59 protein-coding genes and 1 pseudogene (1 of these 60 running past the window's edge) are annotated in these 55208 nt (G+C 60.1%); 33 read left to right on the top strand and 27 right to left on the bottom strand.

Annotation, left to right across the window (positions count from 1 at the left end; genetic code table 11):
- The 3 genes from AS026_RS08155 to AS026_RS08145 all read right to left on the bottom strand — a co-directional run.
- On the bottom strand, positions 1–258 hold the 5' portion of the coding sequence (locus tag AS026_RS08155) for an AzlD family protein (RefSeq protein WP_018857383.1). It extends 45 nt beyond the left edge of the window; the window shows 258 of its 303 coding nt (coding positions 1–258); the start codon lies at positions 256–258; its stop codon lies beyond the left edge, outside the window.
- Positions 255–959: an AzlC family ABC transporter permease gene (locus AS026_RS08150; protein ID WP_018857384.1), complete on the bottom strand. Its 705-nt coding sequence runs from the start codon at positions 957–959 to the stop codon at positions 255–257. Before AS026_RS08150 ends, AS026_RS08155 begins: the two co-directional genes overlap by 4 nt.
- Positions 960–1031: 72 nt before the next feature.
- On the bottom strand, positions 1032–1853 hold the full coding sequence (locus tag AS026_RS08145) for an AraC family transcriptional regulator (protein ID WP_062369338.1): 822 nt from the start codon (positions 1851–1853) through the stop codon (positions 1032–1034).
- Positions 1854–2032: 179 nt separating this feature from the next.
- On the opposite strand from AS026_RS08145, the gene alr reads away from it, so the two are divergent.
- Positions 2033–3199: an alanine racemase gene (gene alr / locus AS026_RS08140; protein WP_025659833.1), complete on the top strand. Its 1167-nt coding sequence runs from the start codon at positions 2033–2035 to the stop codon at positions 3197–3199.
- Between the two features lie 4 nt (positions 3200–3203).
- Here the strand turns inward: alr and AS026_RS08135 are convergent, their stop codons facing one another.
- Complete coding sequence (locus AS026_RS08135) at positions 3204–3839, bottom strand: LysE family translocator (protein ID WP_062369335.1); 636 nt, start codon at positions 3837–3839, stop codon at positions 3204–3206.
- Between the two features lie 150 nt (positions 3840–3989).
- On the opposite strand from AS026_RS08135, the gene radA reads away from it, so the two are divergent.
- The 4 genes from radA (at position 3990) to AS026_RS08115 (ending at position 8600) form a co-directional block, all read left to right on the top strand.
- Positions 3990–5393 carry a DNA repair protein RadA gene (gene radA / locus AS026_RS08130; RefSeq protein WP_062369334.1) on the top strand — a complete coding sequence of 468 codons (1404 nt, stop codon included), beginning with the start codon at positions 3990–3992 and terminating at the stop codon, positions 5391–5393.
- Positions 5394–5486: 93 nt separating this feature from the next.
- Complete coding sequence (locus AS026_RS08125) at positions 5487–6116, top strand: CvpA family protein (RefSeq protein ID WP_025659835.1); 630 nt, start codon at positions 5487–5489, stop codon at positions 6114–6116.
- Positions 6117–6287: 171 nt separating this feature from the next.
- A complete protein-coding gene (gene purF, locus AS026_RS08120) occupies positions 6288–7778 on the top strand; it encodes an amidophosphoribosyltransferase (RefSeq protein ID WP_018857390.1) in 1491 nt (496 codons plus the stop codon).
- Positions 7779–7856: 78 nt separating this feature from the next.
- Positions 7857–8600, top strand: coding sequence for an SDR family NAD(P)-dependent oxidoreductase (locus tag AS026_RS08115; protein ID WP_062369333.1), 744 nt, complete (start codon positions 7857–7859; stop codon positions 8598–8600).
- 7 nt (positions 8601–8607) lie between these two features.
- On the opposite strand, the gene AS026_RS08110 is transcribed toward AS026_RS08115, so the two are convergent.
- Positions 8608–9354 carry a glycoside hydrolase family 25 protein gene (locus AS026_RS08110; RefSeq protein ID WP_062369332.1) on the bottom strand — a complete coding sequence of 249 codons (747 nt, stop codon included), beginning with the start codon at positions 9352–9354 and terminating at the stop codon, positions 8608–8610.
- A gap of 358 nt (positions 9355–9712) precedes the next feature.
- Between AS026_RS08110 and cysS the strand changes: the two genes are divergently transcribed.
- From cysS to cimA, 6 genes are read left to right on the top strand one after another with little or no spacing between them, the layout of a single operon-like run.
- A complete protein-coding gene (gene cysS / locus AS026_RS08105) occupies positions 9713–11104 on the top strand; it encodes a cysteine--tRNA ligase (protein WP_025659838.1) in 1392 nt (463 codons plus the stop codon).
- Positions 11101–11577, top strand: a complete 477-nt coding sequence (locus AS026_RS08100; RefSeq protein WP_062369331.1) for a GFA family protein — start codon at positions 11101–11103, stop codon at positions 11575–11577. Before cysS ends, AS026_RS08100 begins: the two co-directional genes overlap by 4 nt.
- Complete coding sequence (locus AS026_RS08095) at positions 11574–12062, top strand: GFA family protein (RefSeq protein WP_062369330.1); 489 nt, start codon at positions 11574–11576, stop codon at positions 12060–12062. Before AS026_RS08100 ends, AS026_RS08095 begins: the two co-directional genes overlap by 4 nt.
- Positions 12059–12538, top strand: coding sequence for a GFA family protein (locus tag AS026_RS08090; RefSeq protein ID WP_062369329.1), 480 nt, complete (start codon positions 12059–12061; stop codon positions 12536–12538). The genes AS026_RS08095 and AS026_RS08090 overlap by 4 nt, the downstream gene beginning before the upstream one ends.
- The gene (pip, locus tag AS026_RS08085) at positions 12531–13490 is read left to right on the top strand and encodes a prolyl aminopeptidase (protein WP_062369328.1); all 960 of its coding nucleotides are present in this window, start codon (positions 12531–12533) and stop codon (positions 13488–13490) included. The genes AS026_RS08090 and pip overlap by 8 nt, the downstream gene beginning before the upstream one ends.
- Before the next feature lie 29 nt (positions 13491–13519).
- Entirely contained in the window at positions 13520–15136 is a 1617-nt protein-coding gene (gene cimA / locus AS026_RS08080; protein WP_062369327.1) for a citramalate synthase, read from the top strand.
- Between the two features lie 3 nt (positions 15137–15139).
- On the opposite strand, the gene AS026_RS08075 is transcribed toward cimA, so the two are convergent.
- On the bottom strand, positions 15140–16006 hold the full coding sequence (locus tag AS026_RS08075; RefSeq protein ID WP_062369337.1) for a protein-L-isoaspartate O-methyltransferase family protein: 867 nt from the start codon (positions 16004–16006) through the stop codon (positions 15140–15142).
- Between the two features lie 105 nt (positions 16007–16111).
- On the opposite strand from AS026_RS08075, the gene rarD reads away from it, so the two are divergent.
- A complete protein-coding gene (rarD, locus tag AS026_RS08070) occupies positions 16112–17026 on the top strand; it encodes an EamA family transporter RarD (protein WP_025659843.1) in 915 nt (304 codons plus the stop codon).
- Positions 17027–17035: 9 nt separating this feature from the next.
- On the opposite strand, the gene AS026_RS08065 is transcribed toward rarD, so the two are convergent.
- Positions 17036–17662, bottom strand: a complete 627-nt coding sequence (locus AS026_RS08065; protein ID WP_025659844.1) for an LOG family protein — start codon at positions 17660–17662, stop codon at positions 17036–17038.
- A gap of 155 nt (positions 17663–17817) precedes the next feature.
- Between AS026_RS08065 and AS026_RS08060 the strand changes: the two genes are divergently transcribed.
- The 6 genes from AS026_RS08060 to AS026_RS08040 all read left to right on the top strand — a co-directional run bounded on the left by AS026_RS08060 (position 17818) and on the right by AS026_RS08040 (position 25887).
- Entirely contained in the window at positions 17818–19770 is a 1953-nt protein-coding gene (locus AS026_RS08060) for a LysM peptidoglycan-binding domain-containing protein (RefSeq protein ID WP_062369326.1), read from the top strand.
- A gap of 203 nt (positions 19771–19973) precedes the next feature.
- Positions 19974–21851, top strand: coding sequence for an ABCB family ABC transporter ATP-binding protein/permease (locus tag AS026_RS08055; protein WP_062369325.1), 1878 nt, complete (start codon positions 19974–19976; stop codon positions 21849–21851).
- A gap of 242 nt (positions 21852–22093) precedes the next feature.
- The gene (locus AS026_RS08050; protein ID WP_025659847.1) at positions 22094–22792 is read left to right on the top strand and encodes a phosphatidylserine decarboxylase; all 699 of its coding nucleotides are present in this window, start codon (positions 22094–22096) and stop codon (positions 22790–22792) included.
- 13 nt (positions 22793–22805) lie between these two features.
- Entirely contained in the window at positions 22806–23654 is an 849-nt protein-coding gene (gene pssA / locus AS026_RS08045; RefSeq protein ID WP_018857405.1) for a CDP-diacylglycerol--serine O-phosphatidyltransferase, read from the top strand.
- 162 nt (positions 23655–23816) lie between these two features.
- On the top strand, positions 23817–23957 hold the full coding sequence (locus AS026_RS42250) for a hypothetical protein (protein ID WP_007531226.1): 141 nt from the start codon (positions 23817–23819) through the stop codon (positions 23955–23957).
- Positions 23958–24114: 157 nt separating this feature from the next.
- On the top strand, positions 24115–25887 hold the full coding sequence (locus AS026_RS08040) for an adenylate/guanylate cyclase domain-containing protein (RefSeq protein WP_062369324.1): 1773 nt from the start codon (positions 24115–24117) through the stop codon (positions 25885–25887).
- On the opposite strand, the gene AS026_RS08035 is transcribed toward AS026_RS08040, so the two are convergent.
- The 3 genes from AS026_RS08035 to AS026_RS08025 are packed head-to-tail and all read right to left on the bottom strand — an operon-like array spanning position 25884 to position 27677.
- Positions 25884–26507 (bottom strand): LysE/ArgO family amino acid transporter, encoded by a 624-nt coding sequence (locus AS026_RS08035; RefSeq protein ID WP_025659849.1) that lies wholly within the window; start codon positions 26505–26507, stop codon positions 25884–25886. The two genes, AS026_RS08040 and AS026_RS08035, sit on opposite strands and share 4 nt — an antisense overlap.
- 38 nt (positions 26508–26545) lie before the next feature.
- Positions 26546–27310 carry an SOS response-associated peptidase gene (locus AS026_RS08030; protein WP_062369323.1) on the bottom strand — a complete coding sequence of 255 codons (765 nt, stop codon included), beginning with the start codon at positions 27308–27310 and terminating at the stop codon, positions 26546–26548.
- A gap of 46 nt (positions 27311–27356) precedes the next feature.
- Positions 27357–27677, bottom strand: coding sequence for a YnfA family protein (locus tag AS026_RS08025; RefSeq protein WP_018857410.1), 321 nt, complete (start codon positions 27675–27677; stop codon positions 27357–27359).
- A gap of 88 nt (positions 27678–27765) precedes the next feature.
- On the opposite strand from AS026_RS08025, the gene AS026_RS08020 reads away from it, so the two are divergent.
- From AS026_RS08020 to AS026_RS07985, 8 genes are all read left to right on the top strand, one after another.
- Positions 27766–28185 carry an NUDIX hydrolase gene (locus AS026_RS08020; protein ID WP_062369322.1) on the top strand — a complete coding sequence of 140 codons (420 nt, stop codon included), beginning with the start codon at positions 27766–27768 and terminating at the stop codon, positions 28183–28185.
- A 60-nt stretch (positions 28186–28245) separates the two neighbouring features.
- A complete protein-coding gene (locus tag AS026_RS08015) occupies positions 28246–28677 on the top strand; it encodes a TIGR02301 family protein (protein ID WP_062369321.1) in 432 nt (143 codons plus the stop codon).
- A 100-nt stretch (positions 28678–28777) separates the two neighbouring features.
- Positions 28778–29035 (top strand): hypothetical protein, encoded by a 258-nt coding sequence (locus tag AS026_RS08010; protein WP_018857413.1) that lies wholly within the window; start codon positions 28778–28780, stop codon positions 29033–29035.
- Positions 29036–29052: 17 nt separating this feature from the next.
- A complete protein-coding gene (locus AS026_RS08005; protein WP_018857414.1) occupies positions 29053–29799 on the top strand; it encodes a glycoside hydrolase family 12 protein in 747 nt (248 codons plus the stop codon).
- 61 nt (positions 29800–29860) lie between these two features.
- Positions 29861–30694, top strand: a complete 834-nt coding sequence (gene ygfZ, locus AS026_RS08000; RefSeq protein WP_062369320.1) for a CAF17-like 4Fe-4S cluster assembly/insertion protein YgfZ — start codon at positions 29861–29863, stop codon at positions 30692–30694.
- Positions 30691–31296 carry a YfbR-like 5'-deoxynucleotidase gene (locus AS026_RS07995; protein ID WP_062369319.1) on the top strand — a complete coding sequence of 202 codons (606 nt, stop codon included), beginning with the start codon at positions 30691–30693 and terminating at the stop codon, positions 31294–31296. The genes ygfZ and AS026_RS07995 overlap by 4 nt, the downstream gene beginning before the upstream one ends.
- Complete coding sequence (locus AS026_RS07990) at positions 31293–31829, top strand: tyrosine phosphatase family protein (protein ID WP_062369318.1); 537 nt, start codon at positions 31293–31295, stop codon at positions 31827–31829. The genes AS026_RS07995 and AS026_RS07990 overlap by 4 nt, the downstream gene beginning before the upstream one ends.
- 34 nt (positions 31830–31863) lie before the next feature.
- On the top strand, positions 31864–32439 hold the full coding sequence (locus AS026_RS07985; RefSeq protein ID WP_062369317.1) for a hypothetical protein: 576 nt from the start codon (positions 31864–31866) through the stop codon (positions 32437–32439).
- Between the two features lie 13 nt (positions 32440–32452).
- Here the strand turns inward: AS026_RS07985 and AS026_RS07980 are convergent, their stop codons facing one another.
- Both AS026_RS07980 and AS026_RS07975 read right to left on the bottom strand, forming a co-directional pair.
- Complete coding sequence (locus tag AS026_RS07980) at positions 32453–32968, bottom strand: superoxide dismutase family protein (RefSeq protein ID WP_062369316.1); 516 nt, start codon at positions 32966–32968, stop codon at positions 32453–32455.
- 117 nt (positions 32969–33085) lie between these two features.
- Positions 33086–33403, bottom strand: a complete 318-nt coding sequence (locus AS026_RS07975) for a hypothetical protein (RefSeq protein WP_018857420.1) — start codon at positions 33401–33403, stop codon at positions 33086–33088.
- 454 nt (positions 33404–33857) lie between these two features.
- On the opposite strand from AS026_RS07975, the gene AS026_RS07970 reads away from it, so the two are divergent.
- From AS026_RS07970 to AS026_RS07960, 3 genes are all read left to right on the top strand, one after another.
- A complete protein-coding gene (locus AS026_RS07970; RefSeq protein ID WP_062369315.1) occupies positions 33858–35729 on the top strand; it encodes a putative bifunctional diguanylate cyclase/phosphodiesterase in 1872 nt (623 codons plus the stop codon).
- A 69-nt stretch (positions 35730–35798) separates the two neighbouring features.
- Positions 35799–36443 (top strand): HD domain-containing protein, encoded by a 645-nt coding sequence (locus AS026_RS07965; protein WP_062369314.1) that lies wholly within the window; start codon positions 35799–35801, stop codon positions 36441–36443.
- A gap of 9 nt (positions 36444–36452) precedes the next feature.
- Positions 36453–37307: an MOSC domain-containing protein gene (locus AS026_RS07960; protein WP_062369313.1), complete on the top strand. Its 855-nt coding sequence runs from the start codon at positions 36453–36455 to the stop codon at positions 37305–37307.
- Here the strand turns inward: AS026_RS07960 and AS026_RS07955 are convergent.
- From AS026_RS07955 to rpoZ, 12 genes are all read right to left on the bottom strand, one after another.
- A complete protein-coding gene (locus AS026_RS07955; RefSeq protein WP_062369312.1) occupies positions 37304–38305 on the bottom strand; it encodes an aldo/keto reductase in 1002 nt (333 codons plus the stop codon). The genes AS026_RS07960 and AS026_RS07955 overlap by 4 nt on opposite strands.
- 106 nt (positions 38306–38411) lie before the next feature.
- The gene (gene recO, locus AS026_RS07950) at positions 38412–39170 is read right to left on the bottom strand and encodes a DNA repair protein RecO (protein WP_018857425.1); all 759 of its coding nucleotides are present in this window, start codon (positions 39168–39170) and stop codon (positions 38412–38414) included.
- Positions 39171–39237: 67 nt separating this feature from the next.
- A complete protein-coding gene (locus AS026_RS07945; RefSeq protein WP_018857426.1) occupies positions 39238–39600 on the bottom strand; it encodes a response regulator in 363 nt (120 codons plus the stop codon).
- A 231-nt stretch (positions 39601–39831) separates the two neighbouring features.
- Complete coding sequence (locus AS026_RS07940) at positions 39832–40584, bottom strand: Crp/Fnr family transcriptional regulator (RefSeq protein WP_018857427.1); 753 nt, start codon at positions 40582–40584, stop codon at positions 39832–39834.
- 133 nt (positions 40585–40717) lie between these two features.
- Positions 40718–41656, bottom strand: a complete 939-nt coding sequence (gene era, locus AS026_RS07935; protein ID WP_062369311.1) for a GTPase Era — start codon at positions 41654–41656, stop codon at positions 40718–40720.
- A gap of 8 nt (positions 41657–41664) precedes the next feature.
- Entirely contained in the window at positions 41665–42384 is a 720-nt protein-coding gene (gene rnc / locus AS026_RS07930) for a ribonuclease III (protein WP_025659862.1), read from the bottom strand.
- Entirely contained in the window at positions 42381–43124 is a 744-nt protein-coding gene (lepB, locus tag AS026_RS07925) for a signal peptidase I (RefSeq protein ID WP_062369310.1), read from the bottom strand. The genes rnc and lepB overlap by 4 nt, the downstream gene beginning before the upstream one ends.
- Positions 43125–43238: 114 nt before the next feature.
- A complete protein-coding gene (acpS, locus tag AS026_RS07920) occupies positions 43239–43643 on the bottom strand; it encodes a holo-ACP synthase (RefSeq protein ID WP_025659864.1) in 405 nt (134 codons plus the stop codon).
- Entirely contained in the window at positions 43640–44224 is a 585-nt protein-coding gene (locus tag AS026_RS07915) for a DUF2062 domain-containing protein (RefSeq protein WP_025659865.1), read from the bottom strand. Before AS026_RS07915 ends, acpS begins: the two co-directional genes overlap by 4 nt.
- A 141-nt stretch (positions 44225–44365) precedes the next feature.
- Complete coding sequence (locus AS026_RS39490; RefSeq protein ID WP_082728477.1) at positions 44366–44515, bottom strand: DUF3563 domain-containing protein; 150 nt, start codon at positions 44513–44515, stop codon at positions 44366–44368.
- A 182-nt stretch (positions 44516–44697) separates the two neighbouring features.
- Positions 44698–46938 (bottom strand): RelA/SpoT family protein, encoded by a 2241-nt coding sequence (locus AS026_RS07910; protein WP_018857434.1) that lies wholly within the window; start codon positions 46936–46938, stop codon positions 44698–44700.
- A 100-nt stretch (positions 46939–47038) separates the two neighbouring features.
- Positions 47039–47443, bottom strand: a complete 405-nt coding sequence (gene rpoZ, locus AS026_RS07905; RefSeq protein ID WP_018857435.1) for a DNA-directed RNA polymerase subunit omega — start codon at positions 47441–47443, stop codon at positions 47039–47041.
- 285 nt (positions 47444–47728) lie between these two features.
- Here rpoZ and AS026_RS07900 point away from each other — a divergent pair, with 285 nt between their 5' ends.
- Positions 47729–48310, top strand: coding sequence for a LabA-like NYN domain-containing protein (locus AS026_RS07900; RefSeq protein WP_018857436.1), 582 nt, complete (start codon positions 47729–47731; stop codon positions 48308–48310).
- Between the two features lie 32 nt (positions 48311–48342).
- Here AS026_RS07900 and smpB read toward each other — a convergent pair whose 3' ends face one another.
- Both smpB and dapA read right to left on the bottom strand, forming a co-directional pair.
- A complete protein-coding gene (gene smpB / locus AS026_RS07895) occupies positions 48343–48822 on the bottom strand; it encodes an SsrA-binding protein SmpB (protein ID WP_025659866.1) in 480 nt (159 codons plus the stop codon).
- 102 nt (positions 48823–48924) lie between these two features.
- Positions 48925–49809: a 4-hydroxy-tetrahydrodipicolinate synthase gene (dapA, locus tag AS026_RS07890; RefSeq protein ID WP_062369309.1), complete on the bottom strand. Its 885-nt coding sequence runs from the start codon at positions 49807–49809 to the stop codon at positions 48925–48927.
- 213 nt (positions 49810–50022) lie between these two features.
- Between dapA and AS026_RS07885 the strand changes: the two genes are divergently transcribed.
- Together AS026_RS07885 and AS026_RS07880 are read left to right on the top strand one after the other, a co-directional pair.
- A complete protein-coding gene (locus AS026_RS07885; RefSeq protein ID WP_062369308.1) occupies positions 50023–52095 on the top strand; it encodes a lytic transglycosylase domain-containing protein in 2073 nt (690 codons plus the stop codon).
- Between the two features lie 63 nt (positions 52096–52158).
- Complete coding sequence (locus tag AS026_RS07880; protein WP_062369307.1) at positions 52159–53046, top strand: alpha/beta fold hydrolase; 888 nt, start codon at positions 52159–52161, stop codon at positions 53044–53046.
- A gap of 99 nt (positions 53047–53145) precedes the next feature.
- On the opposite strand, the gene AS026_RS07875 is transcribed toward AS026_RS07880, so the two are convergent.
- Entirely contained in the window at positions 53146–54195 is a 1050-nt protein-coding gene (locus AS026_RS07875) for a porin (protein ID WP_062369306.1), read from the bottom strand.
- A 638-nt stretch (positions 54196–54833) separates the two neighbouring features.
- On the opposite strand from AS026_RS07875, the pseudogene AS026_RS07870 reads away from it, so the two are divergent.
- Positions 54834–55208 (top strand): annotated as a pseudogene (locus tag AS026_RS07870) (helix-turn-helix domain-containing protein); the annotation flags it as partial.

Raw genomic sequence — 55208 nt, 5'->3', positions numbered from 1 at the left:
GGCAACACTTGCGAGCATCGGCAGCCGCCGCGCTGCGAGCGCCGTCACCAGGGAGGCTGCCGTTTCGGCCCAGCCTGTCGCAAAGGCGGTGGGCGCGATGACAGCCATCAGAACCGCTGGCGGTATCGCCTCGATGGCCGTGCGAGTCTGTTCCGTCATCTCGACATGGCGAAGGAGAAACAGGCCGCTCATGCGGGTCAGCACCGTTGCAGCCGCCATGGCGAGGATCGCAAGAAGCGTATGTAAGTCCAGGGTCATGCCGTGACTGCCTTTGTCTTGCCTGTCCAAAGCGCCGCGGCAAGTCCAGCGAGGGCCCCAGCTGCGATGTACCAAACGCCGGGCACGAATTGGTGCACCAGAACAGCGGCCAGCGCACTGGCGGCGAGCACCGAGCCCGTCGCGCGTCCCTTCCAGAAACCCATTGTCAGCACGACGAAGACTGCCGGAAAGGCGAAGTCGAGCCCGATCGCGGCAGGGTTGCCAAGGAAGGCCCCGAGCGATGCGCCAACCAGGGTCGACCCGACCCAGGCTGCATAGAACGGCGCCGCGACGCCCGCAAACCATGATGGCGTCAGTCGCGCTACGCCCACACGGAACTCTGCGATCGCCCATATCTCATCGGCGAGGAACAGCATGGCGGCATACTTCCGCAAGCCCGAGAAGGCCTGCATCTTCGTGCCGATCGATGCGCTCATCAGGACATGGCGGATATTGACAAGCAGGGCGGCAAATCCGACGCCCGCCCAACTGGCGGGGTGCGTCCAGATATCCATAGCGACAAACTGCGAGCCACCGGCAAAGACGAGTGCGCTCATCAGGGTGGCTTCGAGAGCAGACAGCCCTTTCGTGGCCGAAACCGCGCCAAAGACAAGACCGATCGGAATGACGGCGACGACGAGCGGCAGGATTGCCTTTGCCCCGGCAAGAAAATCGTCTGTCCGTCGCCTTTGAGTGAACATTGAAACCTCCAGAACCGCGAAAGTTCGGAGGGTGTTAAGCCGTTGCACGGCGATGGTCTTGAACGAAAGTGATCAACCCACGCGATACTGCCCCGGCGTGACGCCCGTGCGTGCCTTGAAATGGCGGGTGAAGTGCGCCTGGTCGGCGAAACCGCACTGGATCGCCACATCGGCGGGCGCTTGCCCTGCCCGCAACAGCTTGCGCGCCTCGCGCACCCGCTTGTCGGTCAGGAAGGCATGCGGAGTGATGTGATATTCGCGCCGGAATGCCCGGATGAGATGCGCGCGACTCAGACCCGCGACGTTAGCCAATTCGTCCAGCCCGACGTCGCTGTCGAAATTGTCGGTCAGATAGTCTCGCGCGCGGCCGACTGCTGTGCGCTCCTTGGTATCCACCGGCACGACGATCGTGCTGCCGTAACGCTGGAAGATCGCGGCAAGCACGCGAAACATCGCCTCCTCGGATTCCAACGCTCCGGCGCCGCTCTCCAAGACGCGATGGGCGGCATGGAAGGTGGCGGCCATCTCCGGATCGCTGAGAAGCTCCTTGGGGAAGGATGGGGTGGCGTTGAAGGCCTTGCCGGTCTCGTCTTCGAGGATATCGACGAAGAGTTTGGTGTCCGGATAGATCATTCGGTAGCGATAGCCATCGCCACCCGGCACACCGTCATGCACGACGCCCGGGTCGATGAGATAGAGATCGCCTGCGCCGGTTTCCTCCCGGACGCCCTTCATCGTCGCGATCTGCGTGCCGCTTTCGATCGCGCCGATCGAGAAGGTGTCATGGGCATGCGGCGCATATTCATGCGTCACGAAGCTCGCGCTCAGGCACTCCATGTTACGGAAACGCCGGTCGCGCCAGAACCGTGCCCGCTCCATGCCTGCCAGCGGCATCGCGTCGGCCGCCTCTTTCTGCGATACGTTCTCCATCGAACCAAACTACTGCAGGCGCGCCCCTGCGTCTTGAACAAAAGTGATCGCAAGATGGATATCTCCTTGGCTTGCTTCCACTTTGCCTTATTGATCTCTAGACTGCGACCCGACTAGCACTCTCCCTATTTTTGTGAAGCACGATGACTGATTTTGTTGATAGTTTCGAAGATGAAGACCCATTCGACTCCGCTGGCCTGCGCCTGACCGTCGATCTGACGGCGCTGACGGAAAACTGGAAGGACATGGCGCGGCGCTCCGGCAAGGCGCGAGCCTCCGCGGTCGTGAAGGCGGATGCCTACGGCACCGGGATCGAAGACGCAGGCGAGGCGCTTTTCATGGCCGGCGCGCGCGATTTCTTCGTGGCGACCGTCGATGAGGGCGTGACGCTTCGGCCTTATGCGCCCGACGCCCGCATTTTTGTCCTGTCCGGCGTCTGGCCTGGTACAGAGCGGCGGCTCTTCGAAAACGACCTCGTCCCGGTCATCTCATCGGAGGAGCAACTCGCCTTTTGGATGGCGGTTCTTGCCGACTACGGCGACTACCCCTGCGCGCTCAATGTCGATACGGGCTTCAACAGGCTGGGCCTTTCCATGGAAGAGGCAATGGCGCTCGCTGACGACGTTTCACGCCCGGCAAGTTTTGCGCCGGTGCTCGTCATGAGCCATCTCGCATGCAGTGACGACCATTCCTCGGAGATGAACAAGCAACAGCTTGAATCATTTCGGCAGGTTAGCGCGGCGTATGAAGGCATCGACTCAAGTCTTGCGGCGTCGGGCGGCATCTTCCTCGGCAGCGACTATCACTTCGATCTCACGCGCCCCGGCATAGCACTCTATGGCGGCGAAGCGGTCAACGGCCTGGCGAACCCGATGCGACCGGTGGTGACCGCCGAGGCGCGGATCATTCAGGTGCGCACGGCCAAGGCAGGCGAGTCCGTCGGCTACGGCCGTGCCTTGCAACTGACCCGCGACAGCAGGCTCGCCGTCGTGTCGGCGGGCTATGCCGATGGCTACCTGCGTAGCCAGTCGAGCGGTGGCGTGCCACTGCGACAGGTCGTGCCCGAGGGAGGTTATGGCTTCCTGGCTGGCCGGAAGATTCCCATTGCCGGCCGAATCACCATGGACCTGACGATTTTCGACGTCACTGACCTTCCGGAAAACGCAGTGCGCGCAGGCGATTACGTGGAATTGTTCGGAAAGAACGTGCTGGTCGACGACGTCGCTCGGTCGGCGGGTACGATCGGCTACGAAATCCTGACCAGCATCGGCCTTCGGCACGAGCGGCGTTACCTGTACGAGGAAGACTAAGGACCTAGCGCGTCGTTAGCGCCAATCGCACGCCCAGTGCCACCAGCAGCGCGCCAAGGCCGCGATCGAGCCAGAGGCCGATACTCTTTCTGCGTTTGATGAGATCGGCGAGGCGCCCTCCCGCCAGGATGAGCGGCGGCTCGATGAAGGCTGCAACGACAATGATGAAGACGCCATGGACCGCCAGCTGCAGCCACGTCGGTCCGGCACCCTCCACCACGAACTGCGGGAGGAAGGCGAGGAAGAAGACCGCGACTTTCGGGTTCAGCAGCGAAACGAGGATGCCCTGCTTGTAGACGCGGCTCCAGGGCAGGACATCCTTCGCCGCATTGACCAGGCCTCCTCCGCCCTTCGAGCGCAATGCCTGAATGCCGAGCCAGACGAGGTAGATCGCGCCGACCCACTTCACCACCGAGAAGGCCAGCGCGGAGGCGGCGAGGATCGCCGAAAGACCAAATGCCGCCATCGCCACATGCAGGCTGGCGCCCGTCCAGATGCCGAACAGCGCGGCGAAGCCGCTCCTCGTGCCGCTTTTGACGGTGTGGCCGAGAATGAAAGCCATGTCCGGACCGGGCGACAGATTGAGCAGGACCGCCGCGGTCAAGAACGCGATCCAATGCGCAAGCGAGTAATCCAGCATCGTCGTGGCCTCCAAGACAGTGGAGAACAAGTGCCACCGCAGCCCCTGATAGGGAAATCATTAGTTTTGATCGGTGCCGGGAATGATTATTTGAGCCATCAAAGTGATTCGATGCGACGCGTTGCGGCCATCCAACCGAAAGCATGATTGATGGCGAAGGCCAGGACACATTTCATCTGCCAGAGCTGCGGCGCGGTCCACAACCGCTGGGCAGGCAAATGCGATAACTGCGGCGAGTGGAATACCATCGTCGAAGAAGACCCGATGGGCGGCATCGGCGGCGGCCCGGCGAAAACGCCGAAGAAGGGCCGGCCGGTCACCCTGACAACGCTGTCAGGCGAAATCGAGGAAGCTCCACGCATCCACACAGGCATTTCCGAACTCGATCGGGCTCTCGGCGGCGGCTTCGTGCGCGGCTCGGCCGTGCTGATCGGCGGCGATCCCGGCATCGGCAAATCGACGCTGCTGATGCAGGGGGCGGCAGCTCTATCGCGCCACGGCCACCGCGTCATCTACGTATCGGGTGAAGAGGCGGTCGCCCAGGTACGGCTGCGGGCGCAGCGCCTGCAGGCTGCCGACACCGATGTGCTGCTCGCCGCGGAAACCAATGTGGAGGACATTCTGGCGACGGTCGCCGAAGGCAAGCGGCCCGATCTCGTGATCATCGACTCGATCCAGACGCTTTGGAGCGAACTGGCCGAGTCCGCGCCCGGAACCGTAACGCAGGTACGCACCGGCGTTCAGTCGATGATCCGCTTCGCGAAACAGACCGGTGCGGCCATGGTTCTTGTCGGTCACGTCACCAAGGACGGACAGATCGCGGGGCCGCGTGTCGTTGAGCATATGGTCGATGCCGTGCTCTACTTCGAAGGCGATCGCGGTCACCACTATCGCATCCTGCGAACGGTCAAGAACCGCTTTGGTCCGACGGACGAGATCGGTGTCTTCGAGATGTCGGACAAGGGATTGCGCGAGGTTGCCAATCCATCCGAGCTATTCCTTGGCGAGCGCAACGAGAAATCACCGGGAGCGGCCGTCTTTGCCGGCATGGAGGGCACGCGCCCGATCCTGGTCGAAGTGCAGGCGCTCGTTGCCCCGACATCGCTCGGCACCCCGCGCCGCGCAGTGGTCGGCTGGGACTCGGCGCGCCTGTCGATGATCCTTGCCGTACTCGAGGCGCATTGCGGCGTTCGGCTCGGTCAGCACGACGTCTATCTGAACATTGCAGGCGGTTACCGCATCTCGGAACCGGCGGCCGATCTCGCCGTGGCCTCGGCCTTGGTTTCATCGCTCGCCGGTATTGCCCTGCCGGCCAATTGTGTCTATTTCGGCGAAGTCAGCCTGTCGGGCGCCGTCCGGCCGGTTTCACAGGCGTCCCAGCGCCTCAAAGAAGCCGAGAAGCTGGGCTTTTCTGCCGCGCTGCTTCCCTCGGCGTCAGCCGACCTGCCAAAGGGTTCCGGCGGTCGCTGGAGCGAGATCGAGAGCCTTCCGGACCTGGTTGCACGCATTGCCGGTTCGAAAGGCGCACTGCGACGTGTGGAAGAAGAGGTTTGATCCTTTCATCGCCTACACCGGTGATGTTATAGGAAGCACGCAATGAGGCGCGACCAAGCCGTATATAAACGGCGGTCCTGGAGTTGAATTTATATGCCCATTACGATTTTCGACGGTATTGTCATCGGCGTCGTTCTTTTCTCCGCCGTACTTGCAATGGTCCGCGGCTTCTCCCGCGAAGTTCTTTCTATCGCAAGCTGGGGCGGCTCTGCAGCCGCCGCATACTATTTCTATCCCTACCTCGTCCCCTACGCGAAGAAGTACACCGACGACGACCGCATCGCGCTCGTCGGTTCGGCAGCTGTCGTGTTCCTGATCGCGCTGATCGTGATCTCCTTCATCACCATGAAGATCGCGGACTTCATCATCGACAGCCGGATCGGGGCGCTGGACCGCACTTTGGGCTTTCTCTTCGGCGCGGCTAGGGGCATACTTCTTCTCGTCGTCGCCGTCGCCTTCTGGAACTGGCTCGTGGACGCGGATCACCGCCCGGCCTGGGTGAACAACGCCAAGTCGAAGCCGTTCCTGGACTCGATGGTCGTCAAGTTGCAGTCCGTACTACCGGCGGAATTCGCGCAGATGGTGCGGGCGAGCGTGATGGACAAAATTCAGCCGCAGGGCGGCAATACTGACAGCGGCAACGCGCCGGCATCCGACCAGGCGGCGCCAGCCGAAGATGCAGCTCCCGCCCCTGCAACCGGCGCACAGCAGCCGTCTAATTGACGCAGTGTTCAACAGCTTGACCCGCCGCCTGGCAATTGCCATCTGAGCGGAACGTGAATAAAGGTCCGGCCGGGCATCCGCTCTGCCGGGCCTCAGCCGTTTAAAACGCATGATCACGGCGTCATGCTATGGAAAGCCGATCCATTCTTGTGAGAGCAAAGGCCCGCATCGATGAACCAGTCCCATTCCTTGACGCTTAATGACGAATTCGATGGAGACACCCTCCACGAAGAATGCGGCGTCTTCGGCATTCTTGGCCATGACGATGCGTCTACCCTGACCGCGCTCGGCCTGCATGCACTTCAGCATCGCGGGCAGGAAGCAGCCGGCATTGTCTCGTTCGATGGACTGCGCTTTTATTCCGAACGTCACATGGGTCTCGTCGGCGACCATTATACCAATCCGACCACGCTTGCTCGCCTGCCCGGAAACATCTCCATCGGCCACAACCGCTATTCAACGACCGGGGAAGTCGCCCTCCGCAACGTGCAGCCGCTCTTCGCCGAACTTGAAGTCGGCGGCATCGCTATCGCCCACAACGGCAACTTCACAAATGGCCTGACCCTTCGTCGCCAGTTGATCGCCGGTGGCGCCATCTGTCAGTCGACCTCCGATACGGAAGTGGTTCTCCACCTCATCGCCCGCTCGCGCTACACCTCCACGGCCGACCGCTTCATCGATGCTATTCGCCAGATGGAAGGCGGCTATTCGATGCTCGCCATGACACGCACGAAGCTCATCGCGGCACGCGACCCCACGGGTATCCGCCCGCTGGTTATGGGCGAACTCGACGGCAAGCCGATCTTCGCTTCCGAGACCTGTGCACTCGATATCATCGGCGCGAAATTCATCCGCGACGTCGAGAACGGCGAAGTCATCATCTGCGAGATCCAGCCTGATGGTTCAATCTCGATCGACGCGCGCAAGGCCGGTAACGGCCAGCCGGAACGCCTCTGCCTGTTCGAATATGTCTATTTCGCCCGCCCTGACTCGGTGGTCGGCGGTCGCAGCGTCTATGTCGCGCGCAAGAACATGGGCATCAATCTTGCAAAAGAAGCCCCGGTTGACGCCGACGTCGTCGTTCCGGTTCCGGATGGCGGCACGCCGGCTGCACTCGGCTATGCTCAGGAAAGCGGCATCCCCTTCGAATACGGTATCATCCGCAACCACTATGTCGGCCGCACCTTCATCGAACCGACGCAGCAGATCCGCGCCTTTGGCGTCAAGCTGAAGCATTCCGCCAACCGGGCGATGATCGAAGGCAAGCGCGTCGTGCTCGTCGACGATTCGGTCGTGCGCGGCACGACGTCGCTGAAGATCGTGCAGATGATCCGCGATGCCGGTGCCAAGGAAGTGCACCTGCGCGTCGCAAGTCCGATGATCTATTATCCTGATTTCTACGGCATCGACACGCCTGATCGCGAGAAGCTTCTCGCCAACCAGTACGACAGCCTCGAGGCCATGTGCAAATATATCGGCGCGGACTCGCTGGAATTCCTGTCGATCAACGGCCTTTATCGCGCCGTAGGCGGCGAGGATCGCAATGACGCCCGTCCGCAGTTTACCGACCACTACTTCACCGGTGACTATCCGACCCGCCTCCTCGACAAGGAAGGCGAAACGATGGGCCGCAAGGTTTCCCTGCTCGCGACCAACGGCTGACAGCCATTGGCTTTGACATTTGATTAAGGGGCGCTTATTGCGCCCCTTAATTCTTCAGCGACGCAGGACCGGGGCACAATGACTATCAACCTTGAAGGCAAGATCGCGCTCGTTACCGGCGCATCCCGAGGTATCGGCTATTTCACGGCGCTGGAGCTGGCAAAGGCCGGAGCGCATGTGATTGCCTGCGCCCGCACGGTCGGCGGCCTCGAGGATCTCGATGATGCGATCAAGGCCGCTGGTGGCTCCGCCGCCACCCTCGTCCCGTTCGACCTCGCCGACATGAACGCCATCGATGCGCTCGGTGCCTCGATCTTCGAGCGCTGGGGCAAGCTCGACATTCTCGTCGCCAACGCAGGTGTGCTCGGCGTGATTTCGCCAATCGGACATGTCGAGGCAAAGACCTTCGAGAAGGTGATGAACATCAACGTCACCGCGACATGGCGGCTGATCCGCTCGGTCGATCCGCTGCTTTCGCGCTCCGACGCCGGCCGCGCCGTCATTCTCTCATCGGGTGCTGCGCACAAGTGTCGTCCGTTCTGGGGCCCCTACTCCGCTTCCAAGGCAGCCGTCGAAGCACTGGCGCGCACGTGGGCTGGCGAAACGCAGCGCACGCCGCTTCGGATCACCAGTGTCGATCCGGGTGCGACCCGCACTGCTATGCGTGCCCAGGCTGTCCCGGGAGAAGATCCCGAGACGTTGCCGCATCCCTCCGAGGTCGCCAAGGCGATCCTGCCGCTGGTCGGCCCTGATGTGACCGAAACCGGTAAGCTCTTCATCGTCCGCGAGAACAAGCTCGTCGACTACCGCCTACCGGAATAAGCACGCTTCACTTGGCGGCCAGAGCCGGGAACAGGTGCGCGAAACCTGTTTCCGATGGGCAGAGCGCGTTAAGGTCGACCGAACCCTTAATGCCATCCAGCCCGCCGTTGTCAGCGAATTGCCAGATCGACCAACCGCCGCAGTCCTCCCGTTTCGGCGCCTGGCCGATGCTGCGCAGCCAGAGATAGTGATCAGGAAAACGTGCCTCGTTGCCCTTCAGGTACTGATCGAAGAATTGCTGGTTCAGGTAGAAGATCGGTTTGCCGGGATAGGCACCGTTCAGCTCATCAAAGAACGCGCTGATCTCGGCGCTCAACTCCTCGAGCGTCGGCACCTTGCCGCAGTTTCCGGTAAATTCGAGGTCGATCGCGATCGGCATCGCATCCATTTCGACCGGGACGGTTCCCATGACATTGCGCGCCTGTTCGCGGCCGGGGCGGCAGAAGGTGAAGAAGTGATAGGCGCCACGCACGATGCCGGCGTCCTTCGCCGCCTTCCAGTTTTCGGCAAAACGCTTGTCGCGGTGGTCGCCCCCCTCGGTCGCCTTCATGATCGCGAAACGGACGTTCGGCTGGCGTGCCAGCGCTTGCCAATCTATGGCACCCTGATGGTGGCTGATGTCGACGCCCTGTATGGGATAGTCCGCAAGCGTCGGAGGTGTGAACGGTGCCATGGCGCGATCGTATGCCAGATACGATGCGACCGCGACAGCTAGAATCACCACCGCGAGGACTGTTCGATAGAGGGTTTTCATCACTCCAATGGTCTTTCGTTTTCCTTGACGCGTTGTAGCAGAATTTCGTGAGGTCGCGGCGGATGGCATTAGCCCGGCCCTGCGCTTGCGCTTCGGGCGTTCGGCGCTGCAATCGATTCACTGGATCGATTGCTCCGGTTAGGGGTCGGACCGCTTCTCACCCCCCTTGACCAAACCCGGTTAGCGCGCCATAAAACCCGCCATGAAAACGGTTATCTGCATTATCTGCCGGAAGATTATTCGCTAGCGCGCTCGCTGGCCTGGCCGTTTTCGTCTCCTGAAAAGTCCAAGATGAGAAACGCCCCGGCCCGCCGGGTGGCAGCATTTTTTTCGGATCATTGCATTTGGGAGAGTAGACATGGCCGGCGCGCCAGACACAAAGAAGCCGGAACTGAAGCTTTACAACACGCTGACGCGCGAAAAGACGGCCTTTGCGCCGATCGATCCGCAGAACGTGCGCATGTATGTCTGCGGCCCTACCGTCTATGACTACGCCCATATCGGCAATGCGCGCCCGGCCATTGTCTTCGACATTCTGTTCCGCCTGCTCCGGCACGTCTATGGCGCCGAGCACGTCACCTATGCGCGCAATATCACTGATGTCGATGACAAGATCAATGCAAGGGCTCTGCGGGACCATCCCGGTTTGCCGCTGAACGAGGCGATCCGCCTGGTCACCGAAAAGACCGAGACGCAATATCTCGAAGATGCAAAGGCGCTCGGCTGCCTCGACCCGACGATCCAGCCCCGGGCGACAGAAAACATCGCCCAGATGATCGAGATCATCGAGAAGCTGATCGCCAAGGGCCATGCCTATCAAGCGGCCGGCGAAGTGCTGTTCGACACGAAATCGATGGTCGACTACGGCCAGCTTTCGAAGCGCAATCTCGATGAACAGCAGGCCGGAGCCCGCATCGCCGTCGATGCGCACAAAAAGAACCCCGGCGACTTCGTGCTCTGGAAACTCTCGAGCGAGAGCGAGCCAGGCTGGGAGAGCCCCTGGGGCCGTGGCCGCCCCGGCTGGCATATCGAATGCTCGGCCATGAGCGAGCGCTATCTCGGCGAGGTCTTCGACATCCACGGCGGCGGTCTCGACCTGATTTTCCCGCACCATGAGAACGAGATCGCACAGTCGCGTTGCGCCCATGGCACCAAGGTCATGGCGAATGTCTGGATGCACAACGGCTTCCTGCAAGTCGAAGGCCGCAAGATGTCGAAGTCCGAAGGCAACTTCGTCACCATCTATGAACTGCTGCATACTCAGAAGTTCGGCGGTCGGCAGTGGCCAGGCGACGTGCTGCGCCTTGCAATGCTGATGACTCATTATCGCGAACCGATCGATTTTTCCGTCAAGCGGCTGGAAGAAGCCGAGCGCCTTCTCGCCAAATGGCCAGCAGCCGATGCCGCGGGCGCAGAGCCCGATGCCACGGTGGTCAGGGCCTTGGCCGACGACCTCAACACGGTGGCGGCGATCCAGGCGTTGCATACGCTTGCCCAGTCCGGCGATCACGCAACGTTCGCCGCGAGTGCCGCGCTGCTCGGCGTCCTTCCTGAGATGGCCGAGATCGACGAGGCGGTTGCGATCGAAATCGACCGGCGCGTGAAGGTACGGCTCGAATTGCTGAAGGCGAAGAACTTCGCCGAGGCCGACAAGATCCGCGAGACGCTGCTTGCCGAAGGCATCCAGCTCAAGGACGGCAAGGATCCGGCTACTGGCGAGCGGGTAACGACATGGGAGGTGAAGAGATGAACACCTATACCGGCGGATGCCAGTGCGGAGCCATCCGCTTCCGGGTTCGCGGAACCTTGAAGGATTCATCCATCTGCCATTGTCGCATGTGCCAGAAGGCTTTTGGCGCCTACTACGCACCCCTGGTTTCCGTCCGTGGCGCAGAGTTCGAGTGGACGCGCGGCGAGCGTAAGCGCTTCCGCTCGTCGAACCTGGTCGAGCGCGGCTTCTGCGCCGATTGCGGTTCGCCGCTGACATACGAGGCGCCGGATGGCATGGCGATCGCGGCTGGCGCCTTCGACGATCCCTCGGCGCTTCCGCCGGTCATTCAGTTCGGCACGGAGCGCAAGATCGGCTTCGTCGATCACCTGCATGAGTTGCCCGCGCGCGAGACCGAAGAGGACGTTGAGGCTGCGCCCTTCGTGCTCGACATCGTTTCCTACCAGCATCCGGATCACGACACGACCACCTGGCCCGAGGAGAGGAACCCGTGACAACAGCTGCGGCTCTGAGCGGAGGTTGCCAATGCGGCGCGGTTCGCTACCAGGTCGTGGGTGAACTCGGCTATCCGCACCTTTGCCACTGCCGCATGTGCCAGAAGGCGGCTGGAAACTACTTCATGCCGCTCGCCGCCGCCAAGCGAAGGGTTTTTGCGCTGACGCGTGGCGAACCGAAGTGGTTTCACTCGTCCGATATCGTCCGCCGCGGCTTTTGTGCCGACTGCGGGACGCCGCTTTTCTATGATGTTCCGGATGCGGATTTCATCAACATCATGCTCGGCTCCTTGGACGATCCCGATAGCGTCAAGCCGGTGATGCAATCGAACACCGGACGCAAGATGAGCTGGTTTCATGAGCTCGACGTACTGCCCATCGAGCCCGAAGCGGAAACGCGCGAGCGCGAAAACGCGATTGCCGCCAGCAATCACCAGCACCCCGACCACGACACAGCACATTGGCCAACCGGAGCGTCAGCATGAGCGAACCCATTCGTACCGGCGGCTGCCAATGCGGCGCTGTCAGATTCCGCACCAGCGGCAAGCTTGGCCGCCCCTCGATCTGCCATTGCCGCATGTGTCAGAAGCAGTTCGGCGGCCTCTTTTCCGCCCTTGTGACCGCGCCTGACGAGGGCATGGAGTGGACACGCGGCGAACCCAGCTATTTCCAGTCGTCGGTCAATATCGAGCGCGGCTTTTGCAAGAACTGCGGCACGCCGATGACCTACCGCCACCCGGGCGGCCTCGAACTGGCGATCGGCACGTTCGACGATCGCAGCGACCTGGCCCCGCAGATCCAGGTCAACTACGACGCCCGCATTCCCTGGGTCGAGACTATCTTCGACCAACGCATTCACAAGGAACCCGATTTTTATGCACGGCAGGAGGCGATCATCTCCTTCCAGCATCCCGATTACGATACTGCAATCTGGCCAACCGAAGGCGTAGAACATGACTGAAGTGCTCCGTACCCTCTATCCCGAAATCGAACCTTATGCCTCAGGGCATCTCGACGTCGGCGATGGCCACAAGATCTATTGGGAACGTTCGGGCACAGCGGGTGCAAAGCCGGCAGTCTTCTTGCACGGCGGACCGGGCGGCGGCTTCTCTCCGAGCCACCGCCGCCTGTTCGATCCCGCACTCTACGATGTGCTGCTGTTCGACCAGCGCGGATGCGGCAAGTCCACGCCGTATGCCGATCTCAATGCCAACACCACCTGGCATCTCGTCGCCGATATCGAGCGACTGCGTGAAATGGCAGGCGTCGAGAAGTGGCAGATGTTCGGCGGTTCGTGGGGCTCGACGCTGGCGCTCGCTTATGCCGAGACGCACCCGGAACGCGTTTCCGAACTGGTCGTGCGCGGTATCTATACGCTGACCAAAGCCGAGCTCGACTGGTACTATCAGTTCGGCGTGTCGGAAATGTTCCCCGACAAGTGGGAGCGCTTCATCGCGCCGATCCCTCCCGAAGAGCGCCACGAGATGATGCTGGCCTACAATCGCCGGCTCACTGGTGCGGACCGGTCCGTTGCCCTTGAGGCCGCTCAAGCCTGGAGCATCTGGGAAGGCGAGACAATCACGCTGCTGCCGGAAAAATCGACCAGCGGCAAGTTCGAGGATGCCGACTTCGCCTACGCCTTTTCCCGGATCGAAAACCACTTCTTCGTCAATGCCGGCTGGATGGACGAAGGCCAACTGCTGCGCGATGCCTACAAGCTGAAGGATATTCCAGGCGTCATCGTGCATGGCCGCTACGACATGCCCTGCCCGGCAAAATACGCCTGGCTGCTGCACAGGGCGTGGCCGCAGGCTGAGTTCCATCTGATCGAAGGCGCCGGACACGCTTATTCGGAGCCCGGCATCCTCGACCAGTTGATCCGGGCTACGGACAAGTTCGCCGGAAAGCAATAACGAGGCACAAGGCCGACAGGACGACCATCATGACACGCGAAAAGATCTACCTCTTCGACACGACGCTCCGCGACGGGCAGCAGACGCCCGGCATCGACTTCTCCGTCGAGGACAAGATTGCGATTGCGAGCATGCTTGATGAGTTCGGCCTTGATTATGTCGAAGGCGGATATCCCGGCGCCAATCCGACTGACTCCGCCTTCTTCAGCGAGAAGCGCACGACACGGGCCCGCTTCGTCGCCTTCGGAATGACGAAGCGAGCCGGCATCTCGGCCTCAAATGATCCGGGCCTCGCAGCCCTCCTGCAGGCTGAGAGCGACGCGATCTGTTTCGTTGCCAAGAGCTGGGACTACCATGTGAAGGTCGCGCTCGGCTGCACCAACGAGGAAAATCTCGAAAGCATCGCCGAGAGCGTCAAGACCGCCGTTGCCGCCGGTAAGGAGGCAATGGTCGACTGCGAACATTTCTTCGACGGCTACAAGGCAAACCCCGCCTATGCCATCGCCTGTGCAAAGACGGCCTATGACTCCGGCGCGCGCTGGGTCGTGCTCTGCGACACCAACGGCGGCACACAGCCGCCGGAAATCCGCGCGATCGTCGAGGCGCTGATCGTGGCAGGCGTTCCCGGGCACTGTCTCGGGATCCATGCGCATAACGATACCGGTCAGGCGGTGGCCAATTCGCTCGCAGCCGTGGAGGCAGGCGTTCGCCAGATCCAGGGCACCTTGAACGGAATCGGCGAGCGCTGCGGCAATGCCAATCTCGTGACGCTGATCCCGACACTGGCGCTGAAGGAAACCTATTCCCGTCGCTTCGAGACGGCGATCGACAGTGAACGGCTGACCAACCTGACGCGCCTGTCGCATGCATTTGACGAACTTCTGAACCGCTCGCCGGACCACCAGATGCCCTATGTCGGCGCTTCGGCCTTCGCGACCAAGGCCGGCATCCATGCCTCGGCGCTGCTCAAGGATCCCCGCACCTACGAGCACGTGACGCCTGATAGCGTCGGCAATTTCCGCAAGGTCATGGTCTCCGACCAGGGCGGCAAGGCGAATTTCATCAACGCTTTGAAGCGCCGCGGCATCGAGGTCGGCAAGGATGATCCGAAACTCGACCGCCTGATTGCGCTGGTCAAGGAGCGGGAGGCTTCCGGTTACGCCTACGAGGGCGCCGACGCGAGCTTCGAACTATTGGCGCGCCGCACCCTCGGAACCATCCCGGAATTCTTCTCGATCGAGGGCTTCCGCGTCATGGTTGAGCGCCGCTTCGATTCCCATGGCCGCGTGAAGATCGTCTCGGAAGCGGTCGTGAAGATCGTTATCGAGGGGCAGACGATCATGTCGGTTGCCGAAGGCGACGGCCCGGTCAACGCGCTCGACCTCGCGCTGCGCAAGGATTTCGGGAAGTATCAGCATGAGATCGACGATCTGGTGCTGGCCGACTTCAAGGTGCGTATTCTCAATGGCGGCACCGAGGCCATCACCCGCGTTCTCATCGAATCCACCGATAGCGACGGCGTGCGCTGGTGGACGGTCGGCGTGTCCGAGAACATCATCGATGCGTCGTTCCAGGCGCTTGTTGACTCGGTCATCTACAAGCTGATGAAGAACCGGCAATTGGCGGGCAAGATCGCGGCGGAGTAGCCGTCAGCGGCTGTAGACAAGGCCCCAATCCTTCTCCGAATACCATTCGTCGCCCTGTCGCTCGGCTTTCCAGCGCAGGGCGCAAACATGTTGCATCCCGCCGCGGCCGAACGAGGCTTCAAGCCGTCTGTAGCTGTCAAATCCGCCGGATACGGCCTCCGCCCAAACGAAAGCCACCGGGCACAGAAACTCCACCGCGTAAGCGTCGTCTTCACGGCGAAAAAGGAAAAAGCCGGCATAGGAAGCCAATCCCGTCGGCCCCGTGGCATCGACGTCGGGAACGCCGAGCGGAAAGATTAGCCGACCACCGATCGACAGGTGCTCCACCCAGAGATCGGCGGGACGGTGAACCGCAAAATTGACGTAGACGGCATTGGTCGGTTCGCGTGGCCACTCCACCCCGTTGCCATGGACGACCTTCACGTTTGGATAGTCCCGAAGATTGGCCTCAGCGCGCGCCGCCAGTTCCCCGTCGAACTCCACGGCAATCACGCAACCCTCGGCGCCAACGAGCAGGGACATGATCGCTGTATAATAGCCGCTGCCGGCGCCCACATGACAGACCATGTCGCCGCGCCGGAGCGCCAGCTTGTGTATTCCCCGGGCGTGTAGGCTCGGGCTGCCGTTGTTGACGTGCCGCTTGTGCTGAAGCGCAAACAACGCATCCTGATAAACGACGGAGGCATCGCCCGAGGGAACATCGACGTAGCCGCTCCAACCGGCCATCCTCCACGGTGGCGGCCCCAGAAAGCGCTCGCGCGGGACAGTCGCGTAGGCCTGCAACAACGCATCGTCGTCCTGAATGCCTTCCTTCGTAAGCACCCGTGATGCATATGCTCTGCGGCACTGCGCAAGAGCTTCGTCGTCCATATCCTTCACCATCGCGATGGCCGGCAATATTCACCGAAATGAATTGGCCTATTCACGTCCGTTAAGTTAAGCGGCTCATAACGAGAACAAATATGGAAACACTCGATGTCTGCTAATGCAAGCGCCGCGATTGCCAAAAACGAAGACAGTCCCCGTGGCTTCGCCTTTGCGCTGGTAGCCTATCTTCTGTGGGGTTTCCTACCGATCTACATGAAGGCCGTCGCTCATATCTCGCCGGCCGAGGTCATTGCTCATCGAATTCTCTGGTCCTTGCCCCTGGCAGGTCTGGTGCTCATCGTGCTCGGCCGCACCCAGGATATCCGGATAGCCCTGCGGTCACCGCGGATGCTGGCCATGGCAGCGCTCACGGCAGCGCTGATCACCGTCAACTGGGGTACCTATGTCTGGGCGATCGGCGCCGGCCATTCGCTCGATGCGGCGCTCGGCTATTTCATCAACCCGCTATTCAGCATCCTACTCGGCTCCGTGCTATTGAAGGAGCGGCTGCACCCCATTCAGATCGGAGCGATTGCGTTGGCTGGACTTGCAGTCGTCGTGCTGGCGCTCGATAGCGGCGGTGTTCCATGGGTGTCGCTGACGCTGACGATTTCCTGGGGGCTTTACGCTCTGTTTCGCAAGACGTTGCCGCTCGGCCCGAACCAGGGTTTCTTTCTCGAAGTGTTGATCCTCAGCATCCCGGCTTTTTTCTACATTCTCTATCTCGAACTCGGCAGCGGGGAAGGACACTTCTTTCGAACCGGCGGGGCCGATACGGCCCTGCTGCTCGGTTGCGGCGTCGTTACCGCTGTACCGCTGATGATCTACGCCAACGGCGCCAAGCTGCTGCGGCTTTCGACCATCGGCATCATGCAATACATCGCGCCGACGATGATCTTCCTGATTGCGATCTTCGTGTTCCACGAACCGCTCGGCACCGCACGCATGATCGCCTTCCCACTGATCTGGGCGGGACTCTTCCTCTACAGCTGGGCGATGATCAAAGGGAACCGAGAGCGCTAACTCCCGGCCCTACATCTTCGAAATAACGGCGTCCTCGCCGTCACTGTCGACCGACGCAATTTCAGCCGCCTGCGCCATGATGCCAGGGATGATCTCGGCTATGTCGTCGATGACGAGCGGCTGAACGCGATGGGCGGTGTGGACGAAGCCTTCGTCCGTCATGTGGCGCATGAGCTCCATCATCGGGTCCCAGAAGCCGTTGACGTTGGCAAAGACCATCGGCTTCTCGTGACGGCCGAGCTGCGCCCAGGTCATGATCTCGACGATTTCTTCGAGCGTGCCGATGCCGCCCGGCAGCGCGACGAACGCATCAGAGCGCTCGAACATCGCATGTTTGCGGGTATGCATGTTAGGCGTTACAATCAGTTCATTGAGCTGGCCGAGGGAATGGCGAGTAGCCTCCATGTCGATCAGGAACTCGGGAATGATCCCGGTCACCTGGCCCCCGTTCGAAAGCACGCCGCTCGCCACAGCCCCCATGATGCCCTTGGTGCCTCCGCCATAGACGAGGCGCAGGCCGTAGTCCGCGATTTCCTTACCCAGCGCACGGCCGGCCGCCATATGGCGAGGATCGCTGCCCGGTCGCGAGCCGCAGTAAACACAAATGGAGCGAATGGAATGAGATTGATCTGTCATAGGGGCAAACAACTATTCTCTCTGCCTCCAGTCAAGAAAAATGACGGAAAAGCTGCGTCTTACTATTGCCTTACCGCTTTGACTGCTTGTGCAAAGCAGCGGGAATCGCTAGCAATTTTAGTAAGTCCGGCAAGATTGCCGCCTGGGGAGACGTGATGATGAGAAACCGTGCCGGCTTGCTGGCCCTTGCAGTGCTTGTAATCGCAATTCTATTGATGGTCTTTTTTGTCATGCCCCGCATCGGCGGAGACGCCGCCAAAGTTGGTGATGCAATTAACCAGGCCGGCTCCGAAGTAAAGAAAACAGTCACCGAAACCGCCAAGACATCGCGCCCTTCAGTTCCCGACGATGCAGAGACCACGCAGAAAGTGGGTCGGCTTGCTTCGGAGGCGGCCCAATCCATCTCCGAACTTAAGGCGCTCTTTGCAGACGGCAAGGGTCCGACACAGGAAGTTTTCGAGACAGCCAAGTCGAAGGCGACGACCTCACTGCAGGCACTTGCGGACTTTGCGATTCCTGATGGCACGAACCCGGTCACGGCTGCCGCCGCCACCAAGACAAAAGACGGTGCAGCCAAGGCGCTGACGATCGTCAAGGCGCTACCGGAGAATATTGCCGATGCGGCAACGGCGATCGCAAAAGCCGAAGCGGCGCTGACAGGCTCCCCGGAGCCGGCCAGCGAACCGTCGGTCGCGGCCTCGCCTGCGGAAAACGCCAACAAGCTCCCCACTTTCGACGTGCTGCGCGTAGAACCGGATGGCTCTACGGTCATCGCCGGTTCGGCAGTACCGAACAGCAAGCTTGAAATCCTGGATGGGGACAAGGTCGTGACGACGACGGACGTCGGCCCGACTGGCGATTTCGTTGCGGTGCTCGATAATCCGCTCTCCGCCGGCGACCACCAGCTCGTCCTGCGAGCCACCGGCAAGGATGGCAAAGCTTCGACATCGGAAGAAATTGCGACCGTATCCGTTCCCACGGATGGCAAGAACTCCGAACTGCTGGCGATGGTCTCCAAGCCGGGCACCGCCAGCCGCGTCATAACCGCGCCCAAGCCGGATACTCAGGTCGCCTCCAATGGCGGTACTGCTCCGAGTTCGTCGGATGCCGCGAGCGCGCCGGCTGGTACAGGTTCGACGACGGCTAACGACGTCATGGTCAGCGCCGTCGAGATCGAAGGCGACAAGATCTTTGTCGCAGGCATGGCGAAGGCCTCGGCGAACGTCGTCGCCTATGCCGACGGCCAGCTGATCGGCAAGGCGAAGGCCGGTCCCGACGGTCATTTCGTTGTCGATGGCGTGATGCCGCTTTCGGTCGGCGATCACAAGATTCGCGTCGATGTTCTCGATGACGCCGGTAAGGTCGCCGTTCGCGCGTCGGTGAATTTCAACCGCCCGGAAGGAAATCAGGTCACGGTTGCCGCGCAGAGCGTGAAGCCTAACGGCGGAAGCGCGGCGGGGACCGTGCCACTGGATGAAGGTACGCTCGGAAAGCTGAAGAATGATGCCACCAAGGCCTTCTCCCTGCTCAACGGGCTCTTCGCCGACGGCAAGATACCGGGAGCGGAAGAGCTCGCGGCGGCCCGCTCCGCGACCGAATTCGCCCTGCGTGCCATCGTGGAATTCCGCAGCGCAGCCGATGCCACAGCCGACGTCAAGCAGCAGGCTTCGATCGCTGCCCAGGCCGCAGCCGATGCCCTGAGCATGCTGCAGGCTCTGCCAAAGGATGCGAAATCCGTCGGCGATGCGCTGGGCAAGCTCGACGCCGACATCGCCCAGCTGACCGCTCCTTCCACTGCACCGGCCGCGCCGAATGCACCTGCGACCAACGAGATCGCTGGAGACCAGGGCGGTCCGACGACGATCGAGCAGGCGCCGCTCGCACCGAGCAACGAGACGGTCATTATCCGCCGCGGTGATACGCTCTGGCAGATATCGCGGCGCGTCTATGGTGCGGGCGTTCGCTACACGACGATCTATGTCGCCAACGAGGACAAGATCACAAACCCGGACCGCATCTTGCCGGGACAGATCTTCGGCCTTCCCAAGGATGCCCTGCCGAACGCGGAAGAGCTTCACCGCAAGCGGCTGTCGGGCGAACACCTCTAAGGCGATCCCATCTTGATAGAGCGGCCGGACGGATATCACGTCCGGCCGCTCTTTTCCTGCGGCACCCATTTGTTGTATTGGTCCCGCCAACCCCTGTGTGGCGGTGACGACGATCATGTCCGGCGAGCCCCTTTCGGCATTTCCGCGGCTCCCAAATTTGTCGGCAACGCAGCGCCATCAGCGCCTTTCGGCGGGAGATTCGCATGGCAAACGGCAAGACAGTCTCTGATTCCAACCTCCTGCGGACGCTGTTCAATCTGTGGCCCTACATGTGGCCAACAGGTCGCCCGGATCTCAAGATGCGGGTCGTCTGGGCTTCGGTTTACCTCCTCGTTTCGAAGTTCGTACTGCTGCTCGTCCCCTATTTCTTCAAGTGGTCGACCGATGCGCTGAACGGGAAGATGGACCTCGCCGGCAAGCTGCCGGACCTGCTTGTCGGCGCGACGGCGTTGGTCATTGCCTACAACCTCACCCGCCTCATCCAGCTCGGTCTGAACCAGTTGCGCGACGCGCTCTTTGCCAGCGTCGGGCAGCATGCTGTCCGGCAATTGGCCTACAAGACCTTCGTGCACATGCATGAACTGTCGTTGCGCTTTCATCTCGAACGCAAGACGGGTGGACTTTCGCGTGTCATCGAGCGTGGCACCAAGGGGATCGAGACCATCGTGCGATTTACGATCCTCAACTCCGTGCCGACGCTGATCGAATTTTTGCTGACGGCCATCATCTTCTGGTGGGGCTACGGCTTTTCCTATCTCGCCGTCACCGCGTTCACCGTCTGGGCCTATATCTGGTTCACGATCCGCGCCAGCGACTGGCGCATCGCGATCCGCCGCACGATGAACGACAGCGATACCGACGCCAATACCAAGGCTATCGACTCCCTCCTCAACTTCGAGACGGTCAAGTATTTCGGCAACGAGGAGATGGAGGCGCGGCGCTTCGACAGGTCGATGGAACGCTACGAGAAGGCGGCCACGGATGTCTGGACCTCGCTCGGCTGGCTCAACTTCGGCCAGGGCGTGATTTTTGGCCTGGGCACGACGGTGATGCTCATCCTGTCGGCCCTTGCCGTCCAACGTGGCGAGCAGACCGTCGGCGACTTCGTCTTCGTCAACGCCATGCTGCTGCAGCTTTCCGTTCCCTTGAACTTCATCGGCTTTGTCTATCGTGAAATTCGCCAGGGGTTGACGGATATCGAGCAGATGTTCGATCTCCTCGAAGTCAAGGCTGAAGTGATGGATGCGCCCGAGGCGGCGCCTTTGGATATCAGGCAAGGTGCCATCTCCTTCAAGGATGTGCACTTTTCCTATGACCCTGCCCGTCCGATCCTAAAAGGTATCTCCTTCGAAGTGCCTGCGGGCAAGACGGTCGCCGTGGTTGGTCCGTCGGGCGCCGGTAAATCGACCTTGTCGCGCTTGCTCTATCGTTTCTATGACATTCAAAGCGGTTCGGTCTCGGTCGATGGCCAGGACATCCGGACAGTGACCCAGAAGAGCCTGCGATCGGTCATCGGGATGGTCCCGCAAGACACCGTCCTTTTCAACGATACGGTTGCCTACAACATCCGCTACGGGCGTCCATCGGCTACTGATGCAGAGGTCAAGGCAGCAGCCGAGATCGCCCAGATCGCTCACTTCATCGATCTGTTGCCCGAGGGCTTTGATACCAAGGTTGGCGAGCGTGGCCTGAAACTCTCCGGTGGTGAGAAGCAGCGTGTTGCAATCGCTCGAACGGTCCTGAAAGCTCCACCGATTCTAATCCTCGACGAGGCAACATCGGCCCTCGACACCACCACCGAGCGCGATATCCAGACCGCACTCGATGTTGTATCCAAGAACCGCACAACGCTCGTCATCGCCCACCGGCTGTCAACGGTTATCGGCGCGGACGAAATCATCGTTCTGAAAAGCGGCGAGATTGCTGAACGCGGTACCCACACCACGCTTCTCCAGAAGAATGGCCTATATGCCTCGATGTGGAATCGCCAGCGCGAGGCCACGCAGGCCGAAGAGCACCTGAAGCAGGTCCGCGAGAGCGACGACATGGGGGTTGTGAACAGGCTTGCTCCCGCGAGCTAGCCACCAATGGACGGCATTTGAGCTGCTTTGCTGTTCAGAAGCCCGTCATAGATGTGGGGTCAAGGAGCCGCAGCATTGCCCCAGCTGCGGTTTCCCTGTAACCAGCGATGAGAAAAGAACGCCAAAGCACAACGCAATGTTACAGATTCGCTTGTTGCGCTTTAGTTCTTTGTTTTCACGCATGTCTTTGGCCCGAAACCGGTTGCCGCTTTCGGGAGACATGCTTTAGGAGCGCGGCATAAATGAGCTTGTTCAATACGGTACGCAACACGATCGTTCCGGTGCACAAGGAAGGTTATCCCTTCATCGCCGCCTTCTTCGTCGCCTCGCTCATTCTGGGCTGGATCTTCAAGCCGCTGTTCTGGATCGGGCTGATCCTGACGCTGTGGTGCGCCTATTTCTTCCGTGATCCCGAGAGAATGACGCCACAGGATGACGATCTCGTCATTTCGCCGGCCGATGGCAAAGTGTCGTCGGTCCAGATGGTCGTACCGCCCGCCGAACTGAATCTCGGCAGCGAGCCGATGCTGCGCATCTCGGTGTTCATGAACGTCTTCAACTGCCATGTGAACCGCTCCCCGGTGCGCGGGCGGATCGTCAGCGTCAACTACCGGTCGGGCAGCTTCGTGAATGCCGAACTCGACAAGGCAAGCGAAGACAACGAACGCAACGGTCTTGTCATCGAAACCTCGCACGGCCAGATCGGGGTCGTTCAGATCGCCGGCCTCGTTGCTCGGCGTATCCTTTGCTGGGCCAATACGGGCGAGCCTCTGGATGCCGGCGAACGCTTCGGCCTGATTCGCTTCGGTTCGCGCCTTGATGTATTTCTCCCGGCCGGCGCAGCGCCCCGGGTGACGCTCGGCCAGACGGCAATTGCCGGAGAAACCGTGCTGGCCGAATTCGGCTCCACCAAGGGCCCGGTCGTCAGCCGTCGAAGCTAGACTGGAGCGCGACATGGAAACGCCCTTCCCGCCTTTCGAGCCCAACGGTCCGCCTGACGATTCGGGCCGCGGACCACGGCTTCGCGAGATCCCGCTTCGCCTTATCATTCCCAATCTCATCACGATCCTGGCGATCTGTGCCGGCCTCACCGGCATCCGCCTTGCATTCGAGAACCGGTACGAGCTTGCGGTCGGCATGGTGCTTCTCGCCGCATTCCTCGATGGGATCGACGGCCGCGTTGCCCGCCTGATGAAGGCGACGTCGAAGTTCGGCGCGCAGATGGATTCGCTGGCTGATATCGTGAATTTCGGCGTCGCGCCCGCGCTTGTCGTCTATGTCTTTGCACTGGATCAGGCCCGCTCCATCGGCTGGATCGCCGCCCTGATCTACTCCATTGCGGCGGGCCTTCGTCTGGCTCGCTTCAACGTCATGGCCGAGCGCGAGAACAAGGCAACCTGGCAGTCGGAGTATTTCGTCGGCGTGCCCGCGCCAGCCGGCGCGATGCTGGTGCTGCTCCCTGTCTATCTCGGCTTCCTTGGGCTGACGACCGATCGCACTTTCGCTTATTTTTCATCCGTTTATACGGTTCTGATCGCGTTCCTGCTCATTAGCCGCCTTCCTGTCTGGTCGGGCAAGTCCGAGGGCAGCAGGCTGCGGCGTGATCTGGTGCTGCCGGTCATGCTCGGGGTCGTTCTCTACGTGGCGCTACTGTCGAGCTTCACATGGGAAGTCATGGTCGTGACCGCCGTCATCTACCTGCTGACGCTGCCGTTCGGCGCGCGCAAGTGGAAGCGGAAATACGGCACGCTGACCATCGAGGAACCGGGTGTCGGCGAGGACGATATCGGCCGTCATATCTGACATTTTTCAACTCTCCTTTGCCGAAGAATGCCTGACTCAAGCCTCGCGAAATATGCATCGGATACACAATTCCTGATAAGCGGCGCCTCGATTTTGTCGCTATTACACGCAAAAGAGCAATAAATATAAGAGTCTAGGGACAGCACACGTGAGGAGAGTATTGTGACCCCGAAGAAGACAAGCGTCGAACAGCCGGCGAAGTCCGACCTCAGCGCCAACTACCGCCCGCTCGGCCTGAAGGCCGTTCTTGCGGCCGCCCTGATGCTCAAGAGCAAGCCACCGCTCGTCAAGAAGATTGCCTAGGGCGAGGCAAATGCCGCGCTGTCGATGGGACCGACAGCGCCAAGATCAGACCCTTGCCTCCATGCTTCATTGAAAATCCAACGCGCGTCCTCATCCGGCGCGACGTGGTTGAACCGAACTGCTAGGATACACGTCCATAAGCCAGTTCGGAGGCGATATGACCGACGTCCAGACAAATCGCAAGCTCAGTGCGATCCTTGTCGCTGATGTCGTTGGCTATTCGCGGATGATGGCAAAGGATGAGGCAGGCACGCTTGCCGCGTTGAAGCATCACCGGCTGTCTGTCTTCAATCCTGAGGTCGAGAACCACAACGGCCGCGTCATCAAGCTTGTTGGCGACGGCGCTCTCGTCGAGTTTGGCAGCGCCGTTGATGCGGTCAAGTTCGCGCTTTCGGTGCAACGCACCGCCGCCGCTTCGGGCAACGACGCCTCCCATCCAGGAATCACGCTGCGCATCGGGATCAATCTCAGCGATGTCGTTATCGATGGTGACGATATTTATGGTGACGGCGTAAACATTGCCGCGCGTCTGGAACCGCTGGCGGAACCCGGCGGTGTCTGCATCGCATCGAGCGTCAGGGAGAACATCGTAGGGCGCGTCGACGCGGAATTCGAGGACGGTGGCGACGTCCAACTCAGGAACATCGATCGGCCAGTCCGGATCTGGAAATGGCAGCCGGACGCTCACCCAAGCCCTACCAGTGCTCTCTTGCAAAAGGCAAAAGACAACCTCCGGCCGTCGCTGGCCGTGCTTCCCTTCCAGAATATGAGCGGCGATGTCCAGCAGGAGTATTTCGCCGATGGCGTTGTCGAAGACATGATCACGGCGCTCAGTCGTTTCCGCTCCTTCGCGGTGATCGCCCGCAACTCCTCCTTTATCTACAAGGGCCGCGCGATCGATGTGCGCCAGGTCGCTCGCGAGCTTGGCGTACGCTACGTGCTGGAAGGCAGCGTGCGGCGCGCCGGTAACCGCTTGCGCATTACCGCACAGCTCGTCGAAGGCGCGACCGGTGCGCACCTGTGGGCAGAGCACTACGATGGCTCTGCGGAAGAAATTTTTGATTTCCAGGATCGCATCACTGAGAGCGTCGTCTCGATTGTTGAGCCCCAGATCAAGTCTGCCGAGATCGCGCTTTCACGAAGGGAGCGGCCAGAGAGCATTGAAGCCTATGATTTCTACCTTCAGACCATGGGAAGCTTCTACTCCGACATGCCAGAGCGGAACGACGCCTCCCTCGCCCTGATCAACAAGGCAATCGCCCTCGAGCCTAACAACGCGACCTATCTTGCGACGGCAGTCGGGTTGCTCATGCAACGCGGCACTCTGGGCTGGAAGCTGCCGGGGGTCGAGGATCAGCGAGCACTCTGCGAGAACTACATCGAGCGGGCGCTTGTGCATGGCCATGGCGACGCGTCCGTCGTGGGGATCTGCGGCAATACTCTGATGCAGTACCTGAAGCAGTACGATCGAGGTTTCGAGTTGGTCTGCCAGGCCGTTGCCTTCAACCCCAACAACCTCGACGTCGTCAACTATGCGGGCGTCGCGAACCTCCATTGCGGCAGTCTCGATGAGGCCGTCACATATTTCTTGCGCGCCGAACGACTGAGTCCAAACAGCCTTGGTGCTCATTGGAACCTTACCGGGCTGGCTCATGTCGAAATGGTCCGCGGGAACTATGAAGAGGCTCTGGCCTGGGGGCGCAAATCCATGGCGGCGAATGCCTATTACGGTCCGTGCTTCTGGATGATGATTGCGGCCAATGCAAAACTCGGACGCATGGACGAAGCGCGGCGGCACCTTGCGGGTCTGCTTGCATTCTCGCCCGGCGTCACCGTCGCCCGCATCCGCGCCGGCCAAGCCGCCAAGAACCCTGACCGGATCGAACCGATCCTCGCAGGGTTGGCGCAGGCCGGCATGCCGGAAGCCTAGGCCGGGTGGAAGAAGCGGACCAGCAGACTGATCGCCAGCAGCCCCATGACAATGCCTATGATGACATCGAGAACCCGCCAGGCTGCGGGTTTTGCAAAAACCGGCTGCAACAGGCGAGCGCCGTAGCCTAGGCCGAAAAACCAGATGAACGACGCCGTCGCGGCACCGACACCGTAGGCGATGCGGTCTGCACCGCTATAGGGCGCGGACAGGCTGCCAATCAGAACGACCATGTCCAGGTAGACGTGCGGGTTCAGAAAGGTAAAGGCTAGGCAAGACGCGACTGCAGCCTTCAGACCCAGTGTCTGCGGAGAACCCGCCTGCATCGCGCCGGGATGAAGAGCGCGACGGAATGCCAGAACGGCATACGAACCGAGAAAAATTGCCCCACCTAGCGTCACAGCCGAGAGGAGCGTCGGCGACTGGGCAACAAGCGTTCCCAGCCCGGCAACGCCGGCTGCGATCAGCACTGCATCCGATACGGCGCAGATCAGGCACAGGATGAAGACGTGTGAGCGCAGCAGGCCCTGGCGCAGAATGAACGCATTCTGTGCACCAATGGCGATAATGAGCGACGCACCAAGGAAGAAGCCGGAAAGCGCGGCAGAAATGGAGATCATGTGATTTTCCGGAAGAATTATGCGGTGGGATTATCAGATTAGAAGAAGCTGAGCTGGCCGTCATCCGGCTTTTTCTTTTCAGGCGGCGACGGCAGCTTATCAACAGCCACCTTGTCCTGGAGGTCGGACCCCACATTGGTCACTTTGTTGACCTTGTCGGAGACGGGGATCGCCTCGAAAAAATCTTCTTCGACCGGCTTCATCAAGTCGGCGACGTCCCGTGGCTCCTGTGTCTTGCAATCCAGCCAGCGCGAAAAGTCTTCCGGCTTGATGACGACGGGCATGCGGTCATGGATCGGAGCGATGGCGGCATTTGCCGCGGTCGTCAGGATCGCACCGGTGTCGACTTCCGAACCGTCTGCGGACGACCATGTTTCCATCAGGCCGGCGAACGCCACAATGCCGCCGCGGCGCGGCCTGATCCAATAGGTCTGGGACTTCTCGCCCCTCTCCTTGCCGGGGCGTTGCCATTCATAGAAGCCGGAGCCTGGCACGAGCACGCGCCGATGGCGCATCGCCGCACGAAACGACGCCTTGCCGATCGCCGTTTCGGCGCGGGCATTGATCAACAGCGGAAATTGCTTGGGATCCTTCACCCATCCCGGCGTAAAGCCCCATCGTACGAGCACCGCGCGCCGCTCCGGGAGGTTGCTGCCTTTCTCCCGCGTTTCATCCGAAACGACGACGAGGATGGGCTGGGTCGGCGCAATGTTGTAACGCGCGGGAAAGTCCTCGAGATCCATGATCCCCAGAACTTCCTTCAATTCCTCCGGGGATATTGTCAGGGCATAACGTCCACACATTCGGATGTCTTTGCACTCCGTCCGGCGACGGTCAAGGGTAGCCGCCTCAGCCGCGCGGTGCGAGTAGGATGATTGCCGAGCCGCAAAGGCAGACGAGCGCGCCACCAATGTCCCAGCGGTCGGGCACACGGTTCTCGACGATCCACAGCCACATCAGAGAAGCCACGATATAGATGCCGCCATAGGCAGCGAAGGTGCGGCCGGCGGCCTCACTCGGCACGAAAGTGAGGAGCCATGCAAACAGCGCGAGGGACACCATACCGGGCGCCAGCCACCAGACGGGCTTTGCCATTCTCAGCCAGGCCCAGAAGGTGAAGCAGCCGGCAATCTCGAAAACAGCTGCTGCAGTATAAATGATATAAGTCACGAGAGCTCCATCGAATCGCCGCGTTCAATATCCGGCGGAACAATGGCGGCGCCAAGCACATCCCAACAGAGACCAACGCGGCAACCCCATGAGTTCCATTCCGAAGGCGGCCTCCTCCGCCATCCTCCAGCGCGGCAACCGGTTCCTCCTCGTGCTTCGGCGCAATCCGCCGGCGGCCGACATGTATGCGTTTCCGGGAGGACGGGCCAAACCGGGCGAAATGCCAGAGGAAACGGCGTTGCGCGAGTTGGAGGAGGAGACCGGCATAAAAGCTCGCGACCCTCACCTCTTCGCTACATACGATTTGAAGACGCACGCCCCTGACGGCGCGGTCGTCAACCACTTCTTTCTTTCCGTATTTCGGGTCGAGGCCGACGAGACGGCTATCGGCCTTGCGGCCGACGACGCCGCCGATATCGGCTGGTTCACCGTTGAGGAGATCCGCCGGTTACCCGTGCCTCAAAGCGTGCTTGAATGTGCCGAGCGCCTGGCGTCCGGGAGCGAATAAGCAGGTGGAAACTCAAGCAAGCGCCTTGTTCCCGTCACTGTCAGGGTATCAACTATCAACATGATTCCCGTTCGACGCGCGTTCCTGTTTCTTGCATTGTGCGCAAGCGCCGCCCTACCCGCCCCTTTATGGGCACAGGGTACAACGCCGCCAGTGTTGCCAGAGCAGAGTGTGCCAAAAGCGGTCACCGTGCCATACGACGAAAAGCTATCGCGGCTTGCCGAAGTGTTGGGCTCGGTTCACTACCTGAGGACTTTGTGCAAGGCGGAAAACAGTAGCGAGTGGCGAGGGCGCATGCAGCAACTGCTTGATTCAGAAGCCAAGGACGAGCCGCAGCGCAAGGAACAGCTGACCGCGGCTTTCAATCGCGGATACCGCGCTTTCGCGTCTGTTTACACGGATTGCACGCAGGCAGCCATCGTGGCAGAAGAGCGATACCGTGCCGAAGGTGCAACACTCGCCACAGAAATAACATCAAGGTTCGGAAATTAACGGTTAATTAACCTCTTTTCACTGGCGGCCGTGTCGTTTTGGGAAAAGGCTGATAAGGTCGTTAACTAGGCAGTAAGGCATGCAGTTTGAGGAAATGACAATGGAACCAAGCCTCAATGACATCGACGACATGATCGTTCATGAGAAGACTCAGGCGGCTTTGGAGTACCATAACGAAGCCTGGGCTGATGGCATGGCAGACGGAATCGAACCCGAGATCATCGCCGATACAGCAATCATCCACGCGCTACGGGAAACTATTCGCCTCCATGGCGAGAATAGTGCCGAAGCGCTTCTGGATTCCTTGCGCGAGCGCATGCTTGCCGGCGAGTTTTCTCCGAACCGCACCCTGCAATAACGATCACAGAGAGTTTGATGCATTCCGCTAGGGACAATGCTTCGCGGCCCGCGATCGCGCCGCTTTTGCTTGCAATCGGCCTTAGCGCCAGTAGCTTTCTGACCGGGACTTCGGCCCTGGCACTCTCAGAGCTGCAGAAGACCCCAGGACAGGTTGAACAAAGCGCTCCTGGCCAAGGCGGCGACAAGCCAGCCCCCTCCCCAACCTCACCCGGCGTTCCGATGCCCGACCCGCTGGTCAATTCGCAGGCCGGCCAAAGCAACGACAAGACGCCCGGCGCCGAGGACAGCTCGAAGCCAGTCGAAGTCATCTACGATATCAGCAAGGTCCCCGAGCCCGTTCGAAAGATGCGGGAGCAGATCGTCGAGGCAGCCGCTTCGGGCGATCTCGAGCGGCTGCGCCCCCTGCTCGGCACCGGCGCCACTCAGACACAGGTGACGGTCGGAGAGCCGACGGACGACCCCATCAGCGCGCTCAAGGATCTTTCGGGCGATCCGGAGGGCGATGAGATCCTGGCGATCCTGCTTGATGTCATTTCCACCGGCTTCGTTCATGTCGGCCAGGGCACACCGGACGAAATGTTTGTCTGGCCCTATTTCGCCGAGAAGGACCTGAAGGCTCTGACTCCCCCCGAGCGAGTGGAATTGCTGCGCATCGTTACGGCCGGCGACCTGTCCGACATGCAGGAGTTCGGCGGTTATAATTTCTATCGATTGGGCATCACCCCCGACGGCAAATGGAAGTACTTCACCGCCGGCGACTGAGGCTTGCGATCCCCTCACCGAAGACATACATCTGAGCGATAACGAACGCGACAGGTGCGCCATGCCAGCCGTATTTCTGAAGAACCGCTCGCTTATACGGGTGAGCGGTCCGGAGGCCCAATCCTTTCTGCAGAACCTGATCACGACCGATCTTGCCGCGCTCGCAGCGGATGAAGCACGGCCGGGCGCGTTGTTGACGCCGCAGGGCAAAATCCTGTTCGATTTCATGATCTGGCAGGACGGCGATGGGTTCATCATCGATACGGACGATGATCAGCGGGATGCGCTGCTTAAGCGACTGAGGATGTACAAGCTCAGAGCCGCCGTCGACCTTTCGCCTGCCGGCGAGGGCGTGACGGTTTCTTGGGACGGCGCAAATACGGGTCCAGCCGATAGCCGCTTTGCCAAAGCTGGCGTGGCGCTCGTCCGCCAGGCGGGGCAGCACGGTGCCAATGACAGCGAAATCTATGACGCATTGCGCATCGCGAGCGGCGTTGCCGTATCCGGGCAGGACTATGCGCTGCAGGATGCCTTCCCGCACGATGTCCTGATGGACTTCAACGGCGGCCTCTCCTTCAAGAAGGGCTGCTATGTCGGCCAGGAGGTCGTCTCGCGCATGCAGCATCGCGGCACGGCGCGCCGCCGTGTCGTCACCGTGAAAGGCGAGACGGCGCTGCCGCCCTCCGGGACGGAGATCACCGCCGGGGGCAAGCCGGTCGGCACGCTCGGATCGGTCGTCGGAAAAGGCGGCCTCGCGATCGTTCGCATCGACCGTGCCGGTGAGGCCATTGCGACAGCGACGCCTCTATTGGCAGGCGAGACGGCCGTCATTCTCGAACTACCCGCCTGGACAGGGCTGACGTTCCCGTCGACGGCGGACGAGGCCAGCGCGTGACGACAAAGGCGCCGCGCGCGTGGCAGCGCATGCTCTCGGGCCGCCGGCTTGATCTGCTCGACCCCTCTCCTCTCGACGTCGAGGTGAGCGATATTGCGCATGGGCTTGCGCGCGTTGCCCGCTGGAACGGGCAGACCTCGGGAGATCACGCCTTCTCCGTCGCCCAGCATTGCCTTGTCGTGGAGGATATTTTCCACCACCTCAACGAGGCGACAGCCGATCAGCGGCTGATGGCGCTGCTGCATGATGCGCCGGAGTATGTCATCGGCGACATGATCTCGCCGTTCAAGTCGGTCGTCGGCGGCGGATACAAGGCCGTCGAAAAGCGGTTGGAAGCGGCCGTCCACCTTCGGTTTGGCCTGCCGCCCCACCCTACGCGCGAACTCAAGGAGAAGATCAAGAAGGCTGACACCATCGCTGCGTATTTCGAGGCAACTCAGCTTGCCGGGTTTACGTCCACTGAGGCAAAGAAATTCTTCGGCCAGCCGCGCGGAATCACAAAAGACATGTTGCTGATGACGCCACTGCCGGCAGTCGAGGCGCAGCGCCTCTTTTGCGAGCGCTTCGAGACAATTGAGGCCATGCGGAGCAGCAAAGCATGACTGTCATCATTGTCGCTCCGCTTGCCCGGATCGCCGAAATGGCAGTCCGGCATGGCGCCCGTGAGATGATCAGCCTGATGGCGAAGGAACAGGCTTTCCACCGGCCTGCCGTGATTCAGGCGCACCGGCATCTTCTCCTCCATATGAACGACATCGCGTTCAAGGGAACCGGTAACCTTGTCGCGCCGGATGAAACGCATGCGCGGGAGATCATCGGTTTTGCCCGCGAGTGGGATCGCACTGCGCCACTCTTGATCCACTGTTGGATGGGCGTCTCCCGGTCGCCGGCGGCGGCCTTGATCGCCGCCCTTTCCGTGTCGCCGGAGCAGGGGGATTCGGCACTCGTTCGCCGGCTGCGCACTGCATCGCCTTTTGCCACGCCGAATGCGCGGCTGATCCAGATCGGCGATGACCTGCTCGGCCGCGGAGGGCGGCTGGTCGATGCGGTTCGAAGCATCGGCCGTGGCGCGGACGCGGATGGAAACGCACCTTTCACACTGGCTTTGGACGAGCCGACCGCTGGAACGTTTTGAGTCGATACCGGTTATCCCTCGAGGAGGTTGATCGATGTCGCTGCAGAACTATCGCGATACGTTTGTGCGATGCTTGGCTACACTCAGGAGCCTGACAAGCGCGCGCGACGAATATGCGTGGTTCCGGTGGCAAGCGATCTATCTCACACGTGATCGATTTTCCTACTTCTTTCGCGGCGATCTGGATGGTGTCAAAGTCCGCTTCCTCGGCCAACAGATAGATTTGACCACCGGCGCCACCAGCTCGGTTCCGATACGTTCGATTGCGCTGTACGGGGCAACATTCGGCCTGAATGAGGCAATCACTGCTTATTGCGGGCCTCAGAAGTCTGTTATCGACGTTGCGCATGCCTTCAGCGAAAAAGGCGCTGCAGATTACCAGGCCGAGTTCTTCTATGTCAGGATGCGGCTGCTCTACTCGGCCGATGACAGCCGCACGGGTTTCGGCACCGATCCCAGACTGCGTGAAAACACGAATATCATATTCGTCGGGCTGGAAGATCACGCGACGGCCGACCTGCTCGAAACAAGTCGCGTCGGGCAATGGGTCGCGACGGATAGACCGGTTGCATCAAGCGAGTGGTATGCGGAGCGATACTACTATCACTGACCGGAAAGACTGCCTACTTGATGACGCCGCAGGCAAGGCGCTCACCCGCATCGCCTGCAGGTTGGCTGCGATAGTCATCAGAATTGGCATGAACGATCAGCGCTCGGCCGCGGACGCCATCAGTCTTGCCGTCGAGTGTTACCATGCCGTCAAACACCTGCGCTCGCAGAACGCCATCCTGATCAACATACTGGTTGGGCATGTCGCCGGCATGGGGTCCCATTGCGGACAGCAGGCCGTGCTCGGCATTGGTCGGATTGAAGTGCTTTCCGGCTGACTCGTGATGGCCGGCTGCATCGCAACTGCCGGTCTCGTGGACATGGAATGCGACCCATTTGTTGGCAGGCAGCCCAGCCACTTCGGCTTCGATCAATACGCCGCCATTTGCCGCCGCCGTTAGCGTGGCCCGACCGCTTGCCTTTCCGTCACGCCCGATAAAGTCCGCCGTGGCCGTTTGCTTGTCCTGAGCCATCGCAGCGGAGGAAACGGCCAAGAGCGTCAGAGCCGCGAACGAGAGGATTGTTTTCATTGGAGCTTCCTTTGCATCGTCGTTTCCCAACGTGCGAGGCACGAAGCAGTTCCCAAAACGGCGGCAACGAAAAAGCCGGCTCTGAGGCCGGCTTCGCAAATTCAGCGCACCACGTGATCAGGCGACAGTGTCGAGATCATACTGACCGTATGTGCTCTTATACAGATCGTAAGAGGCGTTCTGCTGGGACTGCGGATAGAAATTACGGCTACCCGTCTCACTTGCAGCCATCATGAAGGCAAGCACGCCATCCGAGAGCTTTGGTGCAAAGTCCTGAGCATTGCTCCCTTCTGAGCCCAACTGCTTCAGAATGCCCGGCTTGTCATCAGCCGCCCGCTCGCCACGGCTCAGCACGCCGTCGCCATTTGTGTCCAATCGCGACAGGGTCGCGAGATACGCATAAGATGTATCACTAACCGATGAAACTTGGCTCATACAAACCTCCATTCACCGCTGTTTCGGTGATGTTTGTACGCAATACGAAATGGAAAAATCTAAGATTAAACGGTCGTTAAACTGATTTGCGCACTGCGTCAATAAGCTGTTAACACGCCATTAACCATGATTGACAAAGTGTGATTTCAGCGCATCAGCCGCGCGCGGTCTGGGCTCAAATGCCCACATTTCCAGGCAGTTCGTGACCAGCAGTCAAATATAATGCCAGCAATATATTCGTTTGCGTTGCAATAGAATTTTAATGCGACCGATGGATTATCTTCGCCACGTCAGCATAGGGGCCGGTCGAATTTGAGATTGCCTAGACGATAATTTTGGATTGTTTCAGAAGGTCTTTTCATGTCTGGCGCGCCGCGTCGAAACTGCAGGCTGGCAGCACGCTCACAGGGCTCCGCTCACCCTCCCCTCGCTCCCGAAACAAAGATTGCCGAAAATGGACGCTGAAGCCCTTTTCCGGCAACAGTGCACGACCGCCCTCAATGAGGATGGCTCTGCCAACGCTGAGCGCCTGATGAATCTTGTCGTCGAGACATATCGACTGCAGGCAGGAAAGAAGCGCGCCGCGGAAGACCATTCGCACCTTCTGAGCGAAGAAAACACCACGCTTAAAGGCAGCCTCGTTGCCACGAAAGAAGATCTCGCGGAACAGCAACGCCTGTTCGGGATCGTTCTCGACAACCTGCCGCAAGGTCTGAGTGTCTTCGACACTGAGCAGCGATTGATCGTCTGCAACACGCGCTTCCGACAAGTTTTCGGCTTCAGCGCCGAAGCTGCCTCTCCCGGCGCCTCGCTGAAAACACTCATCTCGATGATCCGCGGCACCGAGCGGATCGAGAAAAAGGTCTCCCGTCTGCGCGCCGCCACCGAAGGTGGACACATCCGCCACCGCGAATGGATCATGGAAGACGGGCGCACTATCCAGAGCGTCATCACCGTCCTCCCCGATGGCAGCAACATTTCCATTCATGCGGACGTTACCGAAGACCGAAAGGCGGCCGAGCGCATAGCTTATCTCGCTCATCACGACCCGCTGACCGGACTGCCGAACCGCATCAGCCTCAGGGAGCGCATCGACGCCGCGCTGGCCGCCTGTAAGCCGGACGAGCAGATTGCCCTTGTGCACCTTAATCTTGACCGCTTCAAATCGATCAATAACACCCTCGGCGTTTCGGCCGGTGACAAGATCCTGCGGCAGGTGGCTGAGCGCATCCGCATGTCGGCAGGCGGTAATGTGCTGGCGCGCCTCGGCTCGGACGAATTCGCGATTCTTCAATCCGGACGGCAGCAGCCATGGAACGTCACGGCTCTGGCCGACCAGATTCGCCGCGAACTCTCCGAGCCGTTCTTTCGTGGAGACAAGGCCGTTGAACTCAGCGTGTCGATGGGGATCGCAATCAGTCCGCAGGACGGAATTGAAACGGACACCCTGCTGAAACACGCCGGCGTCGCACTGTCGCATGCCAAGAGCAGCGGTGGAAAGGGCGAGCGCTTCTTCACGGCCAAAATGGAAGCGCAGATCGAAGCACGGCATACACTGGAAGCGGATTTGCGCAAGGCGATCGAACGCGAGGAGTTCGAGCTTCACTATCAACCGCTCTATGACCTCGGCCAACAGAAGATCTGCGGTTTCGAGGCGCTTCTGCGATGGAACCACCCAACGCGCGGACGGGTGCCGCCCATGGAGTTCATTCCCCTTGCCGAGGAGGTTGGCCTCGTGGTCGATATCGGACGCTGGGTCCTACGCCGCGCCTGCCGCGATGCCATGGATTGGCCAGAAGATATCAAGGTTGCGGTCAACGTATCGGCGATCCAGTTTACGAACAGTGATTTGCCGAGCGATGTCGCCGCGTCGCTGGCCGAAGCGGGGCTGCCAGCTAACCGTTTAGAAATCGAGATCACCGAAAGCGTGCTGATGGAAAACCTCGATGAGGCCCTGCCTGTACTGCACGCGCTCAAGCAGAGCGGCATCCGGATCGGCATGGACGACTTCGGCACCGGCTATTCGTCGCTGAGCTATCTCCGACGGTTCCCCTTCGACAAGATCAAGATCGACAAGTCGTTCGTCAACGGTATCGTCGAAGACAAAGAAGCCTTTGCGATTATGCGTGCCATCATCCTTCTCGGCGATGCGCTCGGCATGCGCGTGACCGTGGAAGGCGTCGAAACGGCCGAGCAGTTGGCCATGCTCCAGCGCGAAGCCTGCGATGAAATCCAGGGCTACCATATCAGCCCGCCACGGCCGGCCGTGGACGTACCTTACCTGTTGGCTTGGCCGCAGGCGCACCCGAGCGCCCGCGCCAGCTAGTACGCTCTTCGTTGCGACTCGTGGTTCCTGCGTTTATGGAAGGACACCCTCTTCCCACGCGGTGATCCCATGTTCCAGGCGAAGGCCTTCGCTCCATTTGAAAAGCTTGCCGCCGCGCTCGTACCGCATTCGTCGGAAGGCGATGACGGCTCGCATGACGTGGCGCATGTCTTGCGCGTTTTCAAGAACGCCATGCGCATTCAGGCTGTCGAGGGTGGCGATGCCAGGATCCTTGCGGCTGCCGTCCTCCTGCACGATTGCGTCGCCGTGGAGAAGAACTCCCCCATGCGCTCAAAGGCGTCCGCTTTGGCAGCAGCGAAGGCCTCGGCCGTTCTCGCGAAGCTTGGCTGGGCCAGTGACGACATCACCGCTGTTGCGCATGCGATTGTCGCGCATAGCTTTTCCGCCAATGTTACGCCCGAGACCCTGGAGGCAAGGATCTTGCAGGATGCCGATCGCCTGGATGCGATCGGCATGGTCGGCGCGGGACGCTGCTTCTACATTGGCGGCCGAATGTCCTCCGCGCTCTACGATCCGTTCGATCCGGCAGGCAGCAACCGCGAGCTTGACGACAGGTGCTATGTCATTGACCACTTCCAGACAAAATTGTTCAAACTCGCGGACGGCTTTCAGACGAAGGCCGGGCGGGCGCTCGCGGCCACACGCGACCAGCGCCTGCGCGACTTCCTTGCGGCTTTCATGGACGAAATCTAGGAGCACTTGATGCGTATTACAGGCCTTTTCATCTATCCGCTCAAAAGTGCCCGGGGTATCGCGCTGCAGTCCTCGGAGATCGATGCATTCGGGTTGCCGGGCGACCGGCGCGCCATGATCACCGATCGGGACGGACACTTCATCACCCAGCGGGAGTTGCCCGATCTCGCTCGCATCGCCGTGCAGGCGGCACCGTCGGGCCTCCATCTCACCATGGGCGACAAGAAGATTGACGCGCAGATTCGAACGGCCTCAAAACGGATGGACGTCTCGATCTGGAAGTCCATCGTCAATGCGGCGGTTGCCGATGATGCTGCGAATGCTGAACTTTCGGCCTGGCTCGGGCGAGAGGTGAGACTGGTGTTCTTCGATCAGGATGCCAAGCGTTCCGCCAGTGCGGAATGGGCCGGCGAAGGCACACCGGTCACATTCGCCGATGGCTACCAGATCCTTGTCACCACGACAGGCTCCCTGCGGGCACTGAATGCCGATCTCGAGGCGCACGGCGAAGGGCAAGTGGGCATGGAGCGGTTCCGGCCCAATATCATCCTTGATACCGAGGAAGGTTGGCAGGAAGACCGGTGGGCTGCGATTGAGATCGGCGGCATTCGTTTCGATCTCGTCAAACCTTGCGCACGTTGCATCATGACCACCCAGGACCAATCGACCGGATCGCGCGACGTTCCTAGTCCGATGCCCGCCATGGGGCGCATTCGGATGTCTGCGGACCGGCGTGTACCCGGTCCGCTCTTCGGCTGGAATGTCACGCCTCGCGGGACCGGTCGGATTGCGGTCGGCGATACAGCCAAAGTCATCGAGGAGAGGCCCGAAGGCTGGGCCTTCAAGGTCCGCAACCGCGGCTAGGCGCGAAGCTGCGCGAGTGCCTCATCGATTTCATCCGTGATAGCCGGCGATAACGGGCCTTTGGCCAGCGCGCCGGCGTTTTCTTCAACCTGGGCAACGGTGCGAAAGCCCGGGATCGGCAGGGTTCGGGGCGAGCGCGCCCACAGCCACGCCAGGGCGCCTTGTGTGAGAGTTCGACCATCGGACTTCAGCAACTCGCGAACCGCTTCCAATCGCGCTGTAAATTCCGGCGCGATCCGGCCGTCCTTGAAGTAGACCATCCAGTCAAGGCTCGCGCCGCGAACATCCTTGTCACCGATTTTCGTGTCGGCGCGGAATTTTCCGCTGAGCAAGCCCATCGCGAGCGGCCCGCGGTTGATCGAAATCAGGCCATGCCGTTCGATCACCGAGATCATGTCAGGTACCGGCTCGAAGACGTTCATCGTGTGCTGGACGGAAACAAAACCAGGGCGGCCGGCATGTCGCGCGGCACGATCGGGATAATCCGTGCTCCAACCGAAGGCGTCGATCTTCCCCTCGTCACGGAGCGTCTCAAGGATTTCGAAAACCTCGTCCGACTGTTCAAGCGGAAAGTCGTTCAGATGAAATTGAAGCAGATCGAGGCGATCCCGTTTCAACCTGCGCAGCGACGTCTCGGCCGAGCGGCGAATGAAGACAGCATCGGCGAAGGCGCCGGTTGCCTGCTTCGTCTCCGGATCGGTGGCAAAGCCGAACTTGGTCGCGATGACAATGTCGCTGCGACTACCGATCGCACGCCCGAGAACTTCCTCTGAATGCCCGGCCCCATAGTTCGAAGCCGTATCGAAGAAACGGATGCCGAGTTCGATCGCGCGATGAATGGCGGCGACGGACTCGTCGTCATCGACCTCGCCCCAGCCGAGCGGCGTGTCGCCGGCATAGAAGGGACCGCCGATTGCCCAGCAGCCCATACCCAACCGGGGTATTTCATAATCGTTCCAGAGATCTATCGTCGTCATCGCATCCGGTTTGGTCAGCATCGCATTCCTCCAATCGCTGGGCTGCATGCGATCGAAATAGGAAGATGCGTGAGACACGTAAAGCGCCTAATCCGAATGATATTTTTCGCCAATGAAAAACGGCCGGTCAGGCGGACAATTCGTCCTGCGGTGCGGCCGCCTTGAGTGCTTTCAGAGCTGCCTGTACGAAGCCCTCGCGCGCAGCTGCCGCTTCCACGCCGCGCGGCTCATAGACATGGCGATGGAGAAAGAATGCCGTCAGGCGGAACGCGGCGCTGAGGCCGTCGATATCAGCCGCGCGGTTTTCCTCACTGTTCAGGAATGGTGGCAGGAGCAACATCTTGTCTGCCCAGGGAGCACCCGCAGTCCGGCTGACCGCCCTGCCCGACTTCGGCGACACATAAGCAAGGTCGGAACGACTGCCCGTGGCGGCGCACTCGGTCAAATCGAGACCAAAGCCGAGGTCGTTCAGAACGGCAAGCTCGAAACGGACGAAGAGCTCACCGGCATCCGCCGGATTGTGGAGATTGTCGAGGATGACTTCGAGCGCTTCGAAGAGATGCGGATGCGGATCGCGCTCCGGCAGCAAGCGCAGCAGTGCGCCCATCGCCTGCACGCCATAGACGGCAGTCGCCGTTTCCATCAGCCGCGCGGCCCGTAACGTCAATGGCTCTATACGGAATTCGCCAAGGTGCTCGTCTAGGCGCGCACGCCACGTAACCTCGACCTCGTTGCCGGGTTGAAGAACCGGTTGCATGGCACGAGACCGACCAGAGCGGACCATGCCAAGATGGCGTCCGCGCTCGCGCGTCATCACCTCGGCGATGACGCTGGTCTCGCCATGGCGCTTGACGCCCAAGATGATTGCCCGGTCATGCCACTGCATCGGAAGCGAACCCTAAACTTACGATTCGATCCTAACGCAAGACCGTTGCCCTGTCATAAAAAGGCATTCAGGCGCTGGCTGGGAACAGTTTCTGGAGGAAGTCGCGCATCGCCGATTCTCCAAACGGCTTGACGAGCAGCGGCACGTTCCGAAGGTCTTCGGGGAAGTCCTTTGTATCGGAATAACCGCTCACAAACCCAAAGGGGATGTTGCTGTTCGCCAGATGACGGGCAAAGTCAAAGCTCATGACTTCGCCAAGATTGACGTCCAGCAGCGCGAAGTCGAAGGTCGCGGTCTTGGTCGCCTCCATCGCCTGTTCAAGGCTGCTGACGATTCCAATCGTTTCCACGCCCACCTGGCGGAGAATATCCTCCGCCTCCATCGCGATGATCAGACTGTCCTCGAGGACAAGAACACGGTTTGCCTTCATACCCAATACGCCCCTCGCTGAGTATCAACTAAGATGCTCGGCACCTGCATTTCCCGGATTTCAACCTCTGACGCCCCATGGCTCATTGGCGACGACTATATACCGCTTAGCTTGCATAGCCGCTTTTTCGTTTCGGGTCGATAAAAAGCAAGGCAGGAAGAAAGATGGCAGGGTGACCTTACGGGCGCGCCGCTCAGAAGGCATTTAAATAAGACATGTCGCTTACAGCTATTATATGAACGGACGGCCCCTCTCTCCAAGCCCCTCCCAACCGGCAGCGGCCTTGAGCCCCTCCCCATCAAGCACCTCGCAGGCACGCTCCTGCCAGCGGATGAGGTTGCGATTGGCGAGCTTTTTCAATGTCTTGTTTGTATGCACGATCGAAAGTCCCAATGTATCCGCAACGTGTTGCTGCGTGATTGGAATCGATGCGTGGCCGTTGAAGAGCTTCAGCTGCCTGCCGCGCTCGAACAGGAAAGCGATGAGATAGGCGGCGCGCTCGAGCGCTGTCCGGCGACCAATGCTCAATAGGTGTTCGTCAAGGATACGTTCTTCCTGGGCAGCAATCCAGGTGATGTCGAAGGCGAGGGACGAATGCTTGTTGTAGAGGGTCATCAGCTTGTCGCGCTCGAAAACGCAAAGCGATACAGGCGACAATGCCTCGACGGAGTGCTGCATCTCCCCCATGATCGTTCCCTGAAGACCGATCAGATCACCCGGCATCACGTAGTTCAGGATTTGCCGGCGTCCGTCCTCCAGCGTCTTGTAGCGAAAACCCCAGCCGGAAAGGACGGTGAACAGGTGAGCGCTGTGCGCTCCCTCGACTATGATCGTGGCACCAGCATCCGCGGCCAGCTCGCCTCTCTTGAATTTCGAAACGAAGTCGAGTTCATCGGCGGTGAACTCCCGGAAGACCCGGTTGGCACGCAGCGGACAGTGCTCGCAGGGCGTTTTGAACGAGTGGGTGGGACGCGCGGTCGGCATACAGGCCCTTGTGCTCGAATGAAGGACGCTGCCGGAATTGGCAGCGCTTCCTACGAGAACACGCAAATGGCAAGGGTTGTTCCACCCGCGCGGGAATTTTTAACGCAGAAACAACGCGGTAGAAGCCGTCAACTTACGTCGGAAAATCCAGACCCATTTCGCGGAAGCGCTCGGGGTCATCGCCCCAATTTTCACGAACCTTCACGAACAGGAAGAGATGAACCGGCTGCTCGAGGATTTCGGAGAGCTCTCGTCGGGACGCCGACGAAATCGCCTTGATCGTTTCGCCACCCTTACCGAGCGCGATCTTCTTCTGGCTATCCCGTTCGACGTAGACTACCTGCTCGATTCGAACCGAGCCGTCCTTGCGTTCTTCCCACTTTTCCGTCTCGACATGCGACGAATATGGAAGCTCCTGATGCAGACGCAGGAACAGCTTCTCGCGGGTGATCTCCGCAGCCAGCTGGCGCATCGGAAGGTCGGAGATCTGGTCTTCGGGATAGTACCAGGGGCCTTCTGGCAGCGTCTTTGCCAGATAATCCATGACGTCGTTACAGCCGGAGCCGTTCTCGGCCGAGATCATGAAGGTATGCGTGAAGTCGATCTTCTGGTTGGCCGCCGCCGCAAGCGCCAGCAGATCTTCGCGTTTGACCCGATCGATCTTGTTCAAGACGAGAATCTTTGGCTGATGTACCTCCTTGAGGCCCTCAAGAATGGCTTCCGCATCGCCGCGCAGACCACGTTCGCTGTCGATCAGCAGCATGATCAGGTCAGCATCCTTTGCGCCGCCCCAGGCTGATGTCACCATCGCGCGGTCGAGCCGCCGACGCGGCTTGAAAATGCCGGGCGTATCCATGAACACGACCTGCGCATTGTTGTGGATCGCGATGCCGCGCACGATGGCACGCGTCGTCTGCACCTTATGGCTGACAATCGAAACCTTGGCGCCGACGAGGCGATTGACCAGCGTGGACTTGCCGGCGTTGGTCGCTCCAATCAGCGCGACAAAGCCTGACCGTGTGGCACCCGCAGTTTCAGGGGCGTCGTCCGCCATATCGTGTTCTTCCGTCATTTGTCCCGTCAGTTTCCGGCAGAGGACCTCTGCCAAATGCCTTCGCGTTCCAGCATTCGCGTGGCTGCGACCTGTTCCGCGGCCCGCTTTGAGCGTTCGATGCCCGTTTCGGGCTTAACACCTGTGACCTCTACCGTCACCGTGAAACGCGGATCATGATCCGGTCCGGTGCGTTCTTCAACCCGGTAGATCGGCGTGATGCCGAATTTGGCGTGCGACCACTCCTGCAATTCGGTCTTCGCGTCGCGCCGCGCGCCGTCGGCGCGCGCTGCCCGCTTTTCCCAGAACTTCAGGATGAAACGCCGGGCGACCTCCAGGCCGCCATCGAGGTAGATCGCCGCAATAAGGCTTTCGACGACGTCGGCTCGCACGTTCATCATACGCTTGCCGGTCAGCTTCTTGACGTCGGCGCCAGTGCGGATGAAGAGATGCAGGCCGAGTTCATCAGCGACCTCAGCACAGGTGTCGGCACTGACGAGCTGATTGAGGCGCACCGAAAGTTCGCCCTCGGTCGCCGTACCGAACGTCCGGAAGAGCAGTTCGGCAACGCAGAGGCCGAGGACTCGGTCACCGAGGAACTCCAGCCTCTCGTAGTTGCCGCCCTTCTGCGTGCGGGCACTTGCATGCGTCAGTGCCCGATCCAGCCGCTCCTTTTCGGCGAACTCGTGACCGATCAGGGCTTCAAGCCGTGTTCGATCCGCCGCCGAAAGCGTCTGTGACTTGCTCATTCAACGCCCTTGAACAGACGATCCCACCGCATGTTCGTCGGCCACTTCCAGATCTCGCGGAACGAGGTGTCGTTGCCGAGCGAGAAGAAGATGACGCTCGCGCGACCGACCAGATTTTCCGCAGGCACAAAGCCAACGTCGAAGCGGCTGTCGAGCGAATTATCGCGATTATCGCCCATCATGAAGTAATGGCCGTCCGGAACGATAAACTCGCGGGTGTTGTCGCCACGCGAAACCGGGGACTGATCCAGCGTGTCAAAGCTGACGCCGTTATCCAGCGTCTCGCGATACACCGGCACATCCTGGCCCGGATCCTGCGCGTAGTCGGAATTGAACGTGCCATTCGGCACCCTCGGAACCGCCGTGCCGTTCACGTAGAGGACGCCTTCCTTGACCTGAATGCGATCACCGGGAAGACCAACCAGCCGCTTGATGTAATCGACGTCGGGGTTCGGCGGGAACCGGAAGACAACAATGTCGCCGCGCTTCGGCTCGCTCGCGAAAATGCGACCGCTGAAGAGGTTCGGCGAGAACGGCAGCGAGAACCTCGAATAGCCGTAGGCAAACTTGTTGACGAAGATGTAGTCACCGACAAGCAGTGTCGGCATCATGGAGCCGGACGGAATGGTGAACGGCTGAAAAAGCACCGTTCGGATAACCATCGCCAAAATCAGCGCCTGGGCGATGACCTTGATGTTTTCCCATAGGGCGTTCGGCTTGGTTTCGACTTTTTCGGACACGCAGTCTTGTTCCTTCAATGCACCGCCAGGGCGCAACTCTTGTTTGCTTCTCTCTAGCGGCTTCGACCGATTGCGGCAATGGCGCCAACGTTAAAAGCGACTCTACGTCGCTGCTCAGACATCTTCCGGCAGGGCCTCAATGATGACGAACGCCTGCGCCATGGGATAATCATCCGTTATCGTCAAATGAATGGCAGCCTTATGGCCAGCCGGCAGCAGCGACTTCAGCACATCGGCCGCGCCGCCCGTCAGCCGCATCGTCGGCTTGCCGCTCGGCAGGTTCACAACGCCGAGATCCTTCCAGAACACACCTTGCGCCATGCCCGTCCCGAGAGCCTTGGAGCAGGCTTCCTTGGCGGCGAAACGCTTGGCATAGGAGGCGGCGCGATTGGCGCGCCGATCGGACTTTGCCCGCTCAATCTCGGTGAAGCAGCGATTGGTGAAGCGCTCGCCGAAGCGTTCGAGGGATTTCTCGACGCGCCTGATATCAATGAGATCGCTGCCGATACCGATGATCATACGGTTTCCTGCACTGGATTGGACAGCCGCACGCGGGCACGCGTCATAAGGCGTTCGCGGCGGCGCGTCTGAAAGCCCTTCACGGCATAAAAGGTTCCGAAATAAACGATGACGGAGGTCAAGAGCGCCGGCGGGATGGAGCCGACAAGCATCGGTTCGAGCACCGGTTGCCAGAGTTCGCTGAAATGCAGCTCATGAAACAGCGCCCCAAGGTCGATCGAATGCCCTTGCATCGTATCCTGACGCGCAAGCAGCAGGTGACCGATCTCCCAGGTCGCGCCCCAGATGAACGGATAGGTCAGCGGATTGCCGAAGGCCGCACAGCCAAGAGCAGCGGCGACCATATTGCCCGCGAATAGATAGCTGAGTACGAAGGCCATGATAAAATGAACGCCGATAAAGGGCGTCCAGGACACGAAGATCCCTGCGGCTACGCCCATGGCGACGGCGTGCGGCGACGCCGTCAAGCGCAGAACACGCATCGTGAGATAGCGGAGCGGCCGCAAGAATCCCTTGCGAGGCCACAACAACTCGCGCATCTTTTCACGAAATCCGGCAGGTTTTCGACGTCTGAACAGCATGGCGCGTATGTAGTGCAACTCGCACCAGCGTTACAAGAGCGTCAAACTATCTCAGTCATTATTTGATCACTGCAGACTGAGCACTCACCAGGGGCGCGATATGCAATACGCCCCTTTCATTCCTCAAGTATAGAACCGATATTAACGGGTGCGAAACATACCGCGGTCAACCTGACGCTGACGATACTCAAGATCAATACGGTCAAACGAGCCGTTCAGATAGTCCATTTCGCGTTCTTCAGTGGTCGGAGCGCGCAATGCGCGGGCGATTTTCTTGATCGGTTTAAACATTTCTTTGCCTCATCTTCTGTTCGTTTCCTGATGACTGGAAGATAGGCGCTCGCAGCAGCAATTACCAACGCTCTAACAAGGGCACAGCCATGCGATTGACGCATACCTAGCCTTATATCAGTGCGTTTTCCGTCATGAAACGATCACAAAATGTGCAAATGCCAAGTGTGGCGGTTGCCGACTTACTCGTAAAGCCGGCGAACCGTCGCGACGCACTCGAGGTCCTTCAGCTGGGCAAGCAGCTGGTTCAACTGCCGAAGGTCCCACACTTCGACGTCGAGCGTCATTTCGGTGAAGTCGGTTGCGACGCGCACCGTATTGAACACCCGAATATTGACGTCGACGCCGGCAACGGTCTGGGCAAGCTTTGCCAACGTACCGGGCTCATTCAACGCATTGACCATGATGCGCGCCATGAAACGCGACTTGTTGGCCTCGTCGAGATCCCAGCGAACATCAATCCAGCGGTCCGGCTGATCGTCGAAACGTTGCAGCGTCGGTGACTGGATCGGATAGATCGTAATGCCGTTGCCTTTTTCCGTCGTATTCATGATCCCGACGATGCGGTCACCGGGTACGGCGCCCGTCGGCGCAAACTGCACATCAACATTGCTCGAAATGCCGCGGATCGGCACCGTGTCCATTTCCAGAGCACTGAGATCTGCGCCATCGATGCCGGACTTCGGCTTGCCCGGGATCTTGAAGATCATGCCGGAGGCGCTGCGAACGTTGAACCAACCGTCGTCACCGCTCGGCTTGGCCGTCACGCGTTCTTCGAGATGATCCGGATAGACGGCGCGCAATACGTCGAGCGACGACATTTCACCGCGACCGACCGCAGCGATGGCGTCTTCCACATCCTTCTGGCCAAGGCGATGGAGCGCGGGCTTCATCGCTTCACGGGAGAAGATCTTGCCTGCTCGCTCGAAGGTGCGCTCCAGGATGCGATGGCCGAGACCGGCATATTGTTTGCGGATTGCAAGTCGGGTGGCCCGGCGGATCGCCGCACGCGCCTTTCCCGTTACCACGATCTCTTCCCAGGCAGCAGGCGGCACCTGCACGCCGGAGCGAATGATCTCGACCTCGTCGCCATTCGCCAGTCGTGTCACGAGAGGCATGATGCGCCCGTTGATCTTGGCGCCGACGGTCGTGTCGCCGATATTGGTGTGAACGGCATAGGCAAAGTCGATCGGCGTCGCACCCCGCGGCAGCGCGATCAGCTTGCCCTTCGGCGTGAAGCAGAAGACCTGGTCCTGGAACAACTCAAGCTTCGTGTGCTCCAGGAATTCTTCGGGACTGTCGCCTTCCGCCAGCGCCTCGATCGTGTGCCGTAGCCATGAGTACGCGTTGGACTCGCGCGAGAGGATATCGTTGTCGGACGTCGAAGCCCCGTCCTTGTAGAGCGTATGGGCGGCAATACCGAATTCCGCTATCTCGTGCATGCGCTTGGTACGGATCTGCAGCTCGATACGCTGCCTGGATGGGCCGACGATCGTCGTGTGCAGCGAACGGTAGTCGTTCTGCTTCGGCGTCGAGATATAGTCCTTGAAGCGCCCGGGGACGACGCGCCAGCGGGTGTGGACGATGCCGAGCGCGCGGTAGCATGCGGAAATATCTTCAACGATGATACGAAAGCCGTAGACGTCGGACAGCTGCTCGAAGGAGAGCGACTTCGACTGCATCTTGCGGAACACGGAGTAAGGCTTTTTCTGTCGTCCCTTGACGATGGCGCCCGTCAGCCCGTTCGTAACCAGCAGATCGCCCAATTCGGTCTCGATCTTCTTGACCAGACCCTCGTTGCGCTTGGAAAGCTCCTCGAGCCGCCTGGTGACGGTCTCATAGGCTTCGGGATTGATGTGGCGGAAGGAAAGGTCTTCCAGCTCCTCGCGCATGTCCTGCATACCCATGCGCCCGGCCAGCGGCGCATAGATGTCCATCGTCTCCTCGGAAATGCGCGCGCGCTTTTCCGGCGACATGTGGTCGAGGGTGCGCATGTTGTGCAGGCGATCTGCCAGCTTGACGAGCAGCACGCGTACGTCGTCGGAGATGGCAAGCAGCAGCTTGCGCAGGTTTTCTGCCTGTTTCGCCTTCTTGGTGACGAGGTCGAGCTTCTTGATCTTCGTCAGCCCTTCGACCAGCCGACCAATATCCTCGCCAAAGAGCTCATCGATTTCGGCGCGGGTGGCTGTCGTATCCTCAATGGTGTCGTGAAGCAGCGCGACGGCGATCGTCGACTCATCGAGATGCATGTCCGTCAGAATGGCGGCGACTTCCAGCGGATGCGAGATGTAGGGATCGCCGCTGGCACGCTTCTGTTGCCCATGCTTTTGCATTGCATAGACATAGGCTTTGTTCAGCAGGGCTTCGTTGGCGTCGGGCTTATATTTCTGAACCCGCTCCACGAGCTCGTACTGCCGCATCATCCCGAAACCACTCCATTACAAACGAAAAGCGCGCCAATCACGGATTGGCGCACATGATATGCGATAATATGCCGAAGCTATAATCGTGCAAGGTTGACGATTAGTAATCGTCGCTCTTTTCCGGTGGCACCAGGCCTTCGATGCCAGCCAAAAGCTCCTCTTCCGACATCTGGTCGAAGGTGATCGTTTCCGGCAGGTCTTCCTGCTCTTCGCTGTCGGCCGCAGCGACGCCGCCGGCTGCGATGAGGCTCGCCGGATCGGGCTCGGGCTCGTCGATTTCGACATGCTTCTGCAGCGAGTGGATCAGGTCTTCCTTGAGATCGTCCGGCGACAGCATCTCGTCCGCGATCTCGCGCAACGCCACGACCGGGTTCTTGTCGTTGTCGCGATCGATCGTGATCGAGGCGCCCTGGGAAATCAGCCGGGCACGGTGGCTGGCAAGCAGAACCAGCTCGAAGCGGTTCTCAACTTTATCAATGCAGTCTTCTACGGTGACACGGGCCATTGCCTGTCCTTTACGTCGTGATCTCGGGATTAACACGCCCGATACAATTAAAACCAGGCAAATTCAAGTTTTCATTGCACGACGCCTCTGCGGGCGAATGTGACGAATTTTGGAACGAAAGCGGATTTCGACCAGAAGTTGCTTGGAATATCACGAATCGTGCCCTAAATCTTTCTTATATGAAAAGTTCATAAAGTACGATTTGTTCCAGGCGGCCTCATAACTCATTGTTTTGTTGGGTTTTTGACGGAAGCACGACGATTGCTCACATTGGATTGGTACGGGATGTTTGATCCACGCGAAAAAATTGCTCTTTTTATCGATGGCGCCAATCTCTACGCTGCGTCCAAAAGTTTGGGTTTCGATATCGACTACCGCAAGCTGTTGAAGGCGTTCCAGAAACGTGGCTATCTCCTGCGCGCCTACTACTATACGGCCCTCATCGAGGACCAGGAATACTCCTCCATTCGCCCGCTGATCGACTGGCTGGATTACAACGGCTACAAGGTCGTGACGAAGCCGGCAAAGGAATTCACGGATTCGATGGGTCGCCGCAAGATCAAGGGCAACATGGATATCGAGCTTGCGATAGATGCCATGGAGCAGTCGGAAACCGTCGATCATCTCGTCATCTTCTCCGGCGACGGAGATTTCACGACGCTCGTCGAGGCGCTGCAGCGGCGGGGCCGAAAGGTCTCGGTCATCTCAACGATGGCAACACAACCTCCAATGATTGCCGACGATCTGCGTCGCCAGGCAGATCACTTCATCGACCTTCTATCGCTGAAGAGCGAAATCGGGCGTGATCCTTCAGAGCGACCACCGCGGCCAACCGAAACGGCAACGCCAACCGATCTGGAAGCTTGAAGCCAGCAATTCACCGCCGGCTATGCCTTTGACTAGCCGTTATCCTTGAGAAGACGGCTCTTCTGCCGGTTCCAATCGCGTTCCTTCTCGGATTCGCGCTTGTCGTGCAGCTTCTTGCCCTTGGCGAGCGCCAGTTCCATTTTGGCGCGGCCGCGATCGTTGAAATAGATCTTCAGCGGTATCAGGGTCATGCCTTCGCGATTGATCCCCGCTCGCAGACGGTTGATCTCGCGGCCGGAAAGCAGGAGCTTGCGGCGGCGGCGCGGCTCATGATTGAAACGGTTCGCCTGCAGATATTCCGGCAGATAGGAATTGATCAGCCAGATCTCACCATCCTCATCCGAGGCATAGGATTCTGCGATATTGGCCTTGCCCTCGCGCAACGACTTGACCTCGGTGCCCTTGAGCACGAGTCCAGCTTCGTAGGTATCGATGATCTCGTAGTTGAAGCGCGCCTTGCGGTTTTCCGCCACGATCTTCTTGACCACGCGCTCGCTGCCTTTGGGGGCCATGACACATTCCAAATGCTTAGGGCGCGACGACCGCGCCCTTCTCTCTTCTCCCCTATGTAGGGGAACATCGACCGCCTGTGAAGGCGGGCCGAATGGCTTGCCTCAGTTCAGCAGGCCGGCATGGCGCATGGCTGCGTCAATCGCCGCTTCCGTCGCAGGTTCCAGTGTCGAAATCAGCGGCGAACGCACGTTGCGGCTCATCCGCCCAAGCTTCGACAAGCCATACTTCGCTCCGCAGAGGCCGGGCTCCATGAAGATGGCCTTGTGTAGCGGCATCAAGCGGTCCTGATATTCCAGCGCCTTCGCATAGTCACCTGCAAGCGTCGCAGCCTGGAACTCGGCGCAAAGGCGCGGCGCCACGTTGGCGGTCACCGAGATGCACCCGACGCCACCGTGGGCATTAAACCCGAGTGCCGTCGCATCTTCACCCGACAACTGCTTGAATTCCTTGCCGCAGGTAAGACGCTGCTCGGACACGCGCTCGATCTTGCCCGTCGCATCCTTGACGCCGACGATATTCGAGTGCGCCTTGGCAAGCGCGCCCATCGTCTCCGGCGTCATGTCGATAACGGAGCGACCCGGGATGTTGTAGATGTAGATCGGCAGCTTCACTGCCTCGGCGATCGCGGAGAAATGCGCGACCAGCCCCTTCTGGGTGGGCTTGTTGTAATAGGGCGTGACCACGAGGACCGCATCTGCCCCGGCCCTCTCGGCGTGCTGAGCAAGTTCGATTGCTTCACGCGTGTTGTTCGAGCCGGCGCCGGCCATGACAGGCACGCGCTTGGCTGCGGATTCAATGCAGAGTTCCACGACCCGCTTATGCTCGGCATGCGACAGCGTCGGAGATTCGCCGGTCGTCCCAACCGGAACGAGACCGCTGCTGCCTTCCTTGATCTGCCAGTCGACGTGGTTCGCGAACGAAGCTTCATCCACTTGGCCGGCATCGGTGAAGGGAGTGACGAGAGCGGGAATGGATCCCTGGAACATGCAGAACTCCTCATGGCCAAATCCACGCTTCGGCCGCATTCCTTGAATATTGGTGGGGCACCATAGTGCGGTGAAATCGCCGCGACAAGCGCGCATGGATCGGTTTAGGGCAAATTCCGATAGCAAATGTGAACGAAGTTTACTGACGTTAGTAAGCTTTCGTTAAGATGGCTCCCGCCAAATGGTCGGGCGTGTTTTCGTTGTGAGTGTCCCATGAAGAGAGCAGTCCTGATCGTGTCCGCCCTCGGCTTTACCGTCGCCGCGTGGAGCAGCGCCGCGTCGTCGCTTCCGAATGAGAGCGCGCCCGTTCCGGACGTGAAGCCGATTGGTTTCGTCCCCCAGACGACAATACCGGAATCGATCGTTACCGGCTCAATTCCGCGCGGCCAGACAATTGCACCCGTTAACAGTGATTTGAAATCCGGCCTGGACGCGCTTTCGGACAACAATCCCCTGCAAGCGCTATCCATTCGCGACGGCATGGGACGTGGGACGCTTGACCGGCATATCCTGACCTGGGCGATTGCGGTTTCGGGGCAAAAGGGTATTCCCTCGACAGAGATCGCGGCTGCGGCGCAGGAGTTGCAGGGATGGCCCGGGCTCGCAAAGCTGCGGGCTTATTCGGAGCGGGCACTTTACGATGAAAACCCTAACCCGACCGCTGTCTTGGCGGCCTTCGGCCAGACCGCGCCGGAGACCACGCCGGGCGCGTTGATCCTTTCGCGTGCGCTTGTCGCAACGGGTAAACAGAGCCAGGCGGCGAAGACCGTTCGCAAGGTCTGGCGCGGCGAGATGCTGGACAAACCGACCGAAGACAAGATTTTGGCTGAGTTCTCCGGCTTGCTGACCTCGGCCGATCACAAGGCGCGAATGGACTACCTGATGTACCGGAATCGCACTGAGCAGGCCAAGCGCTTTGGCGACATGGGTCAGGCCCAATCCCTCTACAAGGCATGGGCCGCTGTGATGAGCAAGGCACCCAACGCCGGTGCGCTTCTTGCCGCGGTCGACGGCCAGTGGAAAGGCGATGCCGGTTACCTCTTTGCGCGCATCGAGCATCTGCGAAAACAGGACAAGTATACGGAAGCCGCCAAGTTGCTGCGGCAGGCCCCACGCAATCGGGATGAACTGGTCAATGCCGGCGAGTGGTGGAACGAGCAGCGGATCGTGAGCCGCGGCCTCGTCGATCAAGGGGAATTCAAGGCGGCCTACGGAATCGTTGCCAATTATGCTGCGACGACGCCGACCGACATCGTCGAGGCCGAATTCCACGCAGGCTGGTACGCGCTGCGCGGGCTGCAGGATCCTGCGGCGGCACAGGCCCATTTCCGGAAGATTCTCGATTTCTCCAATGGGCCGATATCCGTATCGCGCGCCTGGTACTGGATGGGTCGATCCGCCGAGGCGGGTGGGCCTGGCAAGGCCTCGGAATTTTACGCCAAGGCCGCAAGCTATCCGACCACCTTCTATGGGCAGCTCGCCAGCGACAAGCTCGGCCGCAAGACACTGAACGTGGCGTACCCGTCTCCGACTGCTGCGGATCGCCAGCGCTATCTGGCGCGTGAGGCCGTGCAGGCCATCGCTCGTCTCGACGCGGCCGGGCATGGCTGGCGGGCCAATAGCCTCTACCTCGCGCTCGCCGAGCAACTGCAAAGCCCTGGAGAACTTGCGGTTCTGAGCGCGCAGGCCGAACGGTCCGGCGACCACCATCTGTCGCTGCAGATCGGGAAGATTGCTTACTCCCACGGCGTGGATGTCGCGGCGCTGGCCTTCCCACTCGGCGTCATTCCGACGAACGCCAACATCTCCGGCTCCGGGAAGGCCCTCGCCTACGCGATTGCCCGGCAAGAGAGCGCCTTCAATCCCGCGGCCGTTTCGGCAGCCGATGCTCGCGGATTGCTGCAGATATTGCCGGGCACGGCAAAGGCCGTCGCCAAGCGTCACAACATCGCCTATTCGAAGGAGCGACTGACCGCCGACGCCGGCTATAACGCTACCCTTGGGGCGCATTATCTCGGCGAACAGATCGACGCCTTTGGCGGCTCCTACATCATGACCTTCATTGCCTATAATGCCGGTCCCAAGCGGGTGCCCGAATGGATCGGCCGCTATGGCGACCCGCGCGGCCAATCGATCGACGCCATCGTCGACTGGATTGAGCGCATCCCCTTCCCCGAGACGCGCAACTATGTTCAACGGGTGATGGAAAACTACGAAGTCTACAAGGCACGGTTGGGCCAGCCGAGCGACATCGTTCGCGACCTGACGGGCGGCCGCTCCTCCTGATCACCATTTGCGTCTATTGCCGGTCTCGCTAATCTGTTCCCATGCAACGGGGGACGACGAAGCGTGGATGAAGCAAGAGACGATGGTTTTCGAGCGACAACCTATCAGAGCGATGACGGGCTCAGGCTCCATGCGCGAGACTACGGTGGCCCTGACATCGCCGACCGGCTGCCGATCGTCTGTTTGCCGGGATTGACGCGGAACTCGCGTGACTTTCACCAACTGGCGCTGCTCCTGTCGACCGATCAAGCGACGCCGAGACGCGTCATCACGCTCGACTATCGCGGGCGAGGCCTGTCTGATTGGGATGCCAACAAGGCGAACTACAATCTCGGCGTCGAGACACGGGATGTCATTTCGGCCTGCCAGCACCTTGCCGTTGAGCGCGCCATCTTTATCGGCACCTCGCGGGGCGGGCTGATCCTTCATCTGCTGGCTGAGGTGAGGCCGGATCTGATCGCCGCCGTCATTCTGAACGACATCGGACCGACGATTGAACCCAGCGGCCTCAAGCGCATCCGCGACTATCTCAATTCTGCCGCTCCGCCGCGCAACTGGCCGGAAGCAGTCGCATTTCTCAAGGCCTGCCATGGCCCCTCCTTCACCGCCCTTGACGAGCGCGACTGGCAGGAGATGGCTGCGGCCATCTATCGGGATATCGACGGGAACCCGATCGCGGACTTCGATCCGGCCATTGCCGCTCAATTACAGATGATCGACTTCGATCAGCCGCTGCCTGAGCTCTGGCACTATTACGACAGGCTCGCCACGATGCCTCTCATGGTCGTCAAGGGCGAGAACTCCGATCTCATCTCCGACAAGACGCTTGCCGAGATGAGAGCTCGGTGCCCAACAATCGTGATTCTGGAGGCACCTGGCCAGGGACACGCACCGCTGCTGCATGTGCAGCCACTGCTCCAGCGTATCAGGCGGTTCATTGCGGAGGCGTGAACGCTCTCCAAGCCACTCGCCCTTGCTGCATCGCCCAACACAACAAAAAAAGCCCGGCTCGAAAGCCGGGCTCTCCTGATTGACCGAAGTCAAATCAGATTAGAATGCACGCTGCAGGCGGAAGTAGCCCTGCGTCTGATCGTCGATGTCGTCGCCATCGAGGTACTGGACCGAAGCCTTGGCGTAGAAGTTGTCGGTGATCTGGTAATCAACCGTCAGACCAACCTTCCAAGCGTCGTTGCTGGAGAAGTCGGTGGTGCTGTCCTCTTCAAAGCCGTAGTTGAAGAAGTACTGAGCACCGGGGGTGATCTTCAGCTTGTCGGTAGCCTGGATGGCATACTCAGCTGCGATCGTCCACTCGGAAGCGTCGTAGTAGGAGTTGCCGCCAGATGCCCAGACAGCTGCGAGGCCGAGCGTGCCCGGACCAACGGCAACCGTACCCATCGCACGGATCGCACCTTCTTCGTTGTCGGTGTCATAGCCACCGATAACCTGGTAGGTAAACGCGCCAGCCTTGCCGCCGAGGCCGAGAGCAACGCCAACGTTGTTCGGGTTCTCGTCGTCGTTGAAGTGGCCGTCTTCCAGCTCGTCAACCGAGATACCGGCGTAGAAGTCGCCAGACTCGTACTGATAACGGATGGAGTTGTGCAGCGTTTCGTGGCTTGCGAGAACGTCGGTTTCGCCCGAGAGACCGTCATCCCACCAGCTGTAGAACAGACCAGCGCGGAAGCCAGCGATGTCGATGTAAGCCGAGTCGAGGATCGAGTTCTGGTAAACAGAGTTGGCAGCATCAGCATTGTGCTGCAGAACGATCACGCCGGTGAGCGGGCCGTATTCGGTGTCGCTCTTGGCCGTGAACTGAACCTGACCACGGGTGAACGCATCCCAGTCGGACGTGCCTTCGTGACCATTGATTACGCCGTGGTCAGACTGATCTTTGCCAACATCAACCTGGAAACGGATGTAACCTTCGATCTTCAGGCAGGTTTCCGTGCCCGGGATGTAGAAGTAGCCGGTGCCGTAAGCGTCGCAGACGCGGACGTATTCAACCGGTTCCGGCTCAGCAGCAACGATAGCGTCAGCAGCCTGAGCACCGGAAACTACTGCGAGAGCAGCAGCGGAGCCGAGAAGAAGGCTCTTGATGTTCATATTGACCTCCAATTCAAAGTTTCGATCGGGTCTGGGTTTTTCGCCGTTAGAGCAGCGTTCCCTGCCCCATCCCCATGTTTCAAGAAGTCGGACGATCAACCGCCCTTGCTTCCGAGGTCGAAAATACAAGACCGGGACTGTCACGCAATCACCAACTTGCCCGTTTGGGGTGTTTGCGACAGCCTTCCGCATACGCTGTTGCTGAAAGGTCACAAATGCGGCGTCCGCCCCTCTCGTTTCTTTATACTTTATTAAGAAACCCCTGATTTTGCGGGAGTTTGCCGCCGCTGAGCTGGGGGGCGCGGCTGTGGATTGTGCCACATTGGAACCAGTTTCCCGCCGGATTCGCGTCTTTTACAGGAGATGAGAGAGACAGCGTGTTGGCGCCTGCCCTCGGCCTCATGTTCAATCGCAGCAGAATCAGTTTCGCTGACGAAGGATGATTCTCGGTTCGATTCTGCTGACGCGAGATTCGGGACGCCAAACGCGGAGGTCGTGGACAGCGCGCCGAAACACGACGCACTCGAAGAGCGGTCATTCGTCGAAACAGATTGTGCGATGTGCCCGACCTGAGAGATAGGTGACAGAACGTACCGGAGACATGGGTTACATTTTTCGATTTTGGTCGGGGGGTGTGGATGCCGTGGAGAGAGACTTCGGTCATGGATGAGCGTCTTGGATTTGTCGCCCGTTTGCTGGAGGGCGAAGGTATGAGCGAGGTGTGTCGGTCGTTCGGGATCTCGCGCAAGACCGGCTACAAGATCTTCAATCGCTACAAGGAGGACGGGCTGGAGGCCCTGACGGACCGGTCCCGGCGGCCGGTGCGCTATGCCAACCAGTTGCCCGAACCGGTCGAGGCGATGATCGTTCGTTGCAAACAGGAGAAGCCGCACTGGGGGGGCGCGCAAGATCCGCGAGCTTCTGGTGCGCCGTCTGGCCGGCGACGTGCGCATCCCGGCGAGAAGCACGGTGCATGCGGTGCTCGACCGGTACGGCCTTGTGAGCCAGGCCCG

The sequence above is a fragment of the Rhizobium altiplani genome, assembly GCF_001542405.1.
Taxonomy (GTDB): Bacteria; Pseudomonadota; Alphaproteobacteria; order Rhizobiales; family Rhizobiaceae; genus Rhizobium; species Rhizobium altiplani.
Note: the sequence above shows the minus strand (reverse complement) of the source record. Positions and strands in the feature narration are given on the sequence as shown.

Bases quoted from the DNA above. Each gene is read 5' to 3' on its own strand.
- AS026_RS08150 (WP_018857384.1), bottom strand. From the start codon at position 959: ATGTTCACTCAAAGGCGACGGACAGACGATTTTCTTGCCGGGGCAAAG.
- AS026_RS08145 (WP_062369338.1), bottom strand. From the start codon at position 1,853: ATGCCGCTGGCAGGCATGGAGCGGGCACGGTTCTGGCGCGACCGGCGT.
- alr (WP_025659833.1), top strand. From the start codon at position 2,033: ATGACTGATTTTGTTGATAGTTTCGAAGATGAAGACCCATTCGACTCC.
- AS026_RS08135 (WP_062369335.1), bottom strand. From the start codon at position 3,839: ATGCTGGATTACTCGCTTGCGCATTGGATCGCGTTCTTGACCGCGGCG.
- radA (WP_062369334.1), top strand. From the start codon at position 3,990: ATGGCGAAGGCCAGGACACATTTCATCTGCCAGAGCTGCGGCGCGGTC.
- AS026_RS08125 (WP_025659835.1), top strand. From the start codon at position 5,487: ATGCCCATTACGATTTTCGACGGTATTGTCATCGGCGTCGTTCTTTTC.
- purF (WP_018857390.1), top strand. From the start codon at position 6,288: ATGAACCAGTCCCATTCCTTGACGCTTAATGACGAATTCGATGGAGAC.
- AS026_RS08115 (WP_062369333.1), top strand. From the start codon at position 7,857: ATGACTATCAACCTTGAAGGCAAGATCGCGCTCGTTACCGGCGCATCC.
- AS026_RS08110 (WP_062369332.1), bottom strand. From the start codon at position 9,354: ATGAAAACCCTCTATCGAACAGTCCTCGCGGTGGTGATTCTAGCTGTC.
- cysS (WP_025659838.1), top strand. From the start codon at position 9,713: ATGGCCGGCGCGCCAGACACAAAGAAGCCGGAACTGAAGCTTTACAAC.
- AS026_RS08100 (WP_062369331.1), top strand. From the start codon at position 11,101: ATGAACACCTATACCGGCGGATGCCAGTGCGGAGCCATCCGCTTCCGG.
- AS026_RS08090 (WP_062369329.1), top strand. From the start codon at position 12,059: ATGAGCGAACCCATTCGTACCGGCGGCTGCCAATGCGGCGCTGTCAGA.
- pip (WP_062369328.1), top strand. From the start codon at position 12,531: ATGACTGAAGTGCTCCGTACCCTCTATCCCGAAATCGAACCTTATGCC.
- cimA (WP_062369327.1), top strand. From the start codon at position 13,520: ATGACACGCGAAAAGATCTACCTCTTCGACACGACGCTCCGCGACGGG.
- AS026_RS08075 (WP_062369337.1), bottom strand. From the start codon at position 16,006: ATGGACGACGAAGCTCTTGCGCAGTGCCGCAGAGCATATGCATCACGG.
- rarD (WP_025659843.1), top strand. From the start codon at position 16,112: ATGTCTGCTAATGCAAGCGCCGCGATTGCCAAAAACGAAGACAGTCCC.
- AS026_RS08065 (WP_025659844.1), bottom strand. From the start codon at position 17,662: ATGACAGATCAATCTCATTCCATTCGCTCCATTTGTGTTTACTGCGGC.
- AS026_RS08060 (WP_062369326.1), top strand. From the start codon at position 17,818: ATGATGAGAAACCGTGCCGGCTTGCTGGCCCTTGCAGTGCTTGTAATC.
- AS026_RS08055 (WP_062369325.1), top strand. From the start codon at position 19,974: ATGGCAAACGGCAAGACAGTCTCTGATTCCAACCTCCTGCGGACGCTG.
- AS026_RS08050 (WP_025659847.1), top strand. From the start codon at position 22,094: ATGAGCTTGTTCAATACGGTACGCAACACGATCGTTCCGGTGCACAAG.
- pssA (WP_018857405.1), top strand. From the start codon at position 22,806: ATGGAAACGCCCTTCCCGCCTTTCGAGCCCAACGGTCCGCCTGACGAT.
- AS026_RS08040 (WP_062369324.1), top strand. From the start codon at position 24,115: ATGACCGACGTCCAGACAAATCGCAAGCTCAGTGCGATCCTTGTCGCT.
- AS026_RS08035 (WP_025659849.1), bottom strand. From the start codon at position 26,507: ATGATCTCCATTTCTGCCGCGCTTTCCGGCTTCTTCCTTGGTGCGTCG.
- AS026_RS08030 (WP_062369323.1), bottom strand. From the start codon at position 27,310: ATGTGTGGACGTTATGCCCTGACAATATCCCCGGAGGAATTGAAGGAA.
- AS026_RS08020 (WP_062369322.1), top strand. From the start codon at position 27,766: ATGAGTTCCATTCCGAAGGCGGCCTCCTCCGCCATCCTCCAGCGCGGC.
- AS026_RS08015 (WP_062369321.1), top strand. From the start codon at position 28,246: ATGATTCCCGTTCGACGCGCGTTCCTGTTTCTTGCATTGTGCGCAAGC.
- AS026_RS08010 (WP_018857413.1), top strand. From the start codon at position 28,778: ATGGAACCAAGCCTCAATGACATCGACGACATGATCGTTCATGAGAAG.
- AS026_RS08005 (WP_018857414.1), top strand. From the start codon at position 29,053: ATGCATTCCGCTAGGGACAATGCTTCGCGGCCCGCGATCGCGCCGCTT.
- ygfZ (WP_062369320.1), top strand. From the start codon at position 29,861: ATGCCAGCCGTATTTCTGAAGAACCGCTCGCTTATACGGGTGAGCGGT.
- AS026_RS07990 (WP_062369318.1), top strand. From the start codon at position 31,293: ATGACTGTCATCATTGTCGCTCCGCTTGCCCGGATCGCCGAAATGGCA.
- AS026_RS07985 (WP_062369317.1), top strand. From the start codon at position 31,864: ATGTCGCTGCAGAACTATCGCGATACGTTTGTGCGATGCTTGGCTACA.
- AS026_RS07980 (WP_062369316.1), bottom strand. From the start codon at position 32,968: ATGAAAACAATCCTCTCGTTCGCGGCTCTGACGCTCTTGGCCGTTTCC.
- AS026_RS07975 (WP_018857420.1), bottom strand. From the start codon at position 33,403: ATGAGCCAAGTTTCATCGGTTAGTGATACATCTTATGCGTATCTCGCG.
- AS026_RS07970 (WP_062369315.1), top strand. From the start codon at position 33,858: ATGGACGCTGAAGCCCTTTTCCGGCAACAGTGCACGACCGCCCTCAAT.
- AS026_RS07965 (WP_062369314.1), top strand. From the start codon at position 35,799: ATGTTCCAGGCGAAGGCCTTCGCTCCATTTGAAAAGCTTGCCGCCGCG.
- AS026_RS07960 (WP_062369313.1), top strand. From the start codon at position 36,453: ATGCGTATTACAGGCCTTTTCATCTATCCGCTCAAAAGTGCCCGGGGT.
- AS026_RS07955 (WP_062369312.1), bottom strand. From the start codon at position 38,305: ATGCTGACCAAACCGGATGCGATGACGACGATAGATCTCTGGAACGAT.
- recO (WP_018857425.1), bottom strand. From the start codon at position 39,170: ATGCAGTGGCATGACCGGGCAATCATCTTGGGCGTCAAGCGCCATGGC.
- AS026_RS07945 (WP_018857426.1), bottom strand. From the start codon at position 39,600: ATGAAGGCAAACCGTGTTCTTGTCCTCGAGGACAGTCTGATCATCGCG.
- AS026_RS07940 (WP_018857427.1), bottom strand. From the start codon at position 40,584: ATGCCGACCGCGCGTCCCACCCACTCGTTCAAAACGCCCTGCGAGCAC.
- era (WP_062369311.1), bottom strand. From the start codon at position 41,656: ATGACGGAAGAACACGATATGGCGGACGACGCCCCTGAAACTGCGGGT.
- rnc (WP_025659862.1), bottom strand. From the start codon at position 42,384: ATGAGCAAGTCACAGACGCTTTCGGCGGCGGATCGAACACGGCTTGAA.
- acpS (WP_025659864.1), bottom strand. From the start codon at position 43,643: ATGATCATCGGTATCGGCAGCGATCTCATTGATATCAGGCGCGTCGAG.
- AS026_RS07915 (WP_025659865.1), bottom strand. From the start codon at position 44,224: ATGCTGTTCAGACGTCGAAAACCTGCCGGATTTCGTGAAAAGATGCGC.
- AS026_RS39490 (WP_082728477.1), bottom strand. From the start codon at position 44,515: ATGTTTAAACCGATCAAGAAAATCGCCCGCGCATTGCGCGCTCCGACC.
- AS026_RS07910 (WP_018857434.1), bottom strand. From the start codon at position 46,938: ATGATGCGGCAGTACGAGCTCGTGGAGCGGGTTCAGAAATATAAGCCC.
- rpoZ (WP_018857435.1), bottom strand. From the start codon at position 47,443: ATGGCCCGTGTCACCGTAGAAGACTGCATTGATAAAGTTGAGAACCGC.
- AS026_RS07900 (WP_018857436.1), top strand. From the start codon at position 47,729: ATGTTTGATCCACGCGAAAAAATTGCTCTTTTTATCGATGGCGCCAAT.
- smpB (WP_025659866.1), bottom strand. From the start codon at position 48,822: ATGGCCCCCAAAGGCAGCGAGCGCGTGGTCAAGAAGATCGTGGCGGAA.
- dapA (WP_062369309.1), bottom strand. From the start codon at position 49,809: ATGTTCCAGGGATCCATTCCCGCTCTCGTCACTCCCTTCACCGATGCC.
- AS026_RS07885 (WP_062369308.1), top strand. From the start codon at position 50,023: ATGAAGAGAGCAGTCCTGATCGTGTCCGCCCTCGGCTTTACCGTCGCC.
- AS026_RS07875 (WP_062369306.1), bottom strand. From the start codon at position 54,195: ATGAACATCAAGAGCCTTCTTCTCGGCTCCGCTGCTGCTCTCGCAGTA.